This window comes from Mesorhizobium sp. M0960 (genome assembly GCF_040319055.1).
Lineage (GTDB): Bacteria > Pseudomonadota > Alphaproteobacteria > Rhizobiales > Rhizobiaceae > Mesorhizobium.
Genome location: NZ_JAMYNN010000012.1, coordinates 56,751 through 114,421, shown reverse-complemented (window position 1 = coordinate 114,421; position 57,671 = coordinate 56,751). Strand labels below are relative to the sequence as shown.

General features: G+C 62.0%; 54 protein-coding genes and 2 pseudogenes (2 of these 56 cut by a window edge). 47 read left to right on the top strand and 9 right to left on the bottom strand.

Annotated features, from left to right (window positions below; genetic code table 11):
* The 4 genes in view from asnB to nadE are tightly spaced (at most 22 nt apart) and all read left to right on the top strand, a layout consistent with a single transcriptional unit that may run on beyond the window.
* A protein-coding gene (gene asnB, locus NKH63_RS21085) for an asparagine synthase (glutamine-hydrolyzing) (protein ID WP_352589032.1) crosses the window boundary here: on the top strand, positions 1–269 show its end. It extends 1,669 nt beyond the left edge of the window; the window shows 269 of its 1,938 coding nt (coding positions 1,670–1,938); its start codon lies beyond the left edge, outside the window; it ends in the stop codon at positions 267–269.
* A 19-nt stretch (positions 270–288) separates the two neighbouring features.
* A complete protein-coding gene (locus NKH63_RS21080; RefSeq protein WP_156948004.1) occupies positions 289–552 on the top strand; it encodes an acyl carrier protein in 264 nt (87 codons plus the stop codon).
* 22 nt (positions 553–574) lie between these two features.
* Entirely contained in the window at positions 575–2,122 is a 1,548-nt protein-coding gene (locus tag NKH63_RS21075; RefSeq protein ID WP_352483697.1) for a class I adenylate-forming enzyme family protein, read from the top strand.
* Positions 2,119–3,126 (top strand): NAD(+) synthase, encoded by a 1,008-nt coding sequence (gene nadE / locus NKH63_RS21070; protein ID WP_352483696.1) that lies wholly within the window; start codon positions 2,119–2,121, stop codon positions 3,124–3,126. The genes NKH63_RS21075 and nadE overlap by 4 nt, the downstream gene beginning before the upstream one ends.
* A gap of 54 nt (positions 3,127–3,180) precedes the next feature.
* Here nadE and NKH63_RS21065 read toward each other — a convergent pair whose 3' ends face one another.
* The gene (locus NKH63_RS21065; protein WP_352483695.1) at positions 3,181–4,296 is read right to left on the bottom strand and encodes a hypothetical protein; all 1,116 of its coding nucleotides are present in this window, start codon (positions 4,294–4,296) and stop codon (positions 3,181–3,183) included.
* A gap of 517 nt (positions 4,297–4,813) precedes the next feature.
* Between NKH63_RS21065 and NKH63_RS21060 the strand changes: the two genes are divergently transcribed.
* The 13 genes from NKH63_RS21060 to NKH63_RS21000 all read left to right on the top strand — a co-directional run bounded on the left by NKH63_RS21060 (position 4,814) and on the right by NKH63_RS21000 (position 18,789).
* On the top strand, positions 4,814–5,941 hold the full coding sequence (locus NKH63_RS21060) for a transporter substrate-binding protein (RefSeq protein WP_023716954.1): 1,128 nt from the start codon (positions 4,814–4,816) through the stop codon (positions 5,939–5,941).
* Positions 5,938–6,540 (top strand): ANTAR domain-containing response regulator, encoded by a 603-nt coding sequence (locus NKH63_RS21055; protein ID WP_023716955.1) that lies wholly within the window; start codon positions 5,938–5,940, stop codon positions 6,538–6,540. Before NKH63_RS21060 ends, NKH63_RS21055 begins: the two co-directional genes overlap by 4 nt.
* A 19-nt stretch (positions 6,541–6,559) precedes the next feature.
* Positions 6,560–7,426: an ABC transporter permease gene (locus NKH63_RS21050; protein WP_198030455.1), complete on the top strand. Its 867-nt coding sequence runs from the start codon at positions 6,560–6,562 to the stop codon at positions 7,424–7,426.
* Positions 7,423–8,343, top strand: coding sequence for an ABC transporter permease (locus NKH63_RS21045; RefSeq protein ID WP_352483693.1), 921 nt, complete (start codon positions 7,423–7,425; stop codon positions 8,341–8,343). The genes NKH63_RS21050 and NKH63_RS21045 overlap by 4 nt, the downstream gene beginning before the upstream one ends.
* 32 nt (positions 8,344–8,375) lie before the next feature.
* Positions 8,376–10,019 (top strand): ABC transporter substrate-binding protein, encoded by a 1,644-nt coding sequence (locus NKH63_RS21040; RefSeq protein ID WP_352846091.1) that lies wholly within the window; start codon positions 8,376–8,378, stop codon positions 10,017–10,019.
* Positions 10,009–10,953 carry an acetamidase/formamidase family protein gene (locus NKH63_RS21035; protein ID WP_352918632.1) on the top strand — a complete coding sequence of 315 codons (945 nt, stop codon included), beginning with the start codon at positions 10,009–10,011 and terminating at the stop codon, positions 10,951–10,953. The genes NKH63_RS21040 and NKH63_RS21035 overlap by 11 nt, the downstream gene beginning before the upstream one ends.
* Positions 10,950–12,746, top strand: a complete 1,797-nt coding sequence (locus NKH63_RS21030; protein WP_352788350.1) for an ABC transporter ATP-binding protein — start codon at positions 10,950–10,952, stop codon at positions 12,744–12,746. The genes NKH63_RS21035 and NKH63_RS21030 overlap by 4 nt, the downstream gene beginning before the upstream one ends.
* Positions 12,747–12,948: 202 nt before the next feature.
* Entirely contained in the window at positions 12,949–13,833 is an 885-nt protein-coding gene (locus tag NKH63_RS21025; protein WP_023716962.1) for a dihydrodipicolinate synthase family protein, read from the top strand.
* 39 nt (positions 13,834–13,872) lie between these two features.
* A complete protein-coding gene (locus NKH63_RS21020; RefSeq protein WP_023716963.1) occupies positions 13,873–14,532 on the top strand; it encodes a GntR family transcriptional regulator in 660 nt (219 codons plus the stop codon).
* 61 nt (positions 14,533–14,593) lie between these two features.
* The gene (locus NKH63_RS21015) at positions 14,594–15,931 is read left to right on the top strand and encodes an extracellular solute-binding protein (RefSeq protein ID WP_023716964.1); all 1,338 of its coding nucleotides are present in this window, start codon (positions 14,594–14,596) and stop codon (positions 15,929–15,931) included.
* A 35-nt stretch (positions 15,932–15,966) separates the two neighbouring features.
* Complete coding sequence (locus tag NKH63_RS21010) at positions 15,967–16,869, top strand: carbohydrate ABC transporter permease (protein WP_352494401.1); 903 nt, start codon at positions 15,967–15,969, stop codon at positions 16,867–16,869.
* The gene (locus NKH63_RS21005; protein ID WP_023674179.1) at positions 16,870–17,691 is read left to right on the top strand and encodes a carbohydrate ABC transporter permease; all 822 of its coding nucleotides are present in this window, start codon (positions 16,870–16,872) and stop codon (positions 17,689–17,691) included.
* Between the two features lie 39 nt (positions 17,692–17,730).
* Positions 17,731–18,789 (top strand): ABC transporter ATP-binding protein, encoded by a 1,059-nt coding sequence (locus NKH63_RS21000; protein WP_352639150.1) that lies wholly within the window; start codon positions 17,731–17,733, stop codon positions 18,787–18,789.
* A 30-nt stretch (positions 18,790–18,819) separates the two neighbouring features.
* On the opposite strand, the gene NKH63_RS20995 is transcribed toward NKH63_RS21000, so the two are convergent.
* Both NKH63_RS20995 and NKH63_RS20990 read right to left on the bottom strand, forming a co-directional pair.
* On the bottom strand, positions 18,820–19,893 hold the full coding sequence (locus NKH63_RS20995) for a Gfo/Idh/MocA family protein (protein ID WP_502896351.1): 1,074 nt from the start codon (positions 19,891–19,893) through the stop codon (positions 18,820–18,822).
* 60 nt (positions 19,894–19,953) lie between these two features.
* Positions 19,954–20,649: a GntR family transcriptional regulator gene (locus NKH63_RS20990; protein WP_352788341.1), complete on the bottom strand. Its 696-nt coding sequence runs from the start codon at positions 20,647–20,649 to the stop codon at positions 19,954–19,956.
* Positions 20,650–20,834: 185 nt separating this feature from the next.
* Between NKH63_RS20990 and NKH63_RS20985 the strand changes: the two genes are divergently transcribed.
* Both NKH63_RS20985 and NKH63_RS20980 read left to right on the top strand, forming a co-directional pair.
* On the top strand, positions 20,835–21,992 hold the full coding sequence (locus NKH63_RS20985; protein ID WP_023716968.1) for an LLM class flavin-dependent oxidoreductase: 1,158 nt from the start codon (positions 20,835–20,837) through the stop codon (positions 21,990–21,992).
* Entirely contained in the window at positions 21,992–22,474 is a 483-nt protein-coding gene (locus NKH63_RS20980) for a flavin reductase family protein (RefSeq protein WP_023716969.1), read from the top strand. The genes NKH63_RS20985 and NKH63_RS20980 overlap by 1 nt, the downstream gene beginning before the upstream one ends.
* On the opposite strand, the gene NKH63_RS20975 is transcribed toward NKH63_RS20980, so the two are convergent.
* Entirely contained in the window at positions 22,459–23,526 is a 1,068-nt protein-coding gene (locus tag NKH63_RS20975; RefSeq protein ID WP_352494369.1) for a LacI family DNA-binding transcriptional regulator, read from the bottom strand. The genes NKH63_RS20980 and NKH63_RS20975 overlap by 16 nt on opposite strands.
* A 110-nt stretch (positions 23,527–23,636) precedes the next feature.
* Here NKH63_RS20975 and bglB point away from each other — a divergent pair, with 110 nt between their 5' ends.
* The 19 genes and pseudogenes from bglB to NKH63_RS20890 all read left to right on the top strand — a co-directional run bounded on the left by bglB (position 23,637) and on the right by NKH63_RS20890 (position 46,726).
* On the top strand, positions 23,637–24,737 hold the full coding sequence (gene bglB, locus NKH63_RS20970) for a beta-galactosidase BglB (protein ID WP_352494368.1): 1,101 nt from the start codon (positions 23,637–23,639) through the stop codon (positions 24,735–24,737).
* Positions 24,734–25,567, top strand: coding sequence for a 5-dehydro-4-deoxy-D-glucuronate isomerase (gene kduI / locus NKH63_RS20965; protein ID WP_352918628.1), 834 nt, complete (start codon positions 24,734–24,736; stop codon positions 25,565–25,567). Before bglB ends, kduI begins: the two co-directional genes overlap by 4 nt.
* A complete protein-coding gene (locus tag NKH63_RS20960) occupies positions 25,564–28,083 on the top strand; it encodes a hypothetical protein (protein WP_352918626.1) in 2,520 nt (839 codons plus the stop codon). The genes kduI and NKH63_RS20960 overlap by 4 nt, the downstream gene beginning before the upstream one ends.
* A gap of 87 nt (positions 28,084–28,170) precedes the next feature.
* Entirely contained in the window at positions 28,171–29,439 is a 1,269-nt protein-coding gene (locus NKH63_RS20955; RefSeq protein ID WP_352918624.1) for an ABC transporter substrate-binding protein, read from the top strand.
* Positions 29,436–30,458: a carbohydrate ABC transporter permease gene (locus NKH63_RS20950; protein WP_023716975.1), complete on the top strand. Its 1,023-nt coding sequence runs from the start codon at positions 29,436–29,438 to the stop codon at positions 30,456–30,458. Before NKH63_RS20955 ends, NKH63_RS20950 begins: the two co-directional genes overlap by 4 nt.
* Complete coding sequence (locus NKH63_RS20945) at positions 30,455–31,507, top strand: carbohydrate ABC transporter permease (RefSeq protein ID WP_023716976.1); 1,053 nt, start codon at positions 30,455–30,457, stop codon at positions 31,505–31,507. The genes NKH63_RS20950 and NKH63_RS20945 overlap by 4 nt, the downstream gene beginning before the upstream one ends.
* A 7-nt stretch (positions 31,508–31,514) precedes the next feature.
* Entirely contained in the window at positions 31,515–32,603 is a 1,089-nt protein-coding gene (locus NKH63_RS20940; RefSeq protein ID WP_352483677.1) for an ABC transporter ATP-binding protein, read from the top strand.
* Between the two features lie 507 nt (positions 32,604–33,110).
* Positions 33,111–34,205, top strand: coding sequence for an HlyD family secretion protein (locus tag NKH63_RS20935; protein ID WP_352483676.1), 1,095 nt, complete (start codon positions 33,111–33,113; stop codon positions 34,203–34,205).
* A 74-nt stretch (positions 34,206–34,279) separates the two neighbouring features.
* Positions 34,280–35,782, top strand: coding sequence for an MFS transporter (locus tag NKH63_RS20930; RefSeq protein WP_352918622.1), 1,503 nt, complete (start codon positions 34,280–34,282; stop codon positions 35,780–35,782).
* A gap of 423 nt (positions 35,783–36,205) precedes the next feature.
* Positions 36,206–39,331, top strand: coding sequence for a PAS domain-containing protein (locus NKH63_RS20925; protein WP_352589051.1), 3,126 nt, complete (start codon positions 36,206–36,208; stop codon positions 39,329–39,331).
* A gap of 404 nt (positions 39,332–39,735) precedes the next feature.
* Positions 39,736–41,508: pseudogene (locus tag NKH63_RS20920) on the top strand (MASE1 domain-containing protein); the annotation flags it as partial.
* Positions 41,509–41,538: 30 nt separating this feature from the next.
* Positions 41,539–41,715: pseudogene (locus NKH63_RS31380) on the top strand (histidine kinase dimerization/phospho-acceptor domain-containing protein); the annotation flags it as partial.
* Between the two features lie 87 nt (positions 41,716–41,802).
* Complete coding sequence (locus tag NKH63_RS31375) at positions 41,803–42,198, top strand: sensor histidine kinase (protein ID WP_502896350.1); 396 nt, start codon at positions 41,803–41,805, stop codon at positions 42,196–42,198.
* Complete coding sequence (locus NKH63_RS20915) at positions 42,195–42,836, top strand: response regulator transcription factor (RefSeq protein ID WP_023716982.1); 642 nt, start codon at positions 42,195–42,197, stop codon at positions 42,834–42,836. Before NKH63_RS31375 ends, NKH63_RS20915 begins: the two co-directional genes overlap by 4 nt.
* Positions 42,837–42,838: 2 nt before the next feature.
* Positions 42,839–43,228 carry a response regulator gene (locus tag NKH63_RS20910; protein ID WP_352483835.1) on the top strand — a complete coding sequence of 130 codons (390 nt, stop codon included), beginning with the start codon at positions 42,839–42,841 and terminating at the stop codon, positions 43,226–43,228.
* Positions 43,218–43,901, top strand: a complete 684-nt coding sequence (locus NKH63_RS20905) for a response regulator transcription factor (protein WP_352483882.1) — start codon at positions 43,218–43,220, stop codon at positions 43,899–43,901. Before NKH63_RS20910 ends, NKH63_RS20905 begins: the two co-directional genes overlap by 11 nt.
* A gap of 569 nt (positions 43,902–44,470) precedes the next feature.
* Positions 44,471–45,451: an alpha/beta fold hydrolase gene (locus NKH63_RS20900; RefSeq protein WP_502896349.1), complete on the top strand. Its 981-nt coding sequence runs from the start codon at positions 44,471–44,473 to the stop codon at positions 45,449–45,451.
* A gap of 49 nt (positions 45,452–45,500) precedes the next feature.
* Positions 45,501–45,863 carry a hypothetical protein gene (locus NKH63_RS20895; RefSeq protein ID WP_352483837.1) on the top strand — a complete coding sequence of 121 codons (363 nt, stop codon included), beginning with the start codon at positions 45,501–45,503 and terminating at the stop codon, positions 45,861–45,863.
* A 113-nt stretch (positions 45,864–45,976) separates the two neighbouring features.
* The gene (locus tag NKH63_RS20890; RefSeq protein ID WP_352589056.1) at positions 45,977–46,726 is read left to right on the top strand and encodes a glucose 1-dehydrogenase; all 750 of its coding nucleotides are present in this window, start codon (positions 45,977–45,979) and stop codon (positions 46,724–46,726) included.
* 258 nt (positions 46,727–46,984) lie between these two features.
* Here the strand turns inward: NKH63_RS20890 and NKH63_RS20885 are convergent, their stop codons facing one another.
* Positions 46,985–47,212, bottom strand: a complete 228-nt coding sequence (locus NKH63_RS20885; protein ID WP_352483839.1) for a DUF680 domain-containing protein — start codon at positions 47,210–47,212, stop codon at positions 46,985–46,987.
* A gap of 470 nt (positions 47,213–47,682) precedes the next feature.
* On the opposite strand from NKH63_RS20885, the gene NKH63_RS20880 reads away from it, so the two are divergent.
* The 9 genes from NKH63_RS20880 to NKH63_RS20840 all read left to right on the top strand — a co-directional run bounded on the left by NKH63_RS20880 (position 47,683) and on the right by NKH63_RS20840 (position 53,485).
* Complete coding sequence (locus NKH63_RS20880; protein ID WP_023716991.1) at positions 47,683–48,474, top strand: alpha/beta fold hydrolase; 792 nt, start codon at positions 47,683–47,685, stop codon at positions 48,472–48,474.
* Positions 48,475–48,540: 66 nt separating this feature from the next.
* A complete protein-coding gene (locus NKH63_RS20875) occupies positions 48,541–49,299 on the top strand; it encodes an SDR family oxidoreductase (RefSeq protein ID WP_352483840.1) in 759 nt (252 codons plus the stop codon).
* A 45-nt stretch (positions 49,300–49,344) separates the two neighbouring features.
* A complete protein-coding gene (locus NKH63_RS20870; protein WP_352483841.1) occupies positions 49,345–49,746 on the top strand; it encodes a cupin domain-containing protein in 402 nt (133 codons plus the stop codon).
* Positions 49,747–49,998: 252 nt separating this feature from the next.
* On the top strand, positions 49,999–50,445 hold the full coding sequence (locus NKH63_RS20865; protein ID WP_352918620.1) for a hypothetical protein: 447 nt from the start codon (positions 49,999–50,001) through the stop codon (positions 50,443–50,445).
* Positions 50,446–50,715: 270 nt separating this feature from the next.
* Positions 50,716–51,237, top strand: a complete 522-nt coding sequence (locus tag NKH63_RS20860; protein ID WP_352918619.1) for a carboxymuconolactone decarboxylase family protein — start codon at positions 50,716–50,718, stop codon at positions 51,235–51,237.
* A gap of 138 nt (positions 51,238–51,375) precedes the next feature.
* Positions 51,376–51,813 (top strand): CBS domain-containing protein, encoded by a 438-nt coding sequence (locus NKH63_RS20855; protein WP_352483844.1) that lies wholly within the window; start codon positions 51,376–51,378, stop codon positions 51,811–51,813.
* 128 nt (positions 51,814–51,941) lie between these two features.
* Complete coding sequence (locus tag NKH63_RS20850; protein ID WP_023716997.1) at positions 51,942–52,676, top strand: sensor histidine kinase; 735 nt, start codon at positions 51,942–51,944, stop codon at positions 52,674–52,676.
* Positions 52,677–52,730: 54 nt separating this feature from the next.
* Complete coding sequence (locus NKH63_RS20845; protein WP_352483845.1) at positions 52,731–53,012, top strand: GNAT family N-acetyltransferase; 282 nt, start codon at positions 52,731–52,733, stop codon at positions 53,010–53,012.
* Positions 53,013–53,053: 41 nt separating this feature from the next.
* The gene (locus tag NKH63_RS20840) at positions 53,054–53,485 is read left to right on the top strand and encodes a DUF1810 domain-containing protein (protein WP_352918618.1); all 432 of its coding nucleotides are present in this window, start codon (positions 53,054–53,056) and stop codon (positions 53,483–53,485) included.
* Between the two features lie 66 nt (positions 53,486–53,551).
* Here the strand turns inward: NKH63_RS20840 and NKH63_RS20835 are convergent, their stop codons facing one another.
* The 4 genes in view from NKH63_RS20835 to petA are tightly spaced (at most 26 nt apart) and all read right to left on the bottom strand, a layout consistent with a single transcriptional unit that may run on beyond the window.
* Positions 53,552–54,463, bottom strand: coding sequence for a pirin family protein (locus NKH63_RS20835; protein ID WP_023717000.1), 912 nt, complete (start codon positions 54,461–54,463; stop codon positions 53,552–53,554).
* A gap of 26 nt (positions 54,464–54,489) precedes the next feature.
* The gene (locus tag NKH63_RS20830; RefSeq protein WP_023717001.1) at positions 54,490–56,007 is read right to left on the bottom strand and encodes a mechanosensitive ion channel family protein; all 1,518 of its coding nucleotides are present in this window, start codon (positions 56,005–56,007) and stop codon (positions 54,490–54,492) included.
* Positions 56,008–56,030: 23 nt separating this feature from the next.
* Entirely contained in the window at positions 56,031–57,323 is a 1,293-nt protein-coding gene (locus NKH63_RS20825; protein WP_352918617.1) for a cytochrome b, read from the bottom strand.
* Positions 57,324–57,340: 17 nt separating this feature from the next.
* Positions 57,341–57,671, bottom strand: partial view of a ubiquinol-cytochrome c reductase iron-sulfur subunit gene (petA, locus tag NKH63_RS20820; RefSeq protein ID WP_352918615.1) — the 3' portion only. The gene runs 146 nt beyond the window's last position; the window shows 331 of its 477 coding nt (coding positions 147–477); the start codon falls outside the window, past its right edge — the gene reads right to left on this strand; the stop codon is at positions 57,341–57,343.

The window sequence follows — 57,671 nt, the reverse complement described above, 5'->3', positions numbered from 1 at the left end:
AGCGCACCAAACAGCCTTACCGGGCGCCGGAAGCCCGCTCCTTCGTTGGAGCCGGAGAACTGGACTACGTGCGCGACTCGCTCAGCGAGGCGAGCATCGCCGCCGGAGGACTATTCAACGCCAAGGCGGTGGCGAACCTGCACGAGAAATGCCGCTTGCAGCCAGCGTCCGGGTTCCGCGACAATGCTGCCTTCGTCGGCATTTTGTCGACCCAACTGTGGCAGAAGATTTTCACCGGCCAAAAGGTCGGTACAGCACGAGCGGCCTGAGAAATCGAGGGAAGAAAACATCATGGTAACAATCAAGGACAAGGTCAAAACCTTTATCGTCGACAACTTCCTGTTCGGCGACTCGTCCTACGAGCTTGCAGACACGGCATCACTGATCGAGAACGACATCATCGACTCGACGGCCGTGCTGGAACTCGTAGCTTTCATTGAGGATGATTTCGGCATCGCGATGGTCGATACCGACATCGTACCGGCCAATCTGGATTCGATTGACCGTATCTCCGCCTTCATCAAGGCGAAAGCAGAAGCGCTGGCAGCGTAGGCGCAATTGGCGAGGAGCGTCCGTGCGGATCGAACATTTTCTGGCTGCCAAGGCCGCTGCCCATCCAGCCAAAACGGCATTGATCACCGAGCACAAAAGGCTGTGTTACGAAGAGCTGGACGATCTCTCAAGCCGCCTGGCCGCCGCCCTTTTCACGAATGGCGTCAGGCGCGACGACCGCGTCCTGATCTTCATGGACAATTGCTGGGAGGCTGCGGTTTCGATTTTCGCAGTTCTTAAGGCAGGCGCGACTTTCAGTCCGATCAACGCATCTACCAAGGCCGAAAAGCTTGCCTACATCATCGCCGATTGCGACGCAGCTGCGATCCTTACGCAAGCAAAACTGATGCCCTTGGTCGCCGAGGCGTCCGGATCCTCCGGCAAGACCGGCATCTTCGTGGCTTCCACCCTTGGTGCGGATAACCAATGCCCGGCAGGCGCCACATCCCTGGCGGATTGCTTGACGTTCCAAGCCAGGGAGATTGACCACCGCGGCATTGACGTCGATCTTGCGATGTTGATCTACACCTCGGGCTCGACCGGCCGGCCCAAGGGCGTGATGATGACGCACCGCAATTGCGACGCGGCGGCCGACTCAATCACCACCTATCTGCGCAATTCGCCGGACGACATCATCTTGAATGTTCTGCCCCTGGCTTTCGACTACGGGCTCTATCAGTTGCTGATGGCTGTCAGGCTCGGCGCCACGCTCGTGCTCGAGAAGTCCTTCGCTTTTCCCCAGGCGGTCTTTGAACGTATCCGCCAGGAAGGCGTCACCGGTCTTCCGCTCGTGCCCACGATGGCAGCGATGATCCTGCAGATGCGTGACCTGGCGCCGGGCTTCCTGCCCAGCCTTCGCTATATTTCCAACACGGCGGCTGCCTTGCCGCCGGCTCACATAGAACGCCTGCGGTTTCTTTTCCCCGATGTCAGGCTCTATTCGATGTATGGCCTGACGGAATGCAAGCGCTGCACCTATCTGCCACCCGAGGAACTCGACCACCGGCCGGGGTCGGTCGGGATAGCCATTCCGAACACCGAGGCCTTTGTCGTCGACGACTACGGGCAACGAGTGCCGCCGGGCGTAGCAGGTGAGTTGGTCATTCGCGGGCCGCACGTCATGCAGGGTTATTGGCGAAACGAAGCTGCGACGGCACAAGCCCTTCGCCCAGGTCCGAATCCTTGGGAGATGGTTCTCTACACCGGCGATCTGTTCCGGGCCGATGAGGAAGGCTTTCTTTATTTCGTCGGCCGCAAGGACGACATCATAAAGTCGCGGGGGGAGAAAGTCGCGCCCAAGGAAGTGGAAGCCGTGCTTCACGCGCATCCGGGCATCGCGGAAGCAGTGGTTGTCGGTGTGCCGGATCCCGTGCTCGGGCATGCGATCGGTGCACTCATCGTACGGTCCGACCCGGCGCTTAGCGAAAAGGATATCATTCGTCATTGTGCACGCCACCTTGAGGACTTTATGGTCCCCAGGGTCATCGAGTTCCGCCGGGAACTGCCGAAGACCGATACCGGCAAGGTCAGTCGTCGGCTTGCGGCAGAAACCATGGAGGCCGCTCAATGAATGTTCGCCCCGCCAAGGACGCGCGGACCTTTCTGGCGCAGGCTCTGGCGATCGACCTGGCCGCCGAAACGGACCGTGTCGTAACGGCTTTGCGCCAGCAGTTGCGCGGGTTTCGCAAGCGGGGCCTTGTGCTCGGTCTTTCGGGCGGGATCGATTCGAGCGTGTCGGTCGCGTTGGCCGCGCGAGCCGTCGGACCGCGGAATGTGCTTTGCCTGTTCATGCCGGAAAGCGATTCCGATCCCGAAAGTCTGCGGCTCGGCCGCCTCGTCGCCGAAACTTTTGGCGTCGAGGCTATCGTAGAGGATATCGGGCCGACCCTGAGCGCGATGGGCTGCTACCAGCGTCGCGACGCCTTTATCCGCGAATTGGTCCCGGAATACGCCGAAGGCTGGGCCTCGAAGATCGTGATCGCGAACGCCCTCGAGGGCAAGGGCTACAATATCTCATCCCTGGTGGTGCAGGATCCGGAAGGCAAGCAGACGAAACTGAGAATGCCGTTGCCTGTCTATCTTGGTATCGTCGCCGCCACCAACATGAAACAGCGCACCCGCAAGCAGATCGAATACTATCACGCCGACCGCTTGAACTTCGCCGTCCTTGGAACGCCGAACCGGCTGGAATACGATCAGGGTTTCTTCGTGAAGAACGGTGACGGCGCAGCGGACGTCAAGCCGATCGCGCACCTCTATAAAACGCAGGTCTATGCGCTGGCGGCCCATCTCGGTGTTCCGGAGGAAATCCGGAACCGGCCGCCGACCACCGATACCTACTCGCTGGCGCAGACCCAGGAGGAGTTCTACTTCTCGCTTCCTTATGACCGTATGGATATTTGCCTTTACGGCCTCAACAACGGCGTGGCGGCTGAGCTGGTGGGGCAGGCGGCGGGGTTGGCCGCCTCACAAGTGGAACGCGTCTGGGCCGATATCATCGCCAAACGCAAGGCGACGCGTTATCTGCACCAGCGTCCGCAACTCGTTGATGAAGTCGAGGAAATCGGCACCTGAACCGCCTCGAAACCGGGCCACGGATGGACGGTTCGATTTGAACGTGTCCCGACTCTAGCTGAAACGGCTCCCGATCAGCCGGCTCCACTGCTCGCCCGCAAGACCGTTCAGGAAGACTTGCGAGTTCTTCATGGCGTCCAACAGCTCTGGATCACGTGAATGCACCACCGTTGAGGCAACGGTCAGGAAAGCGATGCGTCGTCCAAGCATCGCCTCCAGAAGTGCAGGTTGAACACGTCCGCGCAGGCCGCTGACGCCGCGCGCGGCGGCATGATCGATAAGGCAGTCTATCACCGAGCCCGCCTGGCCGGGGAGGGCGAGGATCTGCAGCACGCGACCAATTTGATACTTCCGTGCGTAATAGGCGAAAGCGCCGACATTGTTGCCGACTGGCGATGTCACGCAACCGAAGACAAGCTCGCCTAAATCCGGCTTCTGTGCCGCATCGGTCAGGATGTGGTCGAGTTGGCCTTCCGTCCAATCCGGGCGCAGGGCGAATTGAGCGGTAAACGGCTCGATGAGCTTGGCAAATGTGTGGCTGTCGATTTCGGATATCCGAAATGCTCCGTGGCCTGCCCCTTCCACCGCCACACCTGACCAGCGTCGTTCGCTGGGCGTCATCCTCCTGCAATAAAATCGGTCGACGGCACGCGCCAACGGATTGAGCATTCGGGCAAGCGTCAGGCGATTGGCGGAAAGGCTGAGCATGAAGGCCGCGGGGCGCATCACGCGGACCCAGTCAAGGCTGTATTGCGGCAGGACCGCGCCGCGCAGCCGGGTCCACAATTTCACGGAGATATCGTTGGCCGTCTCGCTGAAGGAGATGTCCTGCGGACCATCAAGGTATGCTTTCAGCAAGCGGGCGCCGGCCAGCGGATCGTGCTCATGGTCCTCGACCATGAGCGAGCTACAGATGGCGGCGCGTAGTTGTCGGCCGTTGAACGTCATCGGCAGCACGTGGACACCGACAAATCCGGAGACGCGACCGGCGTCGTTGACATGGACAAGCGACCGGAGGTCGCCGCCGCAACCGGGCGCATCCAGATAAAACCGTCTCATGTATTCGACGAGAGAGGCCGGCGCTTTCGTCCCTTCCTTCAGCAGCACGCGCTGAAACATGTCCGCGACTGCCGGGAGGTCGGCGCCTTGCAAGGCGCGAATGATGCTCAAGCCCGGCTCCCGGCACCGAAGTCCCGTCCGCCGAGCTTCCGGGCCAAGGCGACACGAGGCACGAGAACATCGGACGCGAGTTCCAACTCGACGCCCATGAAGCCGTGCAACCTCGACCAGTTGCGGTCGCCCCGGTGACTGAACGGAGTGCTGAATTGCTGCGGCAAGGTGGACCCTTTGCTTGACCGACGAAAACCGGCGTCATTGCTGCTAGCAGATTCAGGTAAACCGATATTAAAGTCGTTGCTTTGAATGGTAGCGAACCAGGTTGTCCGGCCTCATACCTGGACATCAGTAATTTTGGTTCCCGGCGGACTCTACACGACCAGCGGCATGAGTTGCGTGCTCCGCGTCGAACCGTTTCGGCTGGCCAAAGTTTCGTGTGGCGGCTCTTGACTGGGGGCGCGGGCGTAATACGGTGAGACAAATACCGGCTCTGGCCGCCGGGCGGCAAGAATGCCTCGTATGCCTCGCCTTGCGGCGGTGGCTGCGGGGCATTGTCATTTTGAGGCTTTGCTTGAAACGGCATATCGAGATCGGCATTCTCTATTCGCGGTCCGGCAACTACCGGCTGGTGTCCGAATCCTGCCGTGCGGGCGCGATGAACGCCATCGCCGACGTCAACGCCGATCCCGTTGTCCCCTTCGAATTCATCCCGGTCGAGCGCGACCCGCAGGGCAACATCGATCGGTATGCAAGCGGCTGCGCGGACATTCTCGCCAACAGCGGCGCGCGTCACATCATTGGCTGCGTCACCTCGTGGAGCCGCAAGGAGGTCATTCCAATCCTGGAAAGGGCAGGCGGCACGCTGTGGTATGCCTGCCCGTACGAGGGCTTCGAAGCCAATGAGCATGTCGTCTACACCCACGCCTGCCCCAATCAGCATCTCGTACCGCTACTTGCCTATGTCGTGCCTCGTTTCGGCGCCGACGGCTTCCTGCTCGGTTCCAACTACATCTGGGGTTGGGAGACCAACCGTGTGGCGCGCGACCTGATTGCGGACGCCGGCGGCAAGGTGCTGGGCGAACGCTATCTGCCGCTTGGCGAGGTCGATGTTGCGAGGCTGATCGCGGAGGTACAGGCGACGAGACCTGATTTCATTCTGAACAATCTCATCGGCCCTTCTTCCTATGCGTTTATCGCCGCCTATGCCGAGCTTGGCCGGCGCGACCCGCATTTCAGGCCGGAGCGTTGCCCGATCCTGTCCTGCAATCTCACGGAATGCGAATTGCCGGCGCTCAACGGGGCAGGGGATGGTCATCTTTCCGTTGGGCCCTATTTTCACGACACCTCGGGGGCGGATCGCGGAGCGGCTTCAGTGTCTTCCGTCATGCCTGCCTCATCCTTCGAGGCGGCGGCTTATGCCTCGGTGCGCACGCTCGCCGAGATCCTCACCCGCAACCCCGGTGCACAATGGACGGACCTGCCCAAGGTCTTTGCCGGAACATCATTTCGAACACCGCTGGGCGACATCGCCATCGATCCGCAAACCCAGCACGCTACCTTGCCGGTGCAGATCGGACGTATCGATGGGACATCGTTCAAAACGGTCACGCTGACGAAGGGCGTGGCACCCGATCCCTACCTTTCCCGCTATGACCGGACGGAGACGTTCGGGCGGCCACGCCTGCGGGTGGTGTCGTGAGCAAGATGGCGCGTATCCCGAACCTTGGAGGCGCCAGGGCTTTTGTCCTGCATCGTCCACATCCGACCGTGCAGGCGATCACAAGGCAATTGTCGGCCATCGGCCTTGAGGCGATTGGCTTCTGGCCGGAACTGCCGGCCGAAGCCTTGGCGGCGGACTTCGTTTTCTTCGACGTAGACCTCGGCTTTGACGAGCAATTTCCGTGGAAGCCGGGCGAGGCACCGATGCCGCTGATAGCGCTGATCGGCTCCGAGGCGCCGGGGCGTGTCGAATGGGCACTGTCGCACAAGGCCGATGCCCAATTGCTGAAACCGGTCGGCAACGCCGGCGTCTATAGCGCGCTTTTGATCGCAAGGCAGAGTTTCGAGGCGCGCAAGCTTCTGGCCAGCGAGATCGCCTCGCTTCGTCAGCGGGTCGCGGAGCGCCAGACCATCGTACGCGCGGTGGAGGTCTTGTCGAAGGGCGCCGAGGACGGCCGTGCCTATGCGCAGCTCCGCTCGCTGGCGATGAGCTGGCAAATCAGCGTCGAGGACGCCGCGCGCAGGATCGTGGCGATGACACAAGAAGAAGGCGACGATGACCAATCCGATCGCGCCTGAGCTTTCAGCCGCCGGGCGTATGCCAGCCAAGCCTCGCGCCGGCGTCTGGCGACGTCTGCTAAAACGGCCTCTCGCATTGCTCGGCCTCTGGATTATTGCCCTTGTCTTGGCCGGCGCCATTCTTGCACCGTGGCTGACAGGCTACGATCCGAACGAGCAGATGTTTGACGGGCTCACGCTTGAAGGCGCGCCACTGCCGCCGGGAGCCCAATTCTGGCTAGGCACCGACCTGCTTGGCCGCGACCTGCTGACCCGTCTTCTCTTCGGCGCGCGCACGTCGCTGATCATCGGCATCGTCGCCAATGGCGTGGCGCTTCTGATCGGCACGCTGGTCGGCATCACGGCCGGCTATTTCCGCGGCTGGATCGGCAGCGCGCTTATGCGCTTCACCGATTTGATGATGGCTTTCCCGGCGCTGCTGCTCGCCATCTGCCTGGCGGCGGTGCTCCAGCCGAGCCTGTGGATCGTCGCTATGGTGATCGCATTGGTGAACTGGGTGCAGACCGCCCGCGTCATCTACACCGAGACAAGTTCGCTCGCCGAGCGCGAGTTCATCGATGCCGAGCGCACCATCGGCGCAAGCGCCCCACGCATCCTGTTTCGTCATATCCTGCCGCACCTTTTGCCGACGATCATCGTCTGGGGCACGCTCGGCATCTCGACCACTGTGCTTCTGGAAGCGACGCTCAGCTATCTCGGTATCGGCGTGCAACCGCCGACTGCTTCCTGGGGCAACATCATCTTCGAAAACCAGACCTATTTCCAGGCAGCGCCCTGGCTGGTTTTCTTTCCGGGTGCGGCGATCCTGGCGCTGGCGTTGGCCTTTAACCTGGTCGGCGATGCGCTGCGCGACATCCTCGATCCGACGCAAAGGGGGCGGGCATGATCGCCTATCTCGGCCGCCGCGTTGTCCAGGCCGTGCTCATCTTGCTCGGCGTCTCTCTGATCACCTTTGCGCTGCTCTATCTGCTGCCCGCCGATCCCGTCCGCCAGATCGCCGGCCGCAGCGCCACGCCCGAGACGGTCGAGAACATCCGCCGGCAGCTCGGCCTCGACCAGCCCTTTGTCGTCCAGTATTGGCACTATCTGATCAGCCTGCTCAGCGGCGATCTGGGGCGCTCCTACATTCAGCGCTCGGAGGTCACGGAGCTTATCGTCTCGCGTCTGCCGGCAAGCCTGCTGCTGATGGTCGGCGCCATTGCTTGCGAAGTCGTGATCGGGCTGACGATGGGCCTCATCGCCGCCGTCAAGCGTGGCACCGCCACCGACCAGTCGCTGATGGTCGCCTCCTTCGTCGGCGTTTCGGCGCCGCAATTCGTTGTCGGCCTGCTGCTGCTTTATGTATTCGCGGTGCGGCTCGGCTGGTTCCCGATCGGCGGTTACGGCACCTGGCGCCATCTGGTGCTGCCATCGCTGACCATGGGAATTCTCGGCGCAGGCTGGTACGCCCGCATGATGCGCTCGTCGATGATCGACGTGCTGCGCCAGGATTACGTGCGTACCGCGCGTGCCAAGGGTCTTGCACGCAGCGCCATTATCTTCCGGCACGCGCTGCCCAACGCCATCCTGCCGGTCATTGCCATGATCGGCATCGACATCGGCATCTTCATGGGCGGCATCGTGGTTGTCGAAAGCGTGTTCGGCTGGCCAGGCATCGGCCAGCTAGCCTGGCAGGCCATTCAGCGCATCGACATTCCGATCATCATGGGGGTCACCCTGGTTTCGGCCTTTGCCATCGTGCTCGGCAATCTCCTGGCCGACACTGTCGCACCGTTCATCGATCCACGCATCAAGCTCAGATGAAAACCAAGAACACCAGAGAAAGGGAACATGACATGAGAAAATATCTGATATCGACCGTGGCGGCATCGGCGCTTGCGCTGGTGCTTGGCATGACGAGCGTACGCGCCGAAGACGCCGTCGATCCGAATGCCAAGCAGGGCGGCGCGATCACCATTACCTACAAGGACGACGTCGCTACGCTCGATCCGGCCATCGGCTATGACTGGCAGAACTGGTCGATGATCAAGAGCCTGTTCGACGGGCTGATGGACTACGAGCCGGGCACCACCAACCTGCGGCCCGACCTTGCCGAGAGCTACGAGATTGCGTCCGACGGCAAGACCTTCACCTTCAAGCTGCGCCAAGGAGTGAAGTTCCACAATGGCCGCGAGATGACCGCCGACGACGTGAAATATTCGCTCGACCGGCTCACCAATCCAAAGACACAGAGCCCTGGTGCCGGCTTCTTCGGGTCGATCAAAGGCTATGACGATGTCGCTGCCGGCAAGGCGGAAAGCCTGGCCGGCATAACCGTCGTCGATCCCTACACGATCAAGTTCGAGCTGACCCGGCCCGACGCCACCTTCCTGCATGTCATGGCGATCAACTTCTCGCACGTCGTGCCGAAGGAAGAGGTCGAAAAATACGGCGCGGACTTCGGCAAGCACCCGGTCGGAACCGGCGCCTTCAAGCTCGCCGAATGGACGCTCGGCCAGCGCGTGGTCTTCGAGCGCAACCCGGACTACTGGCACAAGGACCTGCCGCATCTCGACAAGATCACCTTTGAGATCGGCCAGGAGCCGATAGTGGCGCTGCTGCGGCTGCAGAAAGGCGAGATCGACGTTCCCGGCGACGGCATTCCGCCAGCGAAATTCCAGGAGGTGATGGCCGATCCCGAGCAGAAGGCCCGTGTCGTCGAGGGCGGCCAGTTGCACACCGGCTATATCACCATGAATACCACCATGGCGCCGTTCGACAATCTGAAGGTGCGGCAGGCGGTCAACATGGCGATCAACAAGGACCGCATCGTCCAGCTGATCAACAACCGTGCGGTGCCGGCCAATCAGCCATTGCCGCCGTCGATGCCTGGCTACGACAAAGAATTCAAGGGCTATCCCTATGACGTAGCCAAGGCCAAGGCCTTGCTTGCCGAGGCGGGGCATCCCGGTGGTTTTGACACGCAGCTGTTTGCAATGAATACCGATCCCAACCCGCGTATCGCGCAGGCCATCCAGCAGGATCTGGCGGCGGTCGGCATTAAGGCCAGCATCCAGTCGCTCGCGCAGGCCAACGTCATCGCCGCCGGCGGCGACAAGGCCGGTGCGCCGATGATCTGGTCCGGCGGCATGGCCTGGATCGCCGACTTCCCCGATCCGTCGAACTTCTACGGCCCGATCCTCGGCTGCGCTGGTGCCGTCCCGGGCGGCTGGAACTGGTCGTGGTATTGCAACAAGGAGCTCGACGCCAAGGCGGCCGAAGCCGACTCCATCGTCGACCCGGCCAAGGCTGGCGAACGCGCCAAGATGTGGAGCGAGATCTACGGCAAGATCATGGACGACGCGCCCTGGGCACCGGTGTTCAACGAGCAGCGTTTCACCATGAAATCAACCCGCATGGGTGGCGCGGACAACCTCTATGTCGACCCGGTCCACATCCCGATCAACTACGACAATGTGTATGTGACCGATGTGCAATAACTGCGACTACACCATCCACGGGCGCCACCATCATTTCGGCTGGGACAATTCCTTTGTCCCGGCCGAACGGGTGGCGCCAGGGTCGACGATCGAGTTCCAGTGCCTGGACTCGTCCGGCGGGCAGCTGACGATGGAGAGCACCGTTGACGACGTTGCTTTGCTCGATTTTGCCAAGGTGAACCCGGTCACTGGGCCAATCTATGTCGACGGGGCAGAGCCCGGCGATGCCCTGAAAATCACCATCGAGGCGTTCAAGCCGTCCGGCTTCGGTTGGACAGCGAATATCCCGGGATTCGGTCTGTTGGCGGATGACTTCACTCAACCGGCACTGAATATCTGGAAGTACGACGCCGCCTCGCTCGAACCGGCGCTGTTCGGCAAGAGCGGCCGGGTGCCGCTCAAGCCCTTCGCCGGCACCATCGGCAATGCCCCGGCTGAGCCGGGTCTGCATTCGGTGGTCCCGCCGCGGCGGGTGGGCGGCAATCTGGACATCCGTGATCTCGCTGCCGGCACGGTGCTCTACCTGCCCGTAGAGGTCGCGGGAGCGTTGTTCTCGGTCGGTGACACGCACGCCGCGCAAGGCGACGGCGAGGTCTGCGGCACGGCCATCGAGAGCCCCATGAACGCCGTGCTGACGCTCGATCTGGTCAAGGATGCCCGGCTGCGGACGCCGCGTTTCACGACGCCCGGTCCGGTGTCGCGACATCTCGACGCCAAGGGCTATGAGGTGACAACCGGTATCGGGCCGGATCTGATGGACGGCGCCAGGAGCGCCGTCTCGCAGATGATCGACCTGCTCTCCGGCCGCTACCGCATGGATCCGGTAGACGCCTATATGCTTGTGTCGGTTTGCGGCGACCTGCGCATCAGCGAGATCGTCGACATGCCCAACTGGGTGGTTTCTTTCTACTTCCCGCGCTGCGTCTTTGAATGAAGGTGGAGGACATCAAACGATCCGGGCAGGCCGCCGCGGAGAGTGGCTCTGTCAGGCCGGTACTCAGCGTCTCAGGTCTGAGCGTCGCCGTGCGCGGCGAAGAGGGCGACCGCGACGTCGTTTCCGACCTGACATTCGACCTGATGCGCGGCGAAACGCTTTGCATCGCCGGCGAGTCCGGTTCCGGCAAGTCGATGACGGCGCTGGCCATCATGGGCTTGCTGCCGCAGCCGGCGGCACGCATCAGATCAGGCTCCATCCGGCTCGGCGATCAGGATCTCGCGGCTCTTAGCGAGAGTGGTATGCGCCGCATCCGCGGCGACCGCATTGCCATGATCTTTCAGGAACCGATGACATCGCTCAATCCGGTTCTTTCCATCGGCCGGCAGCTCACGGAGGCGATCGAGGCACACACCTCGCGGTCGCGCTCCAACTCGCGGCTGAGGGCGCTCGAGGCGCTGAAGGCAGTCCGAATTCCGGATGCCGAACGGCGGCTCGAGCACTATCCGCACGAACTCTCAGGCGGCATGCGCCAGCGCGTGATGATTGCCATGGCTCTGGCCCTGAATCCGGATGTGCTGATCGCCGATGAACCGACGACCGCCCTCGACGTCACCGTTCAGGGCGAGGTGCTGGAGTTGCTGCGTGACCTGCAGCGCGAGCACGGCACCAGTGTTATCCTGATCACGCACGACATGGGTGTCGTCGCCGAGATGGCGGACCGCGTTATCATCATGCGCGATGGCCGGATGGTCGAGCAGGGCAGCGCGACCGACATCTTCACCCGCCCGCAGGCAGATTATACGCGCGAGCTTCTGGCCGCCGTGCCACGCATCGGCGGCGGACGGCCGGCCGAAGACCGACAAGACGCCGCCCACATGCCGGCCGAGCTTGTATCCGTCAGCGATCTTCACGTCCGCTTCGACCTGCGCGGCGGCTTCTTCGGTCGCGTTGACCGCAGGGTGCACGCGGTCGAGGGCGTCAGTTTCTCGATCGCGCCGCACGAAACGCTGTCGCTGGTCGGCGAATCGGGCTGCGGCAAGTCGACGACGGCCAAGGCGATCGCCGGGCTGGTGCCCTACACCGGCAGCATTTCAATCGGCAGCCACGACTTGTCGGCGCTCAGCCGCAAGGAGCGCAAGGCTGTACGCCGCAATGTGCAGATGATCTTTCAGGATCCCTTCGCGTCCCTCGACCCGCGCATGCGAGTAGGCGATCTCGTCGCCGAGCCTCTGCTGATCCACGGCCTCGGCGACAAAGAGCAACGGCACGCCCAGATCGCCGCACTGTTCGAACGCGTCGGCCTCTCCGCTGACCAGATGGAGCGCTATCCCCACGAATTCTCCGGCGGGCAGCGCCAGCGAATCTGCGTTGCACGGGCGCTGGCGCTGCGACCAAAGCTGATCATTGCCGACGAGAGCGTCTCTGCTCTCGATGTGTCGGTGCAGGCGCGCGTGTTAAGATTGCTGAAGGAACTGCAGCGCGAATTCGGCGTCGCATATCTCTTCATCTCGCACGACATGGCGGTGGTAGAGAACATCTCCGATCGCGTGGCGGTAATGTATCTGGGGCAGATCGTCGAGATGGGCACCCGCGACCAGATTTTCTCCAACCCGCGCCATCCTTACACAAAGCGGCTGATCGAAGCCGTTCCGGTTCCCGATCCAGGCCGGCGCCGCGCCCGGTTCGCCCGTTTGGACAGCGAAATTCCAAGCGCTGTGCGGCGCATCGGTGACGAGCCCCGGAAACTCAAGCTTGAAGATGTTGGCGACGGCCACCTCGTCGCCACTTGATCAGCTTAGGCCGCCTCGTCCAGCCAATCCGCAGACGCTCGGGGACAGCAGCATATGTGATGCTCGGGCGGCAGGATGTGATCGGTGATGGCGCTGCCGCGGCAGCGCCAATCGGCGATGCCGAGTTGGCAAGATCGCCAGTTTACATCTGACATGTTAGCGTGCTAACGCTACGTGCACATTGATTTCAACGGAGATCGCATTGGCTTCCCGCTTTGGTCTTTCGGTTGCCTTAGCCACACCCTTCGACCCGTCGGGGCAGATAGCGCTCGCGCCGATGATCGCGCACGCCCGAGCCTGCCTTGGCGCCGGCTGCAGCAGCGCGACGCTGTTCGGCACCACCGGGGAAGGAGCCTCGGTGGGCACCGACGAGCGGCGGATCGTCACCGAAGCCATGTTGGCGGCCGGTATACCGGCACATCAGCTCGTCGCCGGCGTGCTGGTCGATGCAATCGAAGATGCCGCCGATCAGGCTCGGCACGCTTTGCAGCGCGGCGTTCGCAACATTCTGCTCGCTCCGCCGAGCTACTTCAAGAATGTCGGCGAGAACGGGCTGTTCGGATGGTTTTCCGCCGTCTTCGCCGCACTCGGCCCGCTGGCGCGTGATGTGCTCCTCTATAACATCCCCTCTGTCACCATGGTGCCGCTCCCGCTTGGGCTGATCGGCCGGTTGCGCGCCGCCTTTCCCGCTGTGGTGGCCGGGGTGAAGGATTCCGGCGGGGACTGGAGCTACAGTGAGGCGCTGCTTGAAGCGCATGGCGATCTGGTGATCCTGATCGGCGACGAACGGCATCTGGCGAGAAGCGTGCGCCGCGGCGGACAGGGTGCGATTTCCGGCATGGCTAATTTTGTTACCGGCGAAATCCTCGCAATGGTCGAAGACGGCCGCGACGACCCACGCGTCGAGGACTTCGTGCTCGAATTGCTCAAATACCCGGTCACACCGGCGGTGAAGGTCATGGTCGCGCGCACGACCGGCGACGAGCGCTGGCTGGCGGTCCGCCCGCCCCTGGAGGCGATCGGCCCACAAGGACGGCGGCAGCTTGCCGCGGCCTACGACAGGCTGTTTGCGACAGAGGCGGCCTGACCGACAAGGCCGGGCTGGCCGACAAGGAAGCGAGCTGAAGTGGAAGACGGCAGCGAACCGATCACTCTCCGGGAGAAAGCCTATGCCAGCTTCACGCGGCATTTGCTGGCCCGTGATCTGCGGCCGGGGCAGTTCGTGTCACAGCGCGAACTGGTCGCTTTCACCGGGCTGCCGCTGGGCGCTATTCGCGAGATCGTCCCGCGTCTCGAGGCCGAGGGATTGCTGACCACCATCCCGCAGCGCGGCATGCAAATCGCGCACATCGACATCAATCTGATCCGCGAGGCCTTTCAGTTTCGGCTATTCATGGAACGCGAGGCGGTGGCGCTATTCACGGCCAGCGCTTCAGATGCCGAACTTGCCCGCATGCGGCGCGAACACGAGGAGATGCTGGCTCAAGCTCTGGGGCAGGCGCCGACGCCGGAAATGGAAGCCAAGGCCCAGACCATCGACTGGGCCATGCACGATACCTTTATCAATGCGCTGGGCAACGAGATCATCGCCAAGGCCTATCTGGTCAACTCGGTGAAAATCCGGCTGATCCACCAGGAGCGTTTCCGCATCGACGGTCGCGTGGTGCCGGTGATGCGCGAACATTTGGCGGTCATCGAAGCCATGGAGAGCCGCAATTCGCAAAAGGCGGTTGAAGCGATCAGTCTGCATATCGACAATGCGCGCCGGCTGGCGCTCCAGATCTGAGGAAATATAGCCGCGCCGCGGTTCGCGGCGCATCCACAACGACAGCAACCGGGAGGAAGAAATGTCGTCCAATCTGTTCAACCCAACCAGGAGGCAACTCCTTGCCGGAACCGCGGCGCTCACCGCCGCCGGCCTTGTGGGGCTCCGCCCTAGCTTTGCCGCAGGCGTCGACTGGAAACGCTTTGCCGGGACGACGCTTGACGTCAATCTGGTGAAAAGCCCGCGCAGCGACACCATCCTGAAATATCTCGCCGAGTTCGAGGAACTGACCGGCATCAAGGTCAATGCCGAGGCCACGCCCGAGCAGCAGCAGCGCCAGAAGACGGTGATCGAATTGAGCTCGGGCAAGCCCAGCTTCGACGTCGTGCATCTGAGCTACCACGTGCAAAAGCGCCAGTTCGAGAAAGGTGGCTGGCTGGCTGACATCGCCGGCTACCTCGCCGACCCGTCGCTCACCGACCCGGGGTTGGTCGAAAGCGACTTCGCCGAGGCCGGCATGCTGTTTGCCAAGGACGGCCAGGGCGTGCTGCGCTCGCTACCCTTCTCGGTGGACTACTGGATACTCTATTGGAACAAGGAGCTGTTCGAGGCCAAGGGCCTCAAATACCCCGAGACCTTCGAGCAACTGGTGGCCGCCGCCGAAGCGCTGACCGACCCGTCGACCAATACATACGGCTTCGTCGCCCGCGGGCTCAAGAACGCAAATACGCCGGTGTGGACATCGCTGATGCTCGGCTACGACATGACGCCGCTCGACGACAAGGGCAAGCTGCGCACCGAGGCTCCCGAGGCGATCGAGGCTGCCGCGCTCTATCAAAGATTGATGACCAAGTCCGCCCCTCCGGGCGTCACCGGGTTCAATTGGGCCGAAGCACAGTCTGCCTTCCTGCAAGGCAAGATCGGCATGTGGCTCGACGGCGTGGGTTTTGCCCCGCCGATGGAAAACCCGGAAAAATCGAGGGTGGTCGGCAAGGTCGGCTACGGCGTCATGCCCAAGGGTCCCAAGGCGCATGCCTCGGGCACCTTTGGCGACGGGATTGGCGTTACCGCCGCCAGCGAGAAGAAGGAGGCCGCCTATCTGTTCTGCCAGTGGGCGGTATCGCCAGCCATGGGCGCGAGGCTGTTGCAGGCCGGCGCCGGCGTTCCGTTCCGCAAATCCGTGCTGGAGGATCCCAAGGTGCGCGAAGGCGTCACTATGCCGGCAAGCTGGCTTGATGCCGTGATCGGCTCAGGCAATATCAGCCGGCTGGCGCTGCCGGTCATCATTCCCGTCACCGAATTCCGCGACATCTATGGCGTGGCGCTGACCAACATGATTGCCGGCGCCGATCCCGCCGCCGAGCTGAAAAAGGCCACCGAGCAGTTCCAGCCGGTTCTCGACAGGAGCGAGCAGGGCTGATGTCGGCCACCACCCCAGAACAGACCGGGGTGACGATGCCGGTTATCGACGGGAGCCAGACGATCCGGCTGGCTCCCAACTACTGGCCTTTCGTTGTCCCCGCACTCGTCGTCGTTGGCGCCGTCATCGTTTTTCCTTGGGCTTTCACGCTGTGGATGAGCGTCAACCGCTGGACGCTCGGCCAGTCGCGGAGCTTTGCCGGGATGGAAAACTACCTCCGCCTGGCAAGCGACCCACGTTTCTGGGAATCCCTTGTTCATACGTTGACCTACACCTTCCTCTCGGTTGCAGCGCCGATGCTCCTGGGCACCGTGGCCGCCCTGATCTTCGACGCCAGGTTTCCGCTGCGCGGTCTGCTGCGCGGCGTCTTCGTCATGCCGATGATGGCGACGCCCGTTGCTGTGGCACTGGTTTGGACCATGATGTTCCATCCTCAACTCGGCGTGCTCAACTACCTGCTGTCGCTGGTCGGCATCCCGGCTCAGGAATGGATCTTCAATGCCAACACGGTCATCCCGTCGCTGGTTGCGGTCGAGACCTGGCAGTGGACGCCGCTGGTCATGCTGATTGTGCTGGGTGGGCTGGCCTCGGTGCCGCGCGAGCCCTTCGAAAGCGCCGAGATCGACGGCGCCAATGCCTGGCAGCAATTCCGCTATCTCACTTTGCCGATGATCGCGCCGTTCCTGATGATCGCGGTCATCATCCGCACCATCGATGCGCTGAAGAGCTTCGACATCATCTACGCGATGACCCAGGGCGGGCCGGGCACGGCCTCGGAAACCATCAACATCTATCTCTACAACACCGCCTTCTCCTACTACGATATCGGTTACGGTTCGGCCATGGCCGTGGTGTTCTTCATTGTCATCGTGGCCCTGTCTTTTGTCCTGCTGATGCTGCGCCAACGCTCGCAGTGGATCGATACGGAGGGCAAATAGATGAGTTCACGGCTGCTCAACCAGATCGGTCTGTTTTTCGCTGCCCTGGTTTTCGTCTCGCCGGCGATCCTGTTCTTCCTCTGGATGATCTCGCTGTCGCTGAAGTTCGAAATCGACAACGGTGCCTATCCGCCGATCCTGATCCCCGAACGTTTCGCCTGGTCGAACTATGTAAAGGTGTTCGAGGAGAACAATTTCCTGCTCTATCTCTGGAATTCGGTTCTGGTGACCGGCACGGCGACCTTGCTGGCGCTGCTGATCGGCGTACCGGCCGGCTATGGCATCGCGCGGCTCAAGGCCGAGCGATCCGCCGTCGTCATCATGATCGCCCGCATGACGCCTGGGCTATCCTATCTCATCCCGCTGTTTCTGCTGTTCCAATGGATCGGGATTCTCGGCACGCTCTGGCCGCAGATCATCATCCACCTGGTGGTGACGGTGCCGATCGTGGTCTGGGTGATGATCGGCTATTTCGAGACCACGCCGATGGAACTGGAAGAGGCAGCCAATATCGACGGCGCCAGCTCCTGGCAGGTTTTCCGGCTGGTTGCCCTGCCCATCGCCAAGCCGGGCATCGTCGTCGCCTTCATCCTGTCCGTGATCTTCTCGTGGAACAATTTCGTCTTCGGCGTGGTGCTCGCCAGCCGGGAGACGCGCACATTGCCGGTCGCCGTCTACAACATGCTGTCCTACGAGCAGGTCAGCTGGGGGCCGCTCGCCGCGGCGGCGCTGGTGGTGACGTTGCCGGTGCTGATCCTGACCATGTTCGCGCAAAGGCAGATCGTCGCGGGGTTGACCGCCGGCGCCGTCAAGGGCGGCTGAGGCGCGTCCGGACATCACTTTTTTTCCAGGAAAGATCCAATGGCATCGGTAACGATCAACAACGTGCAGAAGGCCTTCGGGGCCACCAAGATTATTCACGACGTCAGTGTCGATATCGCCGACGGCGAGTTCGTCATCCTGGTCGGCCCGTCGGGATGCGGAAAGTCGACGCTGCTGCGCATGATTGCCGGACTTGAAACGATCTCGGGCGGGAGGATCGCAATCGGCGAGCGCATGGTCAACAATCTGCGGGCGCGAGACCGGAACATCGCGATGGTGTTCCAGAACTATGCGCTCTATCCGCATATGACTGTGGCCGACAATATGGGCTTTGCCCTCAAGATCAAGAAAGCCGACCCGACCGATACCGCTGGGCGGGTCAGGAAGGCAGCCGGCATTCTTGGCCTCGAAAAGCTGCTCGACCGCTATCCGCGCCAGCTTTCCGGCGGCCAGCGCCAGCGCGTCGCCATGGGCCGCGCGATCGTACGCGACCCGCAGGTCTTCCTGTTCGACGAGCCGCTCTCCAACCTCGACGCCAAGTTGCGCGTCCAGATGCGCGGCGAGATCAAGGCCCTGCACCAGCGGCTGGGTACCACGACCATCTATGTCACGCACGACCAGATCGAGGCCATGACTATGGCCGACAAGATCGTCGTACTGCATGACGGCCTGGTCGAGCAGATCGGCGCGCCGCTGGACCTCTACGACCATCCGGCCAATCTCTTCGTTGCCGGTTTCATCGGCTCGCCCGCCATGAACTTCATTGCCGGCCGCATCGAGGAGGGCGTGTTCCGCAGCGCCGGCGGGTTGATCCTGCCGTTGCCGGAAGGCGCCCAGCCGGCGGATGCCGCAGGACGCGAACTCGTCTACGGCATCCGCCCCGAACATATCCGCGCAACTGCCGGGGGAATGCCAGGCACGGTCACGCTTCTGGAAGCCACAGGTTCGGAAATCTTCGCCAAGGTCGACTGCGCCGGCGAGGAAATTTCCTGCCTTTTCCGCGAACGGCTTCCGCTCAAGCAGGGCGCGCCGGTGCGGATCGAGATCGACCGCGCATGTGCGCATCTGTTCGACGCAGCAACCGGTCGGCGCATCTGACCCTATGGTCTGGTGAATGCGTGGTCGGCCTCAGGTCGGCAACGCGAATTCAACGGCAAGTTCGATGGCGCGGCCTTCGCGGGCCGATCTCTGGGCGGCGAGACCCATGACGACGGCCCACCAGCCGTCTTGCAAGGTCACTTCCACTTTGCCTTGTCCGCGCACCGCAGCGGTGAAGCAGACATGCTCGAAATAGGTCGAACCGTTATGGTCGCCTGCCTCGAGCAGCCGGGGGTCGACGGGAATCTCCAGCAGGCGTGGTCCAGGCAGATTGCGCGGGCTGACGATCAACTGGGGCACTGGCGCAGGGCCAAGGTGGGTCGGCCAGAAGCGACCGGGACCCGGCACCAGACATTCGATCTTTCCGTCGCCGCCGACAGCGCAGAGTTCGTCCTGGTAGCGGCTGCCCTCGGCGAACATGCAGAGTTCCAGCATGGCGCGCGCACCGCTCGCGAAATCAACCAGCACATAGCCATGGTCAAGGATATCCGGCCTCTCACCGCCGTAGCGTTCGTCGAGATGGTTTACGGCCTGTCCAGCGCTCGCCATCACGCGGACGGGGTCGGATCCGAGGATCAGCCGCATCAGGTCGAAGAAGTGGCAGCACTTCTCGACGAACGTGCCGCCGGTGTTGCGGTTGAAGCGGTTCCAGTCGCCGACCTTGGTCAGAAACGGGAAACGGTGCTCGCGGACCGTCAGCATGCGGATGCCGCCGGTGGCGTGGCGCGCCTGCTCGATGAATGCGGCGACGGGCGGCATATAGCGGTATTCCATGGCCACCCACACGAGCGGAAGCCGAGCTTTCAGCGCCGCGATCCGCCCCTCGCCAGCGGCGTCGGTGAAGAGCGGCTTTTCCACCAGCACCGGCAGTGGTCGAAGTGCGGCGATCTGCTCCATCTGACCGAGGTGCTGGTGGTTGGGGCTGGCAATCAAGACGCAGTCTACCTCGTCCATGGCCAGCAGTTTGGCGATCGATGCCGCCGATCGCGCGCCCGACGCCGTCGCCAGCGACGCCGCCAACATGCCGGGGTCCGGCTCGAAGATCGCGGCCACATGCGCGTCGGGCAACAGAGCGATGTTGCGGATGTGCTCGCGGCCCATCATGCCGCAGCCGATGATGCCGTAGCCGATCGATGATCTGGTCACGCTGCGACTTCCTCCGGCCTATCTGAAACGCGTGACGTAGCGCGCCGCGCCCGGATCGAACCAGCTGCGGGAATATTCCGCGCTGGCGCCGTCGCCAGCCCAGGCGATACGTTCAATGAAACCCACGACCGTCCCCGGCGATGGCCTGAACTCGAGCGGGGCCCAGTCCGGCGCAGGCGCGACGGCGACGTGGTCTTCGGCGCGAACGATCGAAAAGCCGAGCGCGAGCCGGTAGTGGAGATAGAGGGATTCCGACAGGTCCTCGCGCTTGAGCCGCTCGGCGCGGCTGACGTCGAGCCAGATCTCCTCGACCGCGGCCGGCTCGCCGTCAAGCCGCCGCAGCCGGCGTATACGGTGGGCTTCGCCGGTGCTGCCGAATTGCGGCAGGTCGGCGGGCTTGGGCAGCCGCTCGACGGACAGCACGTCGGCGCTCGGCAGGCCGCCACCGCCGATGCGCTCCAGGCGAAAGAAGGCATAGATCCCGAGCAAGTCGCCGCGCGCTCGCACATAGTTACCCGAGCCCTGGATGCGATCGAGAAGGCCCTTTTCGGTCAAATCTGCCAGCGCGCGCCTGAGCGTGCCGACGGCAATCCCGAGGCTCGCGGCCATCTCGCGCTCGGGCGGCAGCCGCGCCCCGTCGGGCAGCCGTCCGGCCGCGATTTCGCGGATCAGTATTTCGCTGGTCTGCAAGTGCACAGGCAAGGGCCCGCGCATCTGGCTGGATCGGTGGCCTGGGTCCGCCCTTGTCAAATGCATCGGTGTTCCAATCGCATCTCGGTTTCGGGTTTGGCTCCAAAATTGATACAGTATTGATCTACACAGAAACGAATGCTACGCAAGCCCTATTCGCAGCTCCGGACGTCATTGAGTGGCCCGGACGTCTTTTCTGAAGAGTGGCAATGAGCATCGTCCCAATCACCTCGCCGGATCTCGATGCTGCCGAAGTCTCGTGGTTCGCCGCACTCTGCTCGGACGACTATCGATATCTCGGCGTGCCGGACGGCGCACTGCGCTCGGGCTGGGCGCATTGCTCCGAGATCGTGAAGACGTCCGAGGCACTCGGTTTCCGCAACATCTTGTGTCCGTCGTCCTATCAGGTCGGCCAGGACACGCTGAGCTTCGTTGCCGGCTGCGCGCCGATCACGTCGAAGATCAATCTGCTTGCCGCTGTGCGCTGCGGCGAGATGCAGCCGATCATGCTGGCGCGCACGATTGCGACGCTGGACCACATGCTGGAAGGCCGGCTGACGGTGAACGTCATTTCGTCGGACTTTCCGGGCGAGACAGCCGACAGCGCCTACCGCTATCAGCGTTCCCGCGAGGTGGTGCAGATCCTGCGCCAGGCCTGGACCAGGGACAGCATCGATTTCGAGGGCGAGGTCTATCGCTACAAAGGGCTCTCGACGGCGCCGGCGAAGCCCTATCAGCAGAATGGCGGCCCGCTGCTCTATTTCGGCGGTTATTCGCCCGACGCGCTCGAGCTTTGCGCCGAACAGTGCGACGTCTACCTGATGTGGCCGGAAACCAAGGAGGAGCTTGCCGGCCGCATGAGAGCAGTCCACGAGCGCGCCGAGCGTCATGGGCGGACGCTCGACTACGGCCTGCGCGTCCACATGATCGTGCGCGATACCGAGGCAGAGGCAAAGGAATATGCCCGGGAGCTGGTTTCGAGGCTGGACGACGAGCAGGGCAGGGCGATCCGCGAGCGCGCGCTCGACGCCCGATCGCTCGGCGTATCGCACCAGGCCAGGAACCGCCAGATCGCCGATGCCGAAGGCTATGTCGAGCCGCATCTGTGGACGGGGGTCGGGCGGGCGCGCTCTGGCTGCGGCGCGGCGCTGGTGGGCTCGACCGATCAGGTTCTGTCGGAAATCGAGGCGTATATGAAGATGGGGATCCGCGCCTTCATCTTTTCCGGCTACCCCCATCTCGACGAGGCGCGTCATTTCGGCACCAAGGTCCTGCCCCAGCTCAAGACATGCTCGCTCCCGCACGCCTATGGCCGGGTGCCCGAACGGATCCCGGCGACACCACTGGGAACGGGGGAGCGCCGCTGATGGAGCATGTCGTGTGCGATCCAGGCCTTTTGCGCAATGCCTTCGGGCGTTTCGCCACCGGCGTCACGGTCGTCACCACCGGCACGGCCGACGGCCCGGTCGCAATCACCGCCAACAGCTTCTCATCCGTGTCGCTCGACCCGCCGCTGGTGCTCTGGTCTATCGGCCGCCACTCGCGCCGGTTCGAAGCCTTCGCCAATTCCGCGCACTACGCCATTCACGTGCTGGCGGAAGATCAAATCGATCTGTGCTGGCGTTTTTCGAAGTCGGGGACGGACTTTGCCGATCTTGACCTGTCATGGAGCGAGCACGGCGTGCCATTGCTGCCGCGCGCGCTGGCGCGGTTCGAATGCAGCGTCGCCGACCGCTTTCCGGCTGGCGACCATATGATCCTGCTTGGACGTGTCCTTGAACTGGAGACGCAAGAGGGGTTGCCGTTGCTCTTTGCTGGCGGCAAGTCGCGCGCTCAAGAGGCCAGTTGATGACCGCCGGCGCCGCTCCGGGCTGGTGCCGTCGACTGGCGCACCACGAGATTGCAGGCAAGTTCGACGCGACGCGGCGGCGACCCCGAATGGGCCATGTCGTCGAGCAACAGGCTAAGCGCCGCCGATCCGATCTCGCGCATGGGAATGTGCATCGCCGTCAGCGGCGGATTGCAGAAGGCAGCGAGCGGCAAGTCGTCCATACCGACCACGGACACATCGCCAGGCACCGAATATCCGGCCTCCTGGACGCCGGCGATGGCACCAAACGCCAGGCTGTCGCCGGCCGTCAGCACGGCGGTGAAATCGAGGCCGCGGGCCGCGATGCGCTCGGTCACGGCCCTGCTCGCAAGTTCCGGCAGCCAGTCCTGCACCTCGACCACGAAGTCGTCGAAGCCGACAATGCCGGCCGTGATCAGCGCGTCGCGCCAACCTTCGTAGCGCCGCTCGATCGTGCGCCGCCCACGCCGCATCAGGAACAGGATGCGGCGGTGGCCGAGGCCGATCAGATGCTGCGCGGCAAGCATGGCGGCAGAGCGATTGCAGGGCGTCACGCTCGAATGGCGCATCGAGGGATCGTCGCCGTTGACGAGCACGATCGGCTTGGCGAATCCGGCTGTCAGCGTCAGCACATCGTCATCGTCCAGTGTCAGAAACAGGCAGCCGGCGACGGTGTCGTCGCGCTCGGATTCACGCAGCAGCGCGATTTCGTCCTCGGGCGCCGAAACCGGCCGGGTCACCAGTTCGACGCCCAGCAACCGGGCGCGCTCGTTGAGCCCATCAAGGACATGGTAGGTGAACTGATTGCGGGCACTGTCCACCATTGCCACGCTGCTTGCGGCCAGGATGACCTTGCGGCCGGCAACCGAGGCGGGAATGGCATAGTTCATCGACTTCGCCGTTTCGATGATCCTGGTGCGAAGCTCGTCCCTCACGCCGCCGACACCGCTCAGCGCACGGGAGGCGGTGCTGACCGACACGCCGCAACGCGCCGCGATCTCCTCAAGTCGAATGCGGCGGCTGGGGCGCCCGCGCTTGCCCTGGATATTCATCCGCTCCGTCATCTCCGCCAAGTCACCCGATTAATGCAAAAAATTTTCAGATTGCGCAAGAAAAATGGCTGTGAAACAGTTCCGATGAAGCGGGAGAAACGGGAGGAGTGATGCCGCTGTCGGCCGAACGCCTGAATTCCGTGCTTGCCAGCCTCGTGGCCGGCATGACCGGCTTGCGTCATGACGGGCGGTTCCATGAGCCGAATCTCGACGGCACGCCGGGCGACTATGTCAGCTTCGACAGCTGGGAATGGCCGCAGGGCGTCGGGCTCTACGGGCTGGTTCGGCTGTGGGCGCAGACCGGCGACGATCGGCTGCTGCAGACGATCGAGGCCTGGTACGACCGACGCATCGCTGCCGGTCTCCCTGCGATGAACGTCAACACCACGGCGCCTCTGCTGGCGCTAAGCGAATTGTGGCGGCGCCGGCGCCAGCCGCGCTTCGAGCCGGTCCTGCGCGAATGGGCCGAGCAGGTAGTCACCGCCTTGCCACGGACGCCCGAAGGCGGTTTCCAGCATGATGTTTCGGACCGGGTCAACGACGACGAATTGTGGGACGACACGCTGTTCATGGTGGCGCTGTTCCTCGCATCCTACGGCCAGGCTGCCGGTCAGCGTCGCTTCGTCGAGGAAGCAGAAAGGCAATTCCTGGTCCACGCCCGTTATCTCGCCGACCCGGCATCAGGGCTGTGGTTTCACGGCTGGACGTTCGCGGGACGGCACAATTTCGCCCGTGCGCGTTGGGCGAGAGGCAATGCCTGGATTACCGTCGGTATCCTCGAACTGGTGGAGTTCGCCGAAATTGCACCCTCGGTCCGGGCCTATCTGCTCGGCGTGCTGGAGACGCAGATCAACGCCCTGCTCGAGGTGCAGGCAGGTTCGGGCGCATGGCACACTCTGCTCGACGACCCGACGTCTTACGAGGAGATTTCCGCCACGGCCGGCTTCGGCTACGGGTTGATGAAGGCCGCGCGGCTCGGAATCGGCTCGACAGAGTGCCGTGCCGCCGGCCTCCGCGCCTTGGAAGCCGTGGTGGCCAACATCGATGACAAAGGTGTGGTGGCGAACGTGTCTTATGGCACACGCATGGGCGCCGACCTGCAGTTCTATCGCGATATACCCATCCATCCGACGGGCTACGGACAGGCGCTGGCCATTCTGTGCTTGACCGAAGGGACCCGGCATCTGCAGTCGAAGGTGGAGGCGGCATGATGCGGACGCTCTATGGCGTGTCGCCGGGCGATATTGCCGGCATGGACACGGACCGGCTGAGGGCCGAGTTCCTGGTCGACGGCTTGTTCCGGCCCGGCGCGATCGAATTCGTCTACACCCATGTCGACCGCATGATCGTCGGTGGCGCGGTGCCGCTGGCCAACCCGCTGACATTCGGCAACGGGGCCGAAGTCGGCACCGCGCTCTTCTTTGACGCGCGCGAGATGGGCATTGCCAATCTCGGCGGCAATGGCGCGGTCGCGGTGGACGGCAGGCGCTTTCCCGTGGCTAACCGCGACATCGTCTATGTCGGACGCGGAGCACGCGAGGTGACGCTGGAGAGCGACGATCCGGAGAGGCCGGCACGCTTCTATATGAACTCGGTGCCGGCCGGCGCCGATATTGCGCACCGTCTCATCGTCAGCAGCGAAGCCAAGCCGCTTGTGCTCGGCGAGGAGGCTCGTGCGAACAAGCGCACGCTGCGCATGTACATCCATCCCGAAGTGGCCCCGTCCTGCCTCTTGCTGATGGGGATCACCGACCTCGCGCCGGGCAGTGTGTGGAATACCATGCCGCCGCATCTGCATGAGCGGCGCATGGAAGCTTATTGCTACTTCGACCTCGCCGAGGCCGACCGTGTGGTCCATCTGATGGGCCGGCCTGACAAGACGCGCCACCTGATGGTTGCGGACGGTGACGTTGTCCTGTCGCCCGCCTGGTCTATCCATATGGGTGCCGGCACCGGCCCCTATGCTTTCGTCTGGGGCATGACCGGCGAAAACCAGGCCTACACCGATGTCGATCCAGTACCCATGAAGGATTTGCGATGAGCGAGGCCGCGCAAAGCGTTCGGACGGACTTTACGCTGCGCCGGCCGCTCGTGGCGGGGCAGCCAATCGTCTATTGGCGGCTCGGGTCTATCGCCGAGCAACGCTACGACGTGGCCGACCAGCCCATGCAAGGCGAGATGGATCCCTTCTTCTTCCTTACCAAGCACAAGAATTTCATTCCCCATGAATATCCGTGCCGCACGCAGTTCGCAGCGGAACGACGCGGCAAGCGACCACAGGTCAGCGCCGAATTCGGCGCTGAGCGCATCTGGCTGCCCTTCGCCTCGCCACGCATCGACCTGTCGGGCTTCTGGTTCCGGCCGACGGTGCTTGGAACCTGGGCCGAGACCACCATCGAGGCGGCCTCGAGTGGCGAGGTGATGGTACGGCTGCGTACATGCGGCGGCGCCATACTCTTTGCCAATGGCGAGGAAGCCGGCTGGATGGCGCCCTACGGCCGCAATCTGGAAAGTGCCGAGCACTTCAAGATCGTGCTGAGGGTCGGCCGCAACGACATTCGCATATGGTTCGACGATCTCGCCGAGCGCGACGCCCGCTACTATTTCCAGCTCGATTATCTATCCGGTCCGGCTGCTTCGGTCGCACTGCCGATCGAAGTCGAGAGCGGCGTTGCCGATGCGATGGAAGCAGCCCTCGACGACATGCATTTCGACCGTCCCGCCTATGACGGCGGCGAGGTGGCGCTCGTCACCGGCGTGGCCCTGCCGCGCGACGCGCAAGTCGAGATCGAGATCGAAGGCGATTTCATGTCGATCGAGACGCCGGTGCGCTTCGCCTTCGATCTGCCAACGGGCCAGACGCGGCTGCCGATCGCCGATACCGAGCAGCTGCCGGCCGACTTTCGCCATTTCAAGGTGACGCTGAGGGTCGCAGACCATGCCGTAACGCGTGTCTTCGGCGTCGAGATATGCCACGCGCGCCGTCAGGGCGAGGCACCGGAAACGCTTGCCGCGCGTATAGATGAGGCTCTGCGCGAGGTCGCCGGTCACGCCGAGGCCGATACGGTGCGCGCGCTGGCGCGCCTGGCGATCGGGCAGCAGGGCGCCGAGACCGACGCCATGATCTCCGGCGCGCTGCCGGCGATCGAGGATTGTCACGATTGCGCCGACTTCATCCTGGTGCCGCTGCTGTGGTGCCGCAAGGCCTATGGCGATCGGCTGGAAGTGAGCCTGCGCGCGCGCATCGACAACGCCATCCTCGGCTATCGCTACTGGATGGACGAGCCCGGCAATGATGTGCAGTGGTACTTCTCCGAGAACCACGCGCTGCTCTTCCACACCGCCGCCTATATTGCTGGGAGCCTGTTGCCTGATGTGCGGTTCGTGCGGTCGGGCCGCCTTGGCCGCGAACAGTCCGCGGTGGGAGCCGCGCGGGTACGCGCCTGGCTCGATCATTTCGAGGCATGGGAGATGGCCGAGTTCAACTCGGCGCCCTATTTTCCGATCGACCTCAAGGGCCTGTGCGCGCTCTGCGCGCTGGCCCCGGACAAGGACATCGCCGAACGTGCCGGCAACGCAGTCATACGCCTGCTTGAAATCGTCGCCCGCTCGGCGCATCGCGGCATCCTCACCGGGGCGCAGGGCCGCTCCTACGAGCACACGCTGCGCGCCGCGCGTTCCCTGGAATTGTCCGGCATCTGCCGCATGCTTTGGGGCAAGGGCAATTACGGCATGCGCTTTCACGCGCTGCCGCAGCTGGCATTGTGCCTGCGGGATCACGATTTGAGCGTTCCGGACGGGTTGGCAGCAATTGCTTCCCTCACCGACGATACGGCGTGGGAATGGACTTTCGCGCAGGGACAAGACCGCTTCGCGCGGCTCTACCACTACAAGACGCGCGGCCATGCGATGGGCAGCGCCGCTGGCTATCGCTGGAATCAATGGGGTTATCAGGAGACCGTCATTCACGCCCGGCTGGGCAAGAATCCGGATGCGCAGATCTGGATCAACCACCCCGGCGAAGTGCTGCAGTCGGGATATGGCAGACCATCATATTGGGGTGGCTCAGGCACGTTGCCCCGGCTTCACCAATACCGCGACCTCGCCATCGTCAGCTTCTCCTGCTCGGATGAACAGCCCGACTTCACGCACGCCTGGTTCCCCGCACGTGCCTTCGATGCCGTGCGAGTGGGTGGCGATCGGGCGTTCGCGCAATCCGGCGGCGCCTTCGTCATGCTGAAGACGGATGTTCCGCTCACGCAGGTAGAGGCCGGCCCGACGGCCGGCAACGAGTTGCGGGCGGCGGGACGCAGGACGACATGGATCGTTCGCCTCGGTGACAGGGATGCCAATCTGCCGGCGCTCGACGCCTGGGCGGGCGCCTTTGCCGGCCTGTCGGTGCGGTCGGGTCCCGACGGCGAGTTGATCGTCGAGGATCCGGAGTACGGCACGGTGCATTTCCTCGCCGACGCAAGGATCGTGGCCGAGGGACGTACACTCGATCCGGCCAACTGGACCGTGCGCGGTGAGGCGATGCGCATGAAGCACAGAGAGTAGGGAGGAATCGGCTGCGACGCTCAAGAGGAGAGGGCGTAGCGGCTTGAACTATCGGGGCGCCGCCCCGCTAAAGGAGGAGACGAAAGCATGAATAAGTCCCGCACTTTGCTGGCCGCGCTATCGGTCAGTCTGCTCGCATCGACCAGCGCGTTTGCCGGCGACGTGCGCATCATGTGGTATTCGGACGGTGTCGAAGGCGATGTCATTCAGGACATTCTGAACCGCTTCATGAAGGACAATCCCGACATCCACGTCACGCTCGACAACGTCGCCTACAAGGTGATCCAGGAGCAGCTGCCCATCCAGCTCGAAGCCGGCCAGGGCCCGGACATCGCCCGCGTCACGAACATCAAGGAGCTTGCCCAGCACTGGCTCGATCTCAGGCCACTGGTGGCCGATCCGAAATATTGGGAGGACAATTTCGCTGACACGCTGGACTGGATGCGCCCCGACGGCTCCAACGCCATCCCGGGTTTCATGACCCAGCTCACGCTCACCGGCGGCTTCGCCAACAAGACGTTGTTCGAACAGGCCGGCGTGCCGCTGCCCGGCGACAAGGCGACCTGGGACGACTGGATCAACGCCGCCGCCGAGGTGGCGAAGAGCCAACAGCTTCCGGCTGCCTTCGCCATCGACCGTTCCGGCCACCGCATTTCGGGTCCGAATGTCTCCTTCGGAGCGAACTATATCGGCCCCAATGGCATGCCGGCCAAAGTGGACGACGGCACCAAGGCGTTCGTCGGCAAGCTCGTCGACTGGACCGCCAAGGGCCTGATGCTGAAGGATACCTGGGTGTCGGCGGCAGGCTCGACCTACCGCGCGGCCGCCGACGACTTCATCAACGCCCAGATCCCGTTCTACTATTCGGGCAGCTGGCAGGTCGCCAATCTGTCGACCAAGATCGGCGACAGTTTCGACTGGGTGGCAACCGGCTCGCCCTGCGGTACTACAGGCTGTTCGGGCGTGAAAGGCGGCGCGGCGCTGGTCGCCATCAAATACACGAAGAATCCCAAGGATGTCGCCAAGGTCATGGATTATCTGGCCCGTGAAGACGTGGTGGAAGAGTTCAGCGAGCGCACGCTGTTTCTGCCCGCGCACAAGGGCGTCGTAGACAAGGGCGGGCTGAAATGGGTCTCGGCCGACGCGAATGTCGGTCCGGCGCTCGACAAATTCGTCAAGGCGGCGGGTGAAACCCTGCCGGCGGCCGATGCGCTGCCGCCGTGGAAGTGGGCCAATGCTTACTTCGCCGCGCTGGTGACGCGCGTCAGCCAGGTGATGGCCGGCGAGCTCAGCCTCGACGATGCCTGGGGCAGGATCGACCAGGATATCGCCGACAAGGTTGCCGAGGCGAAGTGACCGCCGCCGCGACACTGAAGGCATGGATTGGCGCCGCCCTCGCGGCGCCGGTCGTGTGGCTGGCATCGATCGTCAACGTGCCGCTGAAGTTCTGGCAGCGCGCGACGGGCACCGGCGGCATGGCCGCGTTCTTCCTGGCCCCAAACATGGCGATCTTCGGCATTTTCGTCCTGGTGCCGATGATCATCAACTTCTTCTATTCGGCCACGTCAGGAACGGCCTACTTCCTGCAGGACCGAACCTATGTCGGGCTCGAGCAATACCAGCGCCTGCTCGATTGCGGCAACTACCTGGACACTGCCACTTGCCACGAGGATCTCTTCTGGAAGGCCGTGCACAATACCGGCCTGTTCGTCGTCGTGCAGGTGGCGCTGATGACGGTCGTGTCGATGGCGACAGCGCTGATCCTCAACCGTGAGATCGTCGGGCGCAGCTTCTGGCGCGCGGTGTTCTTCTTTCCGGTGCTGCTGTCGCCCGTCGTCACCGGTCTGATCTGGCGCTGGATCCTGCAACGCCAGGGCTTGCTGAACCTGATCGTCCATGATCTGGGCGGCGAGCCGCACAACTGGCTGACCGACCGCTTCTGGGCTTTCACCGCCGCCGTCAGCGTTTCGGTCTGGGCCCATATGGGCTTTTATACGCTTATCCTGCTTGCCGGATTGCAGGCGATCCCGCGCGACCTTTACGAAGCGGCCGAGATGGACGGCACGAAGCCGGCGCGGGTGTTCTGGCGCATCACGCTGCCGCTGCTGATGCCTAACCTGCTTGTCGTCATCGTGCTGACGCTGATCCGCGCCGTGCAGATCTTCGACGAAGTCTATGTGCTGACGGGTGGAGGGCCGGGAACCTCGACCCTCTATATCACGCAGTACATCTATGAGATCGGCTTCGCCTCCCTGCTGCGCAATCCGGGGCTGGCTTCGGCGGCTTCGATCTTGATGGGGTTGGTGCTGGTCGTGCTCACCTTAGTTCAGCTGCAGGTCGGACGCCGGGGTGAGCGGAAAGGAGCCCGCGAATGAGCAGCGTCATGACATTCCTGACCCGCCGGCGCGGCGGTCGCGGCTGGCACTGGACGGATATCGTGAGCTGGCTGTGGCTGCTCGGCGGCGTTGTCATCATGTTCGGTCCGGCCGTTTGGCTGGTGGGTTCGTCATTCAAGACACCGGCACAGCTCGCCGAGTTCCCGCCGACCATAATGCCTTATGTCAGCCAACAGGCGAGGGTCGAAGGCTACGATAAGCCGCTGGCCCTCTACAGGGTGAAGCTTCCGGATGGTTCGACCAAGGTGCTGGCCGAGGTGCGGCGCATCGGCATCATGGCGCAAATGGTGGACCCGCAGGCGCCGAACGATATCGTCAAGGTCAACATCGCCGACCGGCAGCCGGTGCGCGAAATCGGCTTCGCAACGGAGAACTACACCGAGCCCTTCGTCCATTTCGACTTCCTGCGCTATCTGCGCAATTCGGTCTTTGTGACGGCAATGGCGACGCTGATCACGCTGCTCACCAATTCGATGGCCGCCTTCGCCTTGTCGAAATACAAGTTCCGCGGCCGCGATCTGACGATGCTTGTGATCGTCGGTACGCTGATGGTGCCGCTGTCGGTCATCCTGGTGCCGCTCTATTCGGTGGTGGGCGCCGTCGGACTGCTCGATTCGCTGTGGGGCGTGATCTTGCCGACCGTGGCGACGCCGACCGGCGTCTTCCTGCTGCGCCAATATATGCTGACCATCCCGGACGAGCTGCTCGATGCGGCGCGCATGGACAACGCTTCCGAATGGCAGATCTACTGGCGCATCGTATTGCCGCTTGCAGCACCGGCGCTCGCCGTGCTGGCGATCTTCTCGGTCGTCTGGCGCTGGAACGACTTTCTGTGGCCGCTGGTGGTGCTGTCGCGCAAGGAACTCTACACACTCCAGGTCGGCCTCAACACCTATGCCGGCCAGCTAAACGTGCAGTGGCACTACATCCTGGCGATGACCGTGGTGACGATGATCCCCGTCGTCCTCGTCTTCGTCTTCCTGCAGCGTTACATCACTTCCGGCATTGCCGGCACCGGACTGAAGTGAGGATGTCATGGGACGGATAACGCTGACCAACATCGATCGCGCTTACGGCAAGATGAAGATCTTGCACGGCATCAACCTCGACGTCGGGGACGGCGAGATGCTAGTCCTCGTCGGCCCGTCGGGTTGCGGCAAGTCCACGCTGCTGCGGCTGATTGCCGGGCTCGATCGGCCGACCGACGGCAAGATTGAGATCGACGGGGTCGACGTCACCAACGTTTCGGCCGCGCAGCGCGGTCTGGCGATGGTGTTCCAGTCTTACGCGCTCTACCCGCACATGAGCGTGCGCCAGAACCTCGCCTTCGGGCTCGAAAACATCCGTATGCCGAAAGCCGAGATCGACGCGCGGATCACGGAAGCGACGCGCATGCTGGAAATTGCTTCCTATCTAGACCGCCGGCCCGGTCAATTGTCGGGCGGCCAGAAGCAGCGCGTGGCGATCGGCCGTGCGGTGGTGCGCAATCCGACCGCCTTTCTACTCGACGAACCGCTGTCCAACCTCGATGCCGAACTGCGCATCACCATGCGCGCTGAACTGGCGGGCCTGCACCGGCGGCTGGCAACCACGATGATCTACGTCACCCATGACCAGATCGAGGCGATGACGCTGGCGGACCGCATCGTGGTCATGCGCTCGGGGCGGATCGAACAGGTCGGCCGGCCGCTCGATCTCTACAACGCGCCGGCCAACCTGTTCGTCGCCGGCTTCATCGGCGCGCCGCGGATGAACCTGCTGCCGGTGAAGGTGCGTTCGGCAAGCGGCGCCGAGGTGCGTGTCGAAGGTCCGGGCGGGCTGTCGGCCTCGGTCGCCGCCGACGGGGTCGCGCTGAAACCGGGAGACGACGCGACGCTTGGCATCCGACCACACGACATCCAACTTTCGGATGGCAGCAAGGGATCGGTGGAAGCGCGGATAACGCTGGCCGAGGCGCTGGGACCGGAAACCGTTGTCCACGCCACCATTGCCGGCGACAGCAAACTTATCGCCGTTCTCAAGCAGCAGGGCGTTGAATCGCAAGGGCCGCCGATCCACCTCGCTCTGCCGCCGGAGCGCATGCATCTCTTCGATGCCGCCGGGCTGCGTGTCGCACCGCGTTAGCCGGAGGCAAGATAGCGGGTTGTTTCATGAACTGTCGCAACTGCTGCACAGCGAACGCGTGTTGCGCGCTTGTCAAAACACAAAATAGGTGAACGTTAAGACAACCAAACTCTTCAAGAGGGCGCTCTCTGCGATCATTGCTGCCACGGGATGTCCGGAATTTACTTCAAAGTGGATTTTCTCGTGGACGGTCTTCGGCAATACGGAGATCCGCGCCGCCACGTTCGCGCGCCTGAATCCGGCCGACTGACAATACGACCTGTGCTGAGGTTCAGTACGAACTACCGATCAGGGCAAATGGGATGTTCGTCCGCATGATAGCGGCGAGGCCGTGAAATCCGCGATCGTTCTTCAGTTCTGCCTTGTTGCAGAGCCGCAGCTCGACGGAGACGTTCTCGTGAGACTCTATTGCGCACCGTGGGTTTGCAGCCTTGCCGAACGGCTCGCTCTTCGGCAGGCGGAGATCTCCTTCGATAGTGAGCGCGTCGACTTGGGGTCGAGGCAATCATGAGCCAACCCCGCAAGATCGCGATCGCCCTCGTTGCCCTTATGGTGCTGCCAATGGCAGCTATTTGGAGCTGGCAGTGGTTTACAAGGGGCCGGTTCGAGGAAACGACCGATAACGCCTATCTCCGCGGAGACATTACCAGCATCGCTCCGAAGCTCGCCGGTTACGTCGTCGAAGTCGACATAGACGACAATGCCAATGTGTCAAAAGGTGCTGTCCTGTTTCGCATCGACGACAGCGACTACAAGGCCAAGGCGGAGCAGGCGAAAGCCAACGTCGCCGCCCGGCAGGCGGAAATCGCCAACATCAAGGCGACCCGTGAACTGCAGGACGCATTGATCGCGCAGGCCGAGGCGCAGAAGCAATCTGCCGCAGCCGACCTGCAATTCGCCCGCGCCAACTTAAGCCGCTACGTCACGCTGCAGAAGAACGGAACCGCAAGCGATCAGAAGCTGCAGGATGCGCAGGCCGGCCATGACAAGGCAAGGGCATCGCTGGACGGCGCAGAGGCCAATCTGTTGGCTCAGAAGTTGAAGCTCGGCGTCCTGGATGCACAATTGTCCGGCGCGCAGGCAGCCCTGTCGCAGGCACAGGCAGCGCTCGACCTGGCAATGCTAGACCTGGCCAACACCGTCGTGAGGGCCCCGGTCGACGGCATCGTCGGCAATCGCCAGATCCGGGTCGGCCGCTATGTCACCCCAGGGACGGCAGCCCTGGACATCGTTCCGGTTAACGATGTCTGGATCGTCGCAAACTTCAAGGAAACGCAGCTGAAGCAGGTTGAGATCGGCCAACGGGTCCGCGTCATGGTTGATGAATATCCAGATCTGCAAATCGACGGCCTTGTCGACAGCTTCGCTCCTGGCAGCGGCGCAGCCTTCAGCCTGCTGCCGCCGGACAATGCCACCGGCAACTTCATCCGCGTCGTCCAACGCGTGCCGGTCAAGATCAGGATGACGCGCAATCCGTTGCCCGGCCGCCTGGTTCCGGGACTCTCGGCTCGTGTTGTCATCACCGTCGGCACCAGGGATGCTCCGGCAGTAGCGCAGGAAATGCAGACAGGCGGGACCGCGAACGGGCGCTCAGCGCAATGATGCACCTCGCCGAAACGGCGGCTGTGCAGCGCCATCCCGGTACCCTGCGCGCTTCCTTGATAGCAACCGGCGTCGTGCTGGCCGCCTTCATGGACGCGGTCGCATCCACCGCACTGTCCATCGGCCGGATCGACATGCTTGGCGACACCTACGCAACGTCGGACGAGCTGGCGATGGTCGACGTGGTTTTCATCGCGGCGAAGCTGACGGCGTTCCTTGTCGCTCCGCTTCTTGTAACGGCAGCCAGGCCGACCGTCTGCCTGCGCGCGGGGGTTGTCGCCCTTCTGCTGGCATCCGCGGCCTTGACGTTGTCGGTGGACCTCACCTGGATTTGCATCTGCCGCATTGTCCAGGGGCTGGCTGGCGGCACAATTCTCGTCGCCGGCCAGACGCTGCTGTTCTTTCGCTTCCCTCATCGGCATCAGCCGGTCGTTCAGGCGGTTTTTGCCGTAGGCGCCGTCATGGCTCCGACAACCGTCACGCCGGCCCTGCAGGGCTGGCTTGTCGACCATCTGACTTGGGAGTGGATATTCCTGAGCATCATTCCGCTCGGCATCGTCTCCCTTGTCCTGTTGGCGGCGGACGGCGATCGGACCTTTTGGCGGAAAACCAGGTTTCCTGCCGTCGGGATATCGTTGCTCGGCATCAGCGCCGCGCTTTTGACCTACGTCCTGCTGCAAGGCAGCAGGTTCAACTGGTTCGACGACACCGACATCACCTTCCTTGCCGCAACCGGTGTGACGGCTGCCGGCCTCCTGGCCGTCTGGAAGACCCGCCTTCGTTCAGAAGGCTCACTGCTGGCCATCTCGCCCCTTGGCAATCCGGACTTTCGCTTTGGCCTTCTCGTCAGCATCGTCGCCGGCTCTGCCCTTTCGGGCAGCGCCTATCTCATTCCGGCTTTTGCCCTCAACGTGCTCGATTTTACCGCCACGGGCGCGGGAGTGCTTCTGCTGCCAAGCGGAGCCATGCTCGCGCTTGGACTTTTGTTGTCCGGCTTCCTCATCCAAAAGACCGGGATGCGCCCGATCACGCTTGCTCCGTTTGGCATTCTGCTCTTCGCAGGCGCCATGTGGCTGCTGTCCACTTCGACGAGCGGTAGCGGATCACCGGACCTGACCCTTGCTCTGCTGCTGCGGGGATTCGGCCTCGGCCTTCTGTTCGTGGCACTGACGCTGATTACACTGCAGGGCCTTGCCCCTGATGCGCTGCCGTTCGGCATCGGGCTGTTCAACTTCGGCAAGCAGGCGGGCGGTCTGACCGGCACAGCCCTCTTGCAAACGTATATTGATCACCAGAATGTCCACAACCGGACGATACTGACGTCCCACCTCGTCAATGGCGATCCAGCCGTGGACCAGCGCTTGAGAGCCACTGCGAACGTTCTGGCGAATAGTATCGACAGCGCCGCGGCGACCAAGGCCGCGCTGCCGCTGCTGCAGCGCGCGCTTGAGAAGCAGGTCGCCACTATCTCGTTCGACGAAGCTTTCTTCGCGCTCGTCCTGCTGTTCGCGGTCGCTGCGCCCTGTCTCATTGTCGCCAAACAATTGCTCGCCCGCCAAGCCGCTCCGCAGAACTAAAACCGCGTCCAGGCCCTATACTTTGGAACAGATGTTTTGGTCGGGCGAGGCTTCCAGATTATCTCATGAGCCGTGTTAACCGGACGAGACAGGGATGACGAATGCAGAGGTTTTTCCGGTTTCACTCTGCAGCCGACGAAGAGGCAGCCGAGCGTCTTACCTGTCCGGCTCGTATTTCCCAGTGGTGGGTGTTGACGCGTCGATCCGCGTCGCTTCTTGCCCGAGGCGATCGTTAGGCGCGCCGTAGCGGCCGGGCCGCCGCAGCGGCGATATCTCCGCGCAATGCATGGATTTCCATGAGATGCAGCCGGGGCATCGCGGGACTAGATTTAGGCGGTGAGTTCGCCTGTCCAGATATTGAAAACAAGTGCTATATAAAGCGCTGACCGTCCCCAGGCTTTCTTTGTCCGACAGGAGAAGCCAATGACAGCAGCGTCCGACTCACTTGGCGAAATCGACCCCGAAGCAACGCTCGCGCTGCAAATCATCGAGAGTATGCCCGGCCACGCGTGGGCAGCCGATGCCGCCGGACGATTCACCTTTGTGAGCCCAAACACCGTGGCGTTCCTCGGCAACACGCATGAGGATCTCAACACCTCCGAAGACGACGATGAGTTCGGCTGGCGTCGAGCCGTCCATCCCGACGATTATGATCGTGTCGCCGCCAGATGGCGGCATTGCCTCGAAACCGGCGATCACTATGACACCGAGCATCGTCTGCGGCGCGCCGATGGCGTCTATCGCTGGTTTCGAAGCTCAGGACGACCTTTTCGCGATAGTCAGGGCCGCATCATTCAATGGTACGGCACGACAATAGACATTGAGGACCAGAAGCGGGCGGAGTCAGCATTGCGCGACCGCGAGCGGGAGCTCTCGCAGCTCGTGGACATGGTACCGAGTCACATCTGGCGGCTCGATCCGGACGGCGAGCCGATTTTCTTCAATAAGCGCATGGTCGATTTTCTCGGCCTGGACGTAACGGATATGGACAGACCGGGCATGAGCCGGCTGGCGGCGATGATACAGGCCGGCGTCCATCCGGACGATGCAGCAGCATTCGGCGATGCACTCCGTGGTTGCTTCGCTACCGGTGCGAGCTTCGCCATGCGCTATCGCCTGCGCCGTGCCGATGGCGTCTATCGCTGGATGTCGAGCCGGGCGGAGCCGATGCGCGATGACGCCGGCCGCATCGTCCAGTGGTACGGCCTCTGTCACGACATAGACGATCAGATGCACGCCGAAGAGGCGTTGCGGCGAAGCGAGCGACAATTGCAGCACATGATCGACGCCGTGCCGGTCCGCATCTGGAGCGTGATGCCGACCGGCGGGCCGGTCTACTTCAACAAGCGATACCAGGACCATTTCCGCTCCGTTATCGCGAACTTTGATGCTCTCGGCGAGCCGGGCATCGAAACGCTGCTGCACGAGGTTATTCATTCCGAAGATGCTCCCGAGGTGCAGCGCACGTTATCGAATTGTTTCGAAACTGGCGGCGGCTCCGCGATGCGGTTTCGCTGGCGCGAAAAAGACGGCACCTATCGCTGGGCTGAGTGCAGGGTGGAGCCGCGGCGCGATGACAACGGAACGGTCGTGCAATGGTACGGGGTTTCTCTCGACATCGACGATGAGGTGCGCGCGCAGGCGGCGTTGCGCAAAAGTGAGCGGCGCCTTCAGCAGCTTATCGACACCGTGCCCGCTTTGATCTGGAGTACGACACGGGAGGGAAGGCCATCCTACGTCAACAAGCGGTTCACCGACGTAACCGGGGCCACGCTCGGTGACATCACCGCCCCGGACGGCTCGCCGTCCCTGAGCGTGATCCATCCAGACGATATCGACACCGCACGGCAGGCGATCCGCCATTCATTCGCAACGGGCGTGCCTTACGTTCAGAGATATCGCCAACGGAGGGCCGACGGCGGCTATCGCTGGACCGAGACTCGCGCCGAGCCGCTGCGCGACGAAGATGGCAGCATCCTCCAGTGGTACGGCGTGAGCGTCGACATCCATGATCTGGTGACCACGCAGGCCGCATTGCACGACCGCGAACGAGAGCTCTCGCAGCTCGTCAACATGGTTCCGAGCTACCTCTGGCGGCTGTCTTCGAACGGCGAGCCGACCTTTTTCAACAGGCGCCTGATAGATTTTCTCGGCCTGGACATAGCGGACGCGGAAAAGCCGGACACGAGCCGGCTGGCGGCCTTCATTGCCAACGTCGTCCATCCCGACGATGCCGCCAGCCTGAGGGAAGCACTCAACAGCTGCTTCGCCACCGGCGAGCGCTTCTTCATGAAGTATCGCCTGCGGCGTGCCGACGGCGTTTATCGCTGGATGGAGGGCCGCGCGGAGCCGCTGCGGGACCAAGGTGGACGCATCGTCCAATGGTACGGCCTTACGCACGACATCGACGACCAGCTGCGCGTCGAAGAGGCGCTGCGCGAGAGAGAACGTGCGCTCTGGCAGCTCGTTGAAACGCTGCCGGCAATGATCGATTGCGCCGCTCCGGATGGCGAACCGATATATCGCAGCCAGCAGCTCCGCGAATTCCTCGGATACAATCTTGAGGAATTGGACGAAGCGGGAAAGTCCCGGCTGGCTGGCACACTCGACGCCGGTGTTCATCCCGACGACCTGACAGGTGTCAAAGAGAGATATGCCCATTGTTTGTCCACCGGCGAGCCGTATGCGCGACGGCACCGTCTGCGGCGCTTCGATGGTGAATATCGCTGGGTCGAGACGCGCGCCGCGCCGATGCGCAACGCTGAAGGTGCCATCGTGCAGTGGAACGTTATCTGCCTCGACATCGAAAATGAGGTGCGAACACAAGAGGAGCTTCGACTGGCACAAGAGAGACTTGCGCGTGCGAGCCAGGCGGCGAGCCTTGCCGAACTCTCCGCATCCATCGCTCATGAGGTGAACCAGCCGTTGGCCGCCATCGTCGCCAACTCCAACGCATGCCACCGTTGGCTGTCCGCCGTGCCCCCGAACGTCGAGCGCGCGAAAATCACGGCCGAGCGCATCATCCGCGATGCCAACTCGGCGGCGGATGTCGTCAGCCGCATCCGTGCCTTGTTCAGACCTTCGCTTGAAATGAGAACCAGCACGCCGATCCCCAGCGTTATTGCCGAAGCGCGTGACCTCATGGCCGAGGAAGCCATACGGCGTCGCGTTCGCATGGACATCGATGTCGAAAGCAATCTTCCGCTCGTCGCCTTCGATCGCGTCCAGATCCAGCAGGTCCTGGTCAACCTCATTCGCAACGGCATGGAGGCGATGGACTCCACCACGGACAGGGTTCTCGGGCTGCGTGTGCGCCGGATAGAGGACACGATCCAGACCGAGGTCAGCGACCGCGGCCCGGGTATCGAACGTCCTAACAAGATATTCGAGCCGTTCTTTACGACGAAAGGGAATGGGATGGGCATGGGGCTGGCGATCTCCCGTTCGATCGTCGAGTCTCACGGCGGACGCCTATGGGCGGAGAACAGTGTGCCGCATGGAGCGACATTCATCTTCACTCTCCCGGTTGAAGCGAAAGCTGTGCAATGATGCCGGACGACGACAATCGTCCTCATCTTGGACGATGCTGAACGTATCCGGCGGCGCTCAGCAAACGCTTGGTTTATTCTCCTTTCGGTGAAGGGCGTCGCTGCCCCCGCGCAATGCATGGATTTCCATGAGGTGCGGTTGGGGCGTGGCGGGATTAGGGTGACGGTGTGAGTCCGTCAGCCCAGATCCAGCTACCAAGAGCAAGTGCTATACGAAGCGCCGACAATCTCCAGAGTTTGTTTGTCCGTCAGGGGCACCCGATGACGACAGCGCCCAACTCACTTGGCGAGACCGATTCCAACGCAACGGGCGCGTTAAAGCATGACTTCGACCGATCCGGACCGGGATTGCAAGGAAGTGGCCGATCTTTGGCGACGAGTGAACCAGGCCTGATTCGCGGCAACATGATCAGCGATCTTGAAAGAGGCAGGTTATCGCGCGTCTGGTCGCACCGTCCCCAATTCTTGCATCTGGGGCTTTTTATTACGGTCTATGTCCTGGGCTGCGGCTTCGCCCAGTCGCTCGCAATCATACCTGGAACAGGGATTTCCATTTGGCCTCCGAGCGGACTGTTCATCGCTACGCTTGTCTTCGCCTCCAGGTATAGCTGGCCGTGGTGGGTGCTGGGGGCCTGTCTGGCCGAACTGTTCAGCAACTTCTTGTGGTTCCACACTCCGCTGCCCGCGGCCTTCCTGATCTTTGCCGGCAACGCTCTTGAAGCGGTGGCCGGCGCATGGCTCGTGAACCAGACCTGCAAGCGCCCAGTTCGGCTGGAAACCTTGCGCGACGTTCTCGCATTCGTCGTACTGGCCGCTGGAATTGCGCCAGTTGCAAGCGCGACGGTGGGAAGTGCGGCGCTTGCGTGGTTTGGCATACAATCGCAAACCTTTGCGACGGCTTGGCCGCTGTGGTGGATCGGAGACGCGACGGGAGTCCTGATCGTAGCGCCACTGGCGCTGGTCGTGTTCCAGAACTGGCGCGGCAAGGCGCAGCTCTCAGCAGCGCGGTGGATGGAAGCTTGCGTCCTGGGGCTGATCTTTCTTGGTATCGCCGCCCTTTCCTTGAGCGGCTATCTGCCCTTCGCCTACATCATCATGCCGCCTCTTCTTTGGGCCGCAGTGCGCTTTGAGTTCAGAGGCGCCGCCGTAGCATTGACCGTTCTCGCTCTGATCACGGCGGTATTCACGATATCCGGCGCCAGCCAATTTGCCGGCGATCCCGAGTCCCAGAAGCACAACCAGATCATGCTGCAGCTTTTTCTGGCCATCTCGGCATTTTCGGCGCTCGTCGTGGCCGCCATATCCCGGCAGCATCAGGCGGCGGTGCTCACTTTGCGTGAAAGCCTTGAGGCATTGGGCGACCGGGAGCGGGAGCTCTCGCAGCTTGTCGACATGGTTCCGAGCCACGTTTGGCGCCTGAGGCCCGATGGCGATCCGACCTTTTTCAACAAGCGCATGGTCGACTTTCTCGGCCTGGACGTAACGGATTTGGACAAACCGGGCATCAGCCGGCTGGCGGCGATGATAAAGGCCGGCGTCCATCCGGACGACGCAGCAGCATTCGGCGATACGCTCAGTCACTGCCTCGCCACCGGCGAGCGCTTCTCCATGAGGTATCGCTTGCGCCGCGCCGATGGCGTCTATCATTGGATGTCGAGCCGGGCGGAGCCGATGCGCGATCACACTGGCCGCATCGTCCAGTGGTACGGCCTCTGTCACGACATAGACGATCAAATGCAAGCTGAAGAGGCCCTGCGGCGGAGCGAATTGCAGCTTCAGCAGATGATCGACGCTGTGCCGGTCCGCATCTGGAGCGCGGTGCCGACCGGCGGGCCGGTCTACTTCAACAAGCGGTACCAGGACCATTTCCGCTCCGTGATCGCTGATTTCGAAGCACTCGGAGAGCCGCGCATCGAGGAATTGCTGCAAGAACTGGTTCATCCCGAAGATGCTCCCGAGGTGCTGAGCACGTTGCTGAATTGTTTCGAAACAGGCGGCGGTTCCGCGATGCGGTTTCGCTGGCGCGAAACAGATGGCTATCGCTGGGCGGAGTGCAGGGTGGAGCCGCGGCGTGATGAGGACGGGGCGGTTGTGCAATGGTACGGGGTTTCCCTCGACATCGACGAAGAGGTGCGCGCCCAGGAAGCGCTGCGACAAGCGTCCGACAAACTCGCGCAAGCGGCTCAGGCTGCAAGTCTCGCCGAGCTTTCGGCTTCGATCGCCCACGAGGTGAATCAGCCGCTGGCTGCGATCGTCGCCAACTCCCATGCATGCCACCGTTGGCTGTCCGCAGCACCGCCGAACGTCGAACGCGCGAAGATTACGGCCGAGCGCATTATCCGGGACGCCAACTCGGCGGCGGACGTCGTCGGCCGCATTCGCGCGCTGTTCAAGCAATCCACCGAGACGAGAACCAATGCGACGCTCAGCAGTGTCATCGCAGAGGCACGCGACCTCGTGACCGAGGAAGCGATGCGGCGGGGCGTTCGCATCAGCGTTGATATCGGAAGCGACATTCCGCTAGTCGCGTTCGATCGCGTCCAAATCCAGCAGGTTCTGGTCAATCTCATCCGCAACGGCATGGAGGCGATGGACTCTGGTGCGGACGACGGAGTTATCAAAATCCGCGTGCGCCATATCGGGGATGTTGTCCAGACCGAAGTCAGCGATCACGGCCGGGGCGTCGAGTTTCCCGACCGGATATTCGAACCGTTCTTTACCACGAAAGAGCAAGGGATGGGCATGGGACTGGCGATCTGCCGTTCGATCATCGAGTCGCACAGCGGGCGTTTATGGGTCGAGAAGAACGAACCACGTGGAGCGACGTTTATCTTCACGTTGCCGATTGAAGCGAAAGCGGCGTCATGACGACGGACGGCCAAATTGTCTTCATCGTAGATGACGATGAACGCATCCGGGAGGCGCTCAGTGAGCTGCTGGCTGCGCACGGCATGCGTGCCGTAGCGTTCGGATCGGCGGGCGATTATATCCGCGCTGACAAGCCGGACGTCCCTGCCTGCCTCATCCTCGATATCGAGTTGCCGGATATTAACGGCCTCGATCTGCAGCGGCAGATTGCCGAGGGCGATCATCCGCCGATCGTTTTCCTGACAGGACATGGCGATATCCCGTCCTCCGTGCGTGCGATCAAGCACGGCGCCGTAGATTTCCTGACTAAGCCCTTCAGCGATGCAGACCTCATGGCCGCAATCCATGCAGCGATTGCCCAGGATCGGGCACAGCGATCGGAGCGCGCTGAGCTGGGCGTGTTGAAGCAACGTTATCTCGAGCTGACGCCGCGCGAACGTGAGGTGCTGCCGCTGGTGGTCAGCGGCTTGCTCAACAAGCAGGCCGCCGCTGAACTGGGGATCAGCGAAGTTACGCTGGAAATTCATAGAAGGAACGTCATGCAGAAGATGGTCGCGGCGTCGCTCGCCGACCTCGTGCGCATCGCCGAGCGATTGGGAATACCGATCACGCACTCGCGCCGGGCAGGGGGGAGCTGAGGGTGAGCAAGCGGAGGCCTGTCGTGGCGATCGTCGACGATGACCCAAGACTGCTCGAGTCGCTGGAGGACCTCTTGGAGTCCGCCGGCTATGTGGCCCGCAGCTTCTCGTCGGCGAGGTCGTTGCTGGTCAGCGGCCTGTCTGGATTGGACATGCTTATCACCGACATCGGGATGCCCGGCATGGACGGCTTTGAACTTCGCGACTTGGTCAAGAAGGCGCGTCCGGATCTGCCCGTGTTCCTGATCACCGGCCGCCACGAGATAGTGGATCAGCACCGCGCCAAGGGCATTGGCAGGCTTTTCCGCAAGCCGTTCGATGGCCAGGCACTGCTTGCGGCGATCGGCGACGCCTTACGCAACCCAGAAACGGAGGCTAAACATGAGAGTTGACCAATTGCCCTTACGGAGATCGACGCCGTCATCACAGCAGCGGAGGGCTGAAGCCGAGCAGCCGCTGGTCATTATTGTCGATGATGATGCCTCTGTTCGGGAGGCGCTGTCTGAATTGATCCTGTCGGCGGGTTTTCTGCCGGTGTGCTTTACCTCGACCCGTGAATTGCTTGACGCCGACGTGTTGGAGAGCCCCGGCTGTTTGATCCTCGACGTGCGCATGCCAGGGACGAGCGGTCTCGATCTGCAGCACCATCTTGCGAAAAACGGCAACCCCAAACCAATCATCTTCCTGACCGGGCATGGCGACATCCCGATGACTGTCCAGGCGATGAAGGCCGGCGCCGTGGACTTTCTGACGAAACCGGTGCGGGATCAGACGCTGCTTGACGCCGTGATCGCGGGCATTGCGGTGGACGCCAAACGGCGGGCGGATGCCGTGATCGTCAAGCGCAACATCGAGCGCGTCGAGACGCTGACGCCGCGCGAGCGCGAGGTCCTGCGTGAAGTGGCGCGCGGGCGCCTCAACAAGCAGGTCGCCTTCGACCTCGGCATCAGTGAAGTGACCGTCAAGCTTCACCGCGGCAATGTCATGCGCAAGATGGAAGCCGCTTCCATCGGTGAACTGATCCGGGCGTGGGAAACGCTGCCCGCGCCGATGCGCGAGGTCTAGAATTGGCACAAGCCGATCCATGCCCCATCCAATAGGATTGCCCAGCGCGCCCGGCCATTTCAGGCTGTGGGAAATTTGCTTCTTCAGCGCGCGAAGGCCTTCCTGCCCGTCGGCACGCTCCTGCTGCTGCGGGTGGTCCTGATGTACATCGGTGGTCCTATTGGGTGTTTTGCGGCCAGGCCCGCGCCAACATCGCTACCTCTGAGCGGCGCTCTTTTGCGGCGCCGGTCTGACCGACAAACTCGCAACATTTCATGCACAGCAACTGACGCCGGCCATGCCGCGTCGGTCCCGCGCCGCTACCCAAGCCTAAATTGACGTATGTCTATAAGAGCTTGCCTCGGCCCGTCCCCAATCCTCGGCGTGCCTGCCCTGCACCTTGGCATCGTATGACAGATGCTTCCGTAGAATAGGTTCGCGGCCCGGATCGGTGCATCCTGTTCCTCGCAAGCCATCACGACCGTCGCGTTTCTACCGCTCCTCGCTCGTTCCTCCCCGACCGCGACCGCACGGGCCGATTCGACGGTCGTGATGGTGAGCAGGATGTTCAAAGCACATGGATGGACATGATGAACAACGACGGACTTTTCTCCGTCGGCGGATCTCGCCGCGATGTCTTGTTGGCCGGCCTGATCGCCACCGTTGCCGCCGGACTGCCCCGCGCTGCTTCGGCCGCGAGCCGAAAACAAAACCTTCCCTCTTCCCCCTCAACCAAAGGAACCAAGACGATGAGCACCATCACGACCAAGGACGGCACCGAAATCTACTACAAGGACTGGGGTAAGGGTCCTGTCGTCACATTTTCGCACGGATGGCCGCTGAATTCCGACGCCTGGGACAGCCAGATGCTCTTTCTTGCCCATAACGGCTTCCGCGTGGTTGCGCATGACCGGCGCGGCCATGGGCGATCGAGCCAGGCCACGTCCGGCAACGACATGAATGGCTATGCGGACGATCTTGCAGCCGTGATCGAGGCGCTGGATCTCCGGGACGCCACGCTGGTCGGACATTCCACCGGAGGAGGCGAGGTTGCTCGCTATATCGGACGGCACGGGACGAAGCGGGTGGCCAAGGCTGTTCTTATCGCCGCTGTTCCGCCGATCATGGTGAAGACGCCGGCCAATCCGGAAGGCCTGCCGATCGAGGTATTCGACGGCATAAGGGCTGGCCTCGTCAAGGATCGTTCGCAGTACTACCGGGACCTCGCACCGTTGTTTTACGGCGCGAACAGGCCAGGCGCCAAGGTTTCCCAGGGGATTCTGGATCAGTTCTGGCTCTGGAGCATGCAGGCGGGTCTCGTGAACGCGTACGAAAGCGTCAAGGCGTTCTCCGAGACCGACTTCACCGAGGATCTCAAGAAGTTCGATGTGCCAACCTTGGTCCTGCATGGCAAGGACGACCAGATCGTCCCCGTCAAGGACTCGGCAGTCAAGTCGGCCCGACTGATCAAAGGCGCAAAGGATATCTATTACCCCGGCGCACCCCACGGGATTACGGCCACGCACCAGGATCAGGTCAATGCTGACCTGCTCGCCTTCATCAAAGGATAGCAAGCTTCAGTCACGACCGCATGTTTTCCGCAATTCCTTGGAGCCGCCGATGACCACCTTTGGCAATATTTCGCGCGCCCTGAACCGCATTTCGGGTGGCGCGCCAGGTCAAACCTTGTGCGCTCGCATAGCCGAGCGGTGGCCTGAATGCTGGTTCTGCCGGCTCATGTCCCGGATTGTGGAACCGAACCACTGCGCCATCGAGCTGGAGCGCTGGCAAAGGCGCGAAACATGTGCTGCGACACGGCTGCCATTCGGGCAACCGCGCCTGTGCAGCGCGGAGGCGATCGCCGGTGTTCGACACTACGTCGCGCTGTCGGGGGTCGCCGCCGCGCGCTTGTTCTGCCTTGAAGGCCACTGCGCTCTCCAAGACGTCAAACTGGCTAAGCGCCGCGAGTTTATCAATCGGTAGCCGTTTGCGATTGCCGCTCATTTTGGCGGTCTCAATTCGGCGTGAAATTTTCTTGGCCAGCGGTTGCGACTATCGCAGCAGCACCGGCACAATTTTTCGAAGGCAGGAACGACATGGGCGCACTCTCAGGCAAGATCGCGGTGGTCACCGGCGGAAACAGCGGGATCGGACTATCGGCTGCAAAAATCTTTGCCGCCGAGGGCGCGCAAGTCGTCATTACCGGCCGCCGGCGGCAGGCGGTCGAGGAAGCGGTCGCGCAGATCGGGGCAGGCGCGCTGGGCATTCAGGGAAATGTGGCCGACGTGGCGCACCATGATGAGGTGGCGCAGCAGATCCTCCAGAGGTTCGGGGCGCTCGACATCTATATGGCGAACGCCGGCGTAAACACCATCACCCACTCGGCCGACGTCTCCGAGGCAGAATATGATGCGCAATTTGCCGTCAACACGCGAGGCGTCTTCTTCGGCGTCCAGAAGCTGATTCCGATCATGCGGAACGGCGGCGCAATCATCCTCACAGGCTCGCTGGCCAGCGAGAAGGTTCTGGACGGTCATGCTGTTTACGCGGGCTCCAAGGCGGCCATAAATGCCTTTGCGCGCGCTTGGGCGATCGAACTGAAGTCTCGCGGTATCCGGGTCAACGTGCTTAGCCCAGGTCCGGTGGATACGGCTATTCTCGATAAGCTAGGCATACCGTTTGAGCAGCGCGGGCTGTTTGAAAAGGCGATGGCTGAGGCAATACCCTTGGGCCGGATGGGGCAGCCGGAAGAGCTGGCAAAAGCCGCCCTGTTCCTTGCCTCGGACGCGAGCAGTTTCGTCACGGGCATCAATCTGCGGGTCGACGGCGGGATGGCAGTGCTCTGAGCCACGACTGCGAAGTCGTCGCGCCAATAGACGGCCGAATAATGCCTGAGCAATCGGTCTTCCTCACGACGATTTTCCGGGAAGCTGCCGCACGAATCCCTCCAAATAGGTCGGAGGCGAGACGTTTCGCCGACGTGGTGCAAATTGTAAGCGGCAAGTCGCATTGCAGGGATCGACGCGCAAGAGAGAAGTCGGCTCGCCGATAGGGCTGAAGGACCGAGGTCTCGCCCCGGTCCTTCAATTTTCTGTAGGTCGGGATCAGTGACCCCAGATGCCCTGGCCATATTCATCGTTGGGAACAGTCGGCTTGCGTACGGTTTTCGGCACCCCGGTATCGCTGTTCATTTTTCTGATCGAGGATGTATACATGTTGTCAGACGCAGTCGCAGGCTGCTGGGCTCCGTTTGATCCATAGTGGTCGCTTCCGGCAATGGCGCTTCCTGCTGTAATAACAAGCGCGACGGCAGCAAGGACTGTCATTTTCATTTCAGTAACTCCATTAATAGCTTGGATGGTATTCACCCATACAAATATAAATGTCGTGACCCAGCGACACGATCAGACGGTCCGGCGGTTTGACCCATACCAAGGCATTGGGCGATGCGGGCCGAAGGCCAGGAACTATGTCGTTGACGAGAGGAGGCTTTGCCGCCGTGTTCGATCCGGCCGGCTCACCAGCGCTCAACGGATCGACCGCGCCAGGTTCTCGCCACGGCGGCAGCGGCGTCTTGCAAACACTCTCCGGCCGCGCGCGCCCTCAGTGTCTGCTCAGACGGCTGCCGACAGTGCACACTCGGCATAGATACCTCAATCATGCTGCAAGGCACCTGATCTCCCTGGTGACCTACCCTGCACCTTGGCATTGTATGACAGACCCTTCCGCACAATAGGTTGGCGGGCCGCATCGGCGCATTCTCCTGAGCATTGGTCACCACAGGCCACACGGGAGAAAGCAAATGCGAAACATAACTCGAGTCCTGGCGCTCACTGCGGCGCTTGCCGCGTCGGGCGGCGGGATGGCGCAGGCCGCGAATTCTCAGCCCAAGCCGACGATCGTACTGGTGCACGGCGCCTTCGCGGAATCGTCGAGTTGGGACGCAGTCATCACGAAACTCAGCAAAGACGGTTATGTAGCGATAGCCGCAGCCAATCCGCTCCGCAGCGTTGCCAGCGATGCGAAAGCAGTCTCAGCCATCGTCCGGTCGGTTTCCGGGCCGGTCGTGCTGGTGGGGCATTCCTACGGCGGGCCTGTCATCACCGAGGCCGCCAATGGCAATCCTAATGTGAAGGCCTTGGTCTACGTGGCGGGATTCGCGCCGGATACCGGCGAATCGAGCCTTACATTGTCCAGCATGTTTCCCGGCAGCACCTTGGGTAGCGCGCTTGCTCCAGTCGCGTTGCCGGACGGCGGACAAGACCTCTTCATCCAGCCGGCCAAGTTCCGCGCCCAGTTCGCCGCCGACGTTCCGGAAGAGCAGACCTTGCTGATGGCTGCCACTCAACGCCCTGTTGCGCAGGCAGCTCTGGCTGAAGCCTCGGGCGTCGCCTCATGGAAGACGCTGCCGTCCTACATGATCTACGGCTCAGATGACCGGAACATCCCGGCAGCCGTCATGAGTTTCATGGCCAAGCGTGCGCACGCGGTAAAGACCGTCGTCATCGAGGGCGCGTCCCACGCGCTCATGGTCTCGCATCCCGACGAGGTCACGTCACTCATCGAGGATGCTGCTGCATCGGTCAGTCAGTAGCAGGCCGGAAACGCCCAGCATCCGATCGAGCAACGAAAATAGACACGCAACACCAGGAGACTAGACATGAAGATCGTCGTCATAGGCGGAACCGGGCTGATCGGTTCAAAGACCGTGGAGAGACTGCGAAACAAAGGACACGACGTGCTTGCGGCGTCGCCGAATTCGGGCGTCAACACCGTTACGGGAGAGGGTCTGGCCGCCGCGCTTTCCGGTGCGCAGGTCGTCGTCGACCTCGCGAACTCGCCGTCGTTCGAGGAAAAGGCTGCCCTGGAGTTCTTCGAGGCATCCGGGCGTAATCTTTTTGCCGCCGAAACGGCTGCCGGTGTCCGTCATCACGTGGCGCTGTCGGTCGTCGGTACCGACCGGCTGCAGGGCATGGGCTATTTCCGCGGCAAGTTGCTTCAGGAAAAGCTGATCAGGGAGTCCGGAATTCCCTACACGATCGTTCACGCCACGCAGTTCTTCGAATTCACCGCCGCCATCGCAAACACGGGCGCTGTCGGAGATACCATTCATATGTCACCGGCCTACTTCCAACCCATGGCGGCTGATAATGTTGCCGATGCGATGGCGGACGTCGCGCTTGCCGCGCCGTTGAACGGCATGATCGAAATTGCCGGCCCGGAGCGCGTTCGCATGAGCGAACTTGTCGAGCGCTTCCTGAAGGCCACCAACGACCCGCGCAAAGTCGTCCCGGATCCCGGCGCGCTCTACTACGGCCAGGTGGCAATCGACGATCGAACGCTGGTGCCCGGCGAGAACGCGCGCATCGGCGCCGTGCGTTTCGATGATTGGCTCAGCCGATACACACCACCGAAATAAGTAATCATCGGATAGTCCACCATTCGCACAACAAGGAGACCAGACATGATCAAAACACTTCTCTGCGCCGCGCTCACCGCCGCTTCCGTCACCGCAGCAATGGCCAATGACGCCGCCAGTGTGAAGCTTGTCTACGACCAGGCCCTTCCAAACGTGCCCGGCAAGAGCATGAAAGCCGTGCTCGTCGAGTACGCGCCGGGGGGTACGTCGCCGGCCCATACCCATCCCAAATCCGCGTTCATCTATGCCACGGTCCTGGAGGGAGCGATCCGAAGCCAGGTCAACGATGGGCCGGTGAAGACTTATAGCGCCGGCGAGAGTTTCTCGGAATTCCCGGGCGACCGTCATGCCGTCAGCGAAAACGCCAGCAAGACGGAAGGCGCTCGTCTGCTTGCTATTTTCGTCGTCGACACCAGCGAGACGGAACTGACGACGAACGCGAAATGAAATCGTGGCCCTCCGGACCATCGGGGCATATGCGAAGGGACGGTCAGTGACATGAATTCGATCGCCAGCCGCACACTTGCGGGGATTTCGGTCCCCGATACACCGCTTGTCGGCCGAGCGATCGAACATGCTCGCGAGCGATGTGAACCTTACTTGTTCAACCACGTGGTCCGATCCTGACTTTTCGCGGCCCGGATCGGACAGATTCAGAATATCCAGCACGACGCGGAGGTTGTTGCCGTTGCAACTCTGTTGCATGACGTCACGCTCAATGAGGACTTCGCCGGGCCGCGCCGTTTCGAAGTGGAAGGCGCCGATCTCGCCCGCACCTTCGTTCGGGAAGGCGGCTTCGACGAGCGGCGCGCCCAATTGATCTGGGACAGCATCGCCCTCAACTCGACGCCGTCGATCGGCCTCTACAAGGAGGCTGAGGTGGCGCTTTGCACAGCCGGCATCTGCCTCGATGTCGTCGGCTTGCAATACAGCCTCGTTTCGTCAGCCGAGATTGCAAAGATCATCGGTGAGTTTCCACGCCTCCAAATGAAGCGACGGATGGCCCGATGCTTTTGCCATATCGCCGAGGTCAGGCCGGAAACCACCTACGACAACTTTGCCCGGGACTTCGGCGAGCGCTTTGTTTCAGGCTACAAGGCGACTTCGGCAGTTGATCTTGTGATGGCCGCTCCCTTCGAAGAGTGAGCGCAGTTTCGATCCAGGTTCTATCGACACCGGTCGGTTCAGCCTCGCCCTTCAAGTGACCCAAACGCCGCGCACCTGTCGCATGCCTGCGGCAAAGCGAATTGCCGAGGGCAGCGTTCAGGGTGCCAATTTCCACCGCTTCCTATACTTCGGTTTAGGCGCCCCAAACCGATCGAATGGCAATACATATCATCGGCACGATAGCAACAGTTTGGCTCACCGGTCATTCTTACGATGCAATGGATTGCAAACACCTCAAGGAGATAAGTAATGAATATTGCAGCGTCACCGGTCGCTCCGAAAGGAAAAGCCGTCGCCCAACGCGCGAGTTATGCGGAGCAGTCGCCGGAACTTCTGAAGAAATTTATTGAATTTCTTGGTGAGACGCGAGAGGGGTCGATCGAAGAACCGATCCGCGACCTTGTTGCCGTCCGAGCCGCGCAACTGAACGGGTGCACCTTCTGCCTCGATATGCACGTCAAACAGGCGAAGATTCATGGCGAGCGCGAACTGCGCCTTTACCACCTGGCAGCCTGGCGGGATTCGACCCTGTTCCTTCCTCGCGAGCGTGCAGCCTTGGCATGGACGGAAGTCTTGACCAAGCTGCCCGAGCAGGGTGTCCCGGACGAGATCTACGATCGGGTCAGGTCGCAGCTTTCCGAGAAGGAAATCTCCGATCTGACCTTCGTCGTCATGGCGGTCAATTCTTGGAACCGTCTGAACATCGGCTTCAAACCGGTCCCGGGCTCGGGGGATGCGAAGTTTGGCCTGAGCAAAGCAGCGCTAAGCTAATCTTTGGAATGGGTCAGAATGGCGCTTGTTTTCGCGCCATTCTGACCGGCCAGGCAAAGGCGCCGACCTCGGCGACCAAACCCTGGAACCGATCCCAGCCTCCCGGCCGCGGCCGCGAGGCGCTCTCAGGAGGGCGTCATGCGCATTGACAGTCTGCATCCAGTAATATCGGCCCGTCTCATGGTGATCGACGTCGACGCTCCACTCCGCAGTGCAGCACTCTCACTTTCCAGGCCCGCAATAGGCCTGGTCGTGGTGTGCCACGGCAGTGGGGAGGCGGCAGGCGTGCTGAGCAAGTCCGACCTTGTCCGCCATCTAGCGAATTCAGGGCCAACAGAAGCGCCGATTGCGGCATTGATGAGCCGGTCCATCGTGTCCTGTGGTCCCGATGATGATCTTCATTCAGTCTGGCAGACCATGGCCGCGCAAGGCCTGCAGAATGTGCCGGTGCTCGGGGCTGACTCGAAACCGCTAGGCGTCCTCGATATCCGTGATGCGATGAAGGCGCTCTTCAAACAAGAGGAACTGCAGGAACGGCTGCTTGCCAACTACATCAGCGGGATCGGCTATCAATAGATCATGGTCTCGCGTTTGGATATACAGAAGTATGTATCGGAGTCTTCTTAGACATAATGGATAATAAATACCATAAATTATAGTGTATTGAAGCAAATAGGTGTCGGCTGAGCCAACGGGGTAATGAAATGTTTCGTCCGGACATAAAAGAAGATGTCTTCGACAGCCCGTCCGATGGTCCTGGAAGTGGTATGTCCGTGCAAATGTCGACGGCCGGCATCGTCCATGACCTGGGCAATCTCATTCAGGTCGCCTCGTCGGCGTTGAACCACCTGGCCCGCGATCCGAGCATCCAAGCGGCTCCGGCGCTTGGGCCTGTAGTTGCCGGCGCCAAAACGGCTTTGGAACGGGCTGGTGGCCTTGTCCGGCAAACCATCAGCCTGGCCCGAGAGAGCCCCGCGGAAATCGAATACACAAACGTAGGTGCTTGCCTGGCTGAGATCGAAACCCTCGTGCGGAGCGCCTTGGATGCCAATTTCGGTCTTGAGCTTCGGGTTGGATCGGACCTGCCTTTGGTGAGATGCGATCGCCTTGGATTGCAAAATGCGGTTCTGAATCTTCTGTTCAACGCGCGCGATGCAATGCCTGACGGCGGCTTCATCTCGATCGATGCCGGCTTGGCCTCTGAAAGCTCTACCGCCGGTCAGGTAGATATCCGTGTCGCGGACAGCGGTATCGGGATGACCAGCGAGACGATGGTCTGCGCCTTCGATCCGTTCTTCACCACCAAAAGCGAAGGCCTCGGCGGCGTCGGTTTGCCGATGGTGAAGCGCTTTGCCGAGCAGTCAGGCGGAAGCATCGATATTCAGAGCACACTTGGGGCAGGCACGACCGTCACTCTGCGGTTGCCCGCGGTGCGATAGCGGCCGGCCAATCTCCCTCCGGTGACAAACGTGACATACAATCGAGAGATAAAGATGGATGCACAAGTCGTTGAAAACGTCGAACAGGACCGTTTCGAGCTGCCGATCGCCGGCGATATGTTTGCGGCGGCCTACTATCGGCTCGAGGGCGGGAAGGTCGCGCTGATACACACCGAAGTCCCGTCGGAATTTTCCGGACAAGGGATCGCGTCGCGATTGGCGCAGGGCACCTTCGAGCTGCTCCGCAAAACCGGCCGTAAAGCGATCTTGAAATGTCCCTTCATGAGCCGCTTTTTCGCCAAGCACCCGGACTATGCAGATGTCGTCGACGGCTAGTCAGGGCACGAATGTTGAGGGTTTCCCAGGGATCTATCCTAATGCACGACGAGTATGATTTGCAGAGGTTCGTCAGCGCACAGGATCCGGTCTACGACGACGCGCTGGCTATTCTCCGTCAAGGAATGATGTGCACTCCCTATATGGAGTTCATCTTCCCAAGGTTGGCCACCAGGCGAAGCGGTACTGCGCCTGAGCCATATTCAATCACATCGCTCGACGAAGCCAGCGCTTATCTCTCATTTCCGATCCTAGGAGGCTGTTATCGGGAATGTGTTGGCACCCTGCAGCGGCTCTCCGGCCTAAGCGCTCGCGCTGTCTTCGGTGAGGTTGATGCGAAGAAGTTGCACGCGTCCCTCACGCTGTTTTCCGAAGCAAGCAACGACGAGTTCCTGCTCGAGACAATCTCCGACGTCTGGTTCGACGGTTTGCTCGACGAGGAAACGATGAACGATCTCTACTTGATATCGTAGTGGTCTGCCTACGCCACCGGCGTAAAGCTGTCGCGGCGCTGAGGTCACCATCCGCTGCCTTATCCCTCACACGCTGCGATCTGGCAGAGGCATGAACTCGTGGTCTCCCGGCACGCCGGAGAAGCGGCGTTCGCGCCAATCCGCCTTTGCCTGCTCGATCCGTTCGGCTGAAGAGGAGACGAAGTTCCAATAGATATGACGTGGCTCGGAAAAGGGCTCGCCTCCTATCAGCATCAGCCTCGCCGCATGGAAGGCAGGCGCCTGGAGCACAATCTCAGCGCCGGGCGCCAGAGCTATCAATTCGGCCTCATGAAACGTCCCGAACTGGCCGACAATTCCAACCTCACCGGCGACGATGTAGATTGCACGCTCACGGTGTTCGGGTTTCACCTGGTATCGCGCACCGCTCGTGAGCACAATTTCGGCATAGACCATGTCGGAGAACGTCCTTACCGGCGAGACCAACCCGTCGGACGCGCCGGCGATCAACGTAAGCTCGACGCCGTCGGCACAGATCCTGGGTATTTCGGGAGCGCCAAAATGTGCGACGTCGGCGGCAATTTCTTCATAGCGGGAGGGGAGGGCGATCCAAGCCTGAGCGCCGAAGAGATTGCTTCCCGACGCCCGGACTTCCGGTGGCGTGCGCTCGGAATGGACGATGCCCGACCCGGCCGTCATCCAGTTGACCTCGCCAGGACGGATGGTCTGCACTTTACCGAAATTGTCGCGGTGGACGATCTCGCCGTCGATCAGGTAGGTCACGGCCGCAACGCCGATATGCGGATGCGGTCCCATATCGAAACCGTGACCTGCGTCGAATATAGCGGGGCCGAAATGGTCGAACAGGATGAAGGGCCCGATCATCAGGCGATTCGAGGAGGGCAATACGCGCCTTATCTTCAGTCCGTCGGCAAAATCACGGATAGCCGGCTGGATGATTGTATCGATGCCTGTGATATCGCTTTGGCGGATGGTCATGGATCTCTGTCCTTCTGCATGCCTTGTCAGCCAGGTGCTCGAACGCGCTTGAACGGAGCGGCGCGAAAGACTGTCTGAATGGCTTTGAGGAGCGCGAATTTGGAGCTCGCGTGGTTCTGTCCGGCGATGCCGCTTTCATTAAGAGCCGACACCCTCTTCGACAGGATCGCCGCAAGATCTTCAGCCATTTCGGGCCTTTCGTGCAGCAGCGGCGCAAAGCTTTCCTGGTCTATCTCGTAAACCTCGACGGGGGTCATTGCCCGCAAACTCGACATCTCGCCAATGCCGGCGAGCAAGCCGGTCTCGCCGAAGAAATCGCCGGGTGCAAGCCGGCCGATCTCCTGCAGGTGAGCATCGTCCTCGCCAATTTGCCGGACGATAACTCCCGTCCGTACGATCATGAGCGACGGCAGCATCTCTCCCCGTCGTGCGATGATCTCGCCCTTATGGTAGGTGCGAACCGAGGCCGCTGCGGCGAGCGACTCCTGCTCGGTATCCGTTAGCGCCGAGAATACCGGTATGGACCTGATGAGTTCGATCGGGGTGAAGCTTTGGGAGGCTGCCTTCTCGTCGCTCAGCCGGTTGGTCATGGCAATCGAAGCCGAAAGTGGCTCCGCCAGCAGCATGCCGGTCGACTTTGAATGGCGATAAATGAGATCGAAGATTTCGTTCCGAGCGGCACTTCGCTGGTCAAGATTTGCGACGCGAAAAAACAACTCGATCTCGATAGCTGCCGCATCCAGGCTTCTGATTGTGACCAAAGGCGAAGGGTCCTGGAGGATTGAATTGCAGCTCAGCAAGACGGTGCGCATGAGGTCTACGATGATCGCCGGCGTCTTCGTTGGCGCCATCTTGACGGTTACGGCAAGTCCATGGCTCTCGTCCGGACCGCTTAGATTTGTTACCCCGATCTTGGCGAGAAGGCTGTTCGGAAGCGCGACGACATTGTGGGTCGGGGTCAGGAGTTGGGTCGACCGCCAGTTGGTCTCGACAACGCGGCCTTCGGTTCCGTCGCTCAGAATGATCCAGTTTCCAAGTACGTAAGGGCGGCCGAGGTTAAGCGCGATCCCCGAAAATACGTCACCGAGCGTATTCTGGAGCGCCAGTCCCAGGATGACGGCAAACACCCCGGACGTGGCAATGAGCGTTCCGACCGGCACCGCAAAGACGAACGCCAGGATCGACAGGAACATTCCAGCATAGACGATACCGACCACGACGTCCTGCAGGAGACGTGCCTCGCGCGGCTTTCGCTCAAAAACGAGATAGATACGGACAAATCCGATTAGCGCCCAGGCAAGGTGAACCCACCAGAGCAGCTTGACCGAGCCCATGAGGATCGCTCCTCCGGTTGTCTCGTTGTCCCCTGCGGCCTCGTATGGCACGACGCGCAGGTCGAGAACCATGGCCGACATCGCGAGGAAAAAGCTGAGTTGGACGACCAGCTTCGCATTGGCGAAGCGTCTGGGGATGAGGGTCCAAACGACGATCCCGGCGAGGCCGAGCAACACGATGTAGACCAGAGGAGAGTTCCACCAGTTCATGAACGATCACCGCCATTCACAGTTCAATGTTTGGCCTCCGGCCCGGCGATCGGGCCTCGGCCGCTGGCCTTGTCTTTTTCGAGAACTGCTTCGGTGATCGAATTCGGCAGCCGTCGCGGCTTTTCGATCAGCCCGAGCACCGGCATGGCGATGATGAAGAACGCAAAATAGTAAAGCGTCGCCAGTTGGGACATGACGACGTAGGCGCCTTCCGCCGGTCGGGAGCCGAGCCAGCCGAGAAAGAGGGAATTGGCAACGAACAGCCAGAAGAGCACCCTGTACCAGGGCCGGTAGACCGCCGAGCGCACCTTCGAGGTGTCGAGCCACGGCACCAGGAACAGCACCGCGATCGAGCCGAACATCGCGAGCACGCCGCCGAGCTTGGAATCGATCGGCCCGATATTGAAGGTGATGGCCCGCAGGATCGCGTAAAACGGCAAGAAGTACCATTCCGGCACGATGTGGGCCGGCGTCTTCAGCGGATTGGCGATCGTGTTGTTGTCGGGATGGCCGAGATAGTTCGGCAGGTAGAAGACGAAGTAGGCGAAGAAGAACAGGAACACGAGGATGCCGAAGGCATCTTTTACGGTGGCATAGGGCGTGAAATCCACGACATCGGTTTTCGATTTGACCTCGATGCCGGTCGGATTGTTCTGGCCGACGACGTGAAGCGCCCAGATATGCAAGGTCACCACGCCCGCAAGCACAAATGGCAGCAGGTAATGCAGCGCAAAGAAGCGGTTCAGCGTCGGATTGTCGACCGCGAACCCGCCGAGCAAAAGCTGCTGGAGCCAGTCGCCGATCAGTGGGACGGCCGTGAAGAAGTTGGTGATGACAGTAGCGCCCCAGAACGACATCTGTCCCCAAGGCAGCACGTAGCCCATGAAGGCCGTCGCCATCATCAGCAGGAGATTGGTGCAACCGAGCACCCACAGCAGCTCACGCGGCGCCTTATACGAACCATAGTAGAGCCCGCGGCAGATATGGATGTAGACGGCAATGAAGAAGAACGACGCGCCGTTGGAATGGAGATAGCGCAGCAGCCAGCCCGAATTCACGTCGCGCATGATCTCCTCGACTGAATTGAAGGCCAGCCCCGTATCAGGAGCGTAATGCATGGCCAGCACGATGCCGGTCAGGATCTGTGAAACCAGCATGATCGTGAGAATGCCGCCGAACGTATAGGCGTAGTTCAGGTTGCGCGGGACGGGATAGACGATGAAGCTGTCGTGCACCAGCCGCGGCAGCGGCAGGCGGGCATCGAACCAGCGTTCGATTCTGGTTTTGGGCGTATAGGTCGAGTGTTTGTCGCTCATCGAAATGCCCTCCTGCCTCAGCCGATACGGATCTTGGTGTCGGAGACGAACTGGAACACCGGTACCGCCATGTTCTCGGGTGCCGGCCCCTTCCGGATGCGGCCGGCGGTGTCGTATTGAGAGCCGTGACAAGGGCAGAGCCAGCCGTCGAAATCGCCTTCCTGACCATGCGGGATGCAGCCGAGATGGGTGCAGACCTGGACCATCACCATCCAGGCCTCCTTGCCTGGCATGGTGCGATTGGCGTCGGTCGCTGGCGCGTCGGCCGGCAGGTTGGCGTTGCGGGCAATTGGATCCTTGAGCTCGGCGAGATTGACTGCCTCGGCGTCCTCCTCTCCTTTTTCGGTG

What these genes read in the sequence shown, in the direction of transcription:
- kduI (WP_352918628.1), top strand. Translation starts at nt 24,734, where the DNA reads ATGATGCGGACGCTCTATGGCGTGTCGCCGGGCGATATTGCCGGCATG.
- NKH63_RS20990 (WP_352788341.1), bottom strand. Translation starts at nt 20,649, where the DNA reads ATGCGCGGGCCCTTGCCTGTGCACTTGCAGACCAGCGAAATACTGATC.
- NKH63_RS20885 (WP_352483839.1), bottom strand. Translation starts at nt 47,212, where the DNA reads ATGAAAATGACAGTCCTTGCTGCCGTCGCGCTTGTTATTACAGCAGGA.
- NKH63_RS20895 (WP_352483837.1), top strand. Translation starts at nt 45,501, where the DNA reads ATGACCACCTTTGGCAATATTTCGCGCGCCCTGAACCGCATTTCGGGT.
- NKH63_RS20955 (WP_352918624.1), top strand. Translation starts at nt 28,171, where the DNA reads ATGAATAAGTCCCGCACTTTGCTGGCCGCGCTATCGGTCAGTCTGCTC.
- NKH63_RS20835 (WP_023717000.1), bottom strand. Translation starts at nt 54,463, where the DNA reads ATGACCATCCGCCAAAGCGATATCACAGGCATCGATACAATCATCCAG.
- bglB (WP_352494368.1), top strand. Translation starts at nt 23,637, where the DNA reads ATGCCGCTGTCGGCCGAACGCCTGAATTCCGTGCTTGCCAGCCTCGTG.
- NKH63_RS20900 (WP_502896349.1), top strand. Translation starts at nt 44,471, where the DNA reads ATGAACAACGACGGACTTTTCTCCGTCGGCGGATCTCGCCGCGATGTC.
- NKH63_RS20890 (WP_352589056.1), top strand. Translation starts at nt 45,977, where the DNA reads ATGGGCGCACTCTCAGGCAAGATCGCGGTGGTCACCGGCGGAAACAGC.
- NKH63_RS20860 (WP_352918619.1), top strand. Translation starts at nt 50,716, where the DNA reads ATGAATATTGCAGCGTCACCGGTCGCTCCGAAAGGAAAAGCCGTCGCC.
- NKH63_RS20870 (WP_352483841.1), top strand. Translation starts at nt 49,345, where the DNA reads ATGATCAAAACACTTCTCTGCGCCGCGCTCACCGCCGCTTCCGTCACC.
- NKH63_RS20935 (WP_352483676.1), top strand. Translation starts at nt 33,111, where the DNA reads ATGAGCCAACCCCGCAAGATCGCGATCGCCCTCGTTGCCCTTATGGTG.
- NKH63_RS21005 (WP_023674179.1), top strand. Translation starts at nt 16,870, where the DNA reads ATGAGTTCACGGCTGCTCAACCAGATCGGTCTGTTTTTCGCTGCCCTG.
- NKH63_RS21045 (WP_352483693.1), top strand. Translation starts at nt 7,423, where the DNA reads ATGATCGCCTATCTCGGCCGCCGCGTTGTCCAGGCCGTGCTCATCTTG.
- NKH63_RS20855 (WP_352483844.1), top strand. Translation starts at nt 51,376, where the DNA reads ATGCGCATTGACAGTCTGCATCCAGTAATATCGGCCCGTCTCATGGTG.
- NKH63_RS21030 (WP_352788350.1), top strand. Translation starts at nt 10,950, where the DNA reads ATGAAGGTGGAGGACATCAAACGATCCGGGCAGGCCGCCGCGGAGAGT.
- NKH63_RS21000 (WP_352639150.1), top strand. Translation starts at nt 17,731, where the DNA reads ATGGCATCGGTAACGATCAACAACGTGCAGAAGGCCTTCGGGGCCACC.
- NKH63_RS20985 (WP_023716968.1), top strand. Translation starts at nt 20,835, where the DNA reads ATGAGCATCGTCCCAATCACCTCGCCGGATCTCGATGCTGCCGAAGTC.
- NKH63_RS20945 (WP_023716976.1), top strand. Translation starts at nt 30,455, where the DNA reads ATGAGCAGCGTCATGACATTCCTGACCCGCCGGCGCGGCGGTCGCGGC.
- NKH63_RS20980 (WP_023716969.1), top strand. Translation starts at nt 21,992, where the DNA reads ATGGAGCATGTCGTGTGCGATCCAGGCCTTTTGCGCAATGCCTTCGGG.
- NKH63_RS31375 (WP_502896350.1), top strand. Translation starts at nt 41,803, where the DNA reads ATGCGGCGGGGCGTTCGCATCAGCGTTGATATCGGAAGCGACATTCCG.
- NKH63_RS20880 (WP_023716991.1), top strand. Translation starts at nt 47,683, where the DNA reads ATGCGAAACATAACTCGAGTCCTGGCGCTCACTGCGGCGCTTGCCGCG.
- NKH63_RS20845 (WP_352483845.1), top strand. Translation starts at nt 52,731, where the DNA reads ATGGATGCACAAGTCGTTGAAAACGTCGAACAGGACCGTTTCGAGCTG.
- NKH63_RS20915 (WP_023716982.1), top strand. Translation starts at nt 42,195, where the DNA reads ATGACGACGGACGGCCAAATTGTCTTCATCGTAGATGACGATGAACGC.
- NKH63_RS20960 (WP_352918626.1), top strand. Translation starts at nt 25,564, where the DNA reads ATGAGCGAGGCCGCGCAAAGCGTTCGGACGGACTTTACGCTGCGCCGG.
- NKH63_RS20975 (WP_352494369.1), bottom strand. Translation starts at nt 23,526, where the DNA reads ATGAATATCCAGGGCAAGCGCGGGCGCCCCAGCCGCCGCATTCGACTT.
- NKH63_RS20850 (WP_023716997.1), top strand. Translation starts at nt 51,942, where the DNA reads ATGTTTCGTCCGGACATAAAAGAAGATGTCTTCGACAGCCCGTCCGAT.
- NKH63_RS21035 (WP_352918632.1), top strand. Translation starts at nt 10,009, where the DNA reads ATGTGCAATAACTGCGACTACACCATCCACGGGCGCCACCATCATTTC.
- NKH63_RS20840 (WP_352918618.1), top strand. Translation starts at nt 53,054, where the DNA reads ATGCACGACGAGTATGATTTGCAGAGGTTCGTCAGCGCACAGGATCCG.
- NKH63_RS21040 (WP_352846091.1), top strand. Translation starts at nt 8,376, where the DNA reads ATGAGAAAATATCTGATATCGACCGTGGCGGCATCGGCGCTTGCGCTG.
- NKH63_RS21015 (WP_023716964.1), top strand. Translation starts at nt 14,594, where the DNA reads ATGTCGTCCAATCTGTTCAACCCAACCAGGAGGCAACTCCTTGCCGGA.
- NKH63_RS20925 (WP_352589051.1), top strand. Translation starts at nt 36,206, where the DNA reads ATGACAGCAGCGTCCGACTCACTTGGCGAAATCGACCCCGAAGCAACG.
- NKH63_RS20875 (WP_352483840.1), top strand. Translation starts at nt 48,541, where the DNA reads ATGAAGATCGTCGTCATAGGCGGAACCGGGCTGATCGGTTCAAAGACC.
- nadE (WP_352483696.1), top strand. Translation starts at nt 2,119, where the DNA reads ATGAATGTTCGCCCCGCCAAGGACGCGCGGACCTTTCTGGCGCAGGCT.
- NKH63_RS21050 (WP_198030455.1), top strand. Translation starts at nt 6,560, where the DNA reads ATGCCAGCCAAGCCTCGCGCCGGCGTCTGGCGACGTCTGCTAAAACGG.
- NKH63_RS21010 (WP_352494401.1), top strand. Translation starts at nt 15,967, where the DNA reads ATGCCGGTTATCGACGGGAGCCAGACGATCCGGCTGGCTCCCAACTAC.
- NKH63_RS20825 (WP_352918617.1), bottom strand. Translation starts at nt 57,323, where the DNA reads ATGAGCGACAAACACTCGACCTATACGCCCAAAACCAGAATCGAACGC.
- NKH63_RS20830 (WP_023717001.1), bottom strand. Translation starts at nt 56,007, where the DNA reads ATGAACTGGTGGAACTCTCCTCTGGTCTACATCGTGTTGCTCGGCCTC.
- NKH63_RS20905 (WP_352483882.1), top strand. Translation starts at nt 43,218, where the DNA reads ATGAGAGTTGACCAATTGCCCTTACGGAGATCGACGCCGTCATCACAG.
- NKH63_RS20940 (WP_352483677.1), top strand. Translation starts at nt 31,515, where the DNA reads ATGGGACGGATAACGCTGACCAACATCGATCGCGCTTACGGCAAGATG.
- NKH63_RS20995 (WP_502896351.1), bottom strand. Translation starts at nt 19,893, where the DNA reads ATGATGGGCCGCGAGCACATCCGCAACATCGCTCTGTTGCCCGACGCG.